Raw genomic sequence first — 54,486 nt, forward strand, 5'->3', positions numbered from 1 at the left:
GCCCGCACACCGCACGCGCCGGCCAGCACCGCGAGCGGCAGCGGCTCGCCCGCGCGCGGCACCCAGTCCGGCGCGGCGAGCCAGGCCAGCGGTTCGGAAAACAGCAGCGTGCCGTCTTCGCGCGGCGGGTCTTCGCCCGGCTCGTGCCGCACGATTACCGCATCGAACCGGCGTTCGTCGTATTGCGCGAGCAGGTTCGTCGAGGTGCCGAGGTGCATTTCGAGCGACAACCCCGGATCCTGCCGATGCAGGCTCGTGAGTACGGCCGGCAGGTCGGGCACCGCAACGTGCTCGCTGACGCCGAGCGACAGCCGGTGCGTGCCGGCCGAGATCGCGCCCAGCGCATGATCGTGCGCATCGAGCAGCGCGCGGGCGGCCGGCAGGAAATTTTCCCCGTCGGCGGCCAGCTTGACGACGCGCGGCGTGCGCGCGAGCAGCGGCTTGCCGAGGTGGGCCTCCAGCCGCTTCAGCTTCAGGCTGACGGCCGATTGCGTGGTGCCGAGCGCATCGGCGGCGCGCGTGAAGCTGGCGAGATCGGCGACCAGCACGAACGCGCGGACGGCATCGAGATCAAGGACTTTCATTTTCGATGTAAATGGATGAAATATTCATCGATGACTGTTCATTATAGATCGCCGCGCCTAACCTGACGCTGTGTTTCCGTTCTTCAACGTCAACTTCACCGACAGGAGCAGGACCATGCCATTCACCCGTATCGCAGTCCGCGAAGGCAAGCCGGCCGCCTACCGTGCGGCGCTCGTCGACGGCGTGCATCGCGCGCTGATGCACACGTTCAACGTGCCCGAGGACGACATCTTCATGGTCGTCACCGAGCATGCGGCCGAGAACTTCGTGTTCGGTCGTCACTACCTCGATATCGAACGCAGCGACGATCTCGTGATGATCCAGATCACCGCGAACAACACGCGTACGCTCGAGCAGAAGCGGGCGCTGTACCGGGCGATCGCGGACAATCTCGCGCAGCAGCCGGGCGTGCGGCAGCAGGACGTATTCATCAGTCTTGTCGAGGTGCTGAAGGAGGATTGGTCGTTCGGTAACGGCCTCGCGCAATACGCCGTTTGACCTGCGACAGCGCGACAGGGCCAGATCGTCGCCTGCGAGTTTTGACGACGTGTACTATGGAAGCAGCTTCACGGATGACGCCGGCGCGGACGATGCGCCGGCGATTCTTCATGTGCAGGAGCCTCCATGTCGCGTGTGCTGGAAATCGTGTTGTCGCTGTCGCTGGAAGGGTGGCCGGTCAAGACCGCGAGTCGCGCCCGGGGGGCGCAGCGTGATTTCGGCGCCGAACTCGTGCGCGCGTGGCGGATCTGCCCGCAGGTCCGGATGCGCCGCGGCCATGAGCGCGTGACGATCGAGCCTTGCCAGATCGAGGAGGCCGAGTTGAGCCCCTGCGCGAGCTGGTGGACCTGGGTCGAGTCGAATGCACATGGAAGACGTGTGGTCGCGTCGCGCACGAAGGCGTTTGCGCCCGGCGTCACGGCCCGCGAACTGTTCGACGCGGAGCATGCGGGCATCGCCGTCGCGATGCCGCTGCCCGTGCCCGAGGCGGCCGCCGCGGCCGACGCCGATGCACCGGCAGATGAAGTGGATGGCGTCGCGCCCGACGCCGCAGTGCCTCCGGCCCCGAGCGTGCAGCCTGAATCGTCGGCGCTGCGCCTCGTCAGCGAACGGCGGCGCGGGCGCTGGGCCGACGACAGCGGCGTCGTGGTCGAGATGACGCTCGACGACGTCACGCTGCATCGCGGCAGCGAGCCGCCGCGCCGTTTCGTCGAGCTGCGCCTTGCGGCGCCCGACTGGGAGACGCTGCCCGCGCGTACCGCCGCGCTGCATGCGCTGTTTGCCGCGGCGCGCGAATTGAGCGGCGCGTGGCCCGCCTTCGTGCAACTGACGAGCGTGATCGATCGCGCCTGCGCGGCCGAGCCGGCCGCCGACGCACCCATCAAGGCCAAGCTCGTCGACCTGACCGGCGTGCGCACGCAGCGCGCCGCGCTGTTCGCGCTGTCCGGCGACATCACCGCGCAGTGGCTCGGCAACGAGGGCGGGGTGCTCGAGCACGACGATCCCGAATTCGTGCACCAGATGCGTGTCGCGCTGCGCCGCCTGCGTACGCTGATGCGCTTCTTCCCGCGCTTTGCCGACCGCCAGTGGCGCGATACGCTCGGTGTCGACCTGCGCTGGCTTGCCTCGCTGCTCGGCACGGTGCGCGACTGGGACGTGTTCGCGACCGAAAGCCTGCCCGCGCTGATCGCGGCCGACGGCGGCGACGGCGAGTGGAACGGCACGCTCGACGCCGCGCGCGCTCAGTGCGCGGCCGCGCGGGTCGAGTTACGGCAGGCGCTGCATTCGGCTCGCTATGCGCGGCTGGCGCTCGGCTGGCTCGAGTGGCTGAGCTCGCTTGCGCTGCCGACGGCCGAAGACGGCGACGCGCCGTCGCTGCGGCGCCATGCGACGAAGCGCGTGCGGCGGCTCTTCGGTCATCTGTACGCGTCGCCGTCGCTGACGTCGCTCGACACGGCCGCGCGCCATCAGGTGCGGATCGATGCGAAGCGGCTGCGTTATGCGCTCGAATTCTTCGCATCGCTGGCGTCGCGCCGCACGCGCACCGAGACGGTCAAGACGCTCACGCGCGTGCAGAGCGTGCTCGGCGAAGCGAACGACACGATGGTCGCGCTGCAGCATCTCGAAAAATTGGCCGCGCCGCCGTACCAGCTCGGGTTCGTGCGTGGCTACGGCGCGGCGCTCGAGCAGCGCGCGGCGCGTGACGCCGAGACGCTGCTGGCCAGCCTGCGGCCGCCGAGGCTCGACGGCAAGCCGGGTTGACCGGCGCGCGCTGACTATAATGGCCGCCCGATTCCCGCACGCATCCCGATGACCGACGCACCGCATTCTTCCCCGTCCGCCGAACCGCTCGAATTGGGCGGCGAGCTGTGGCTGCGCGCCGGCGAGCAGACGCTCGGCGGCGCCACGCGCATCGCGTTGCTCGCGGCGATCGGCGACACCGGTTCGATCACGCGCGCGGCGAAGGCCGTCGGCCTCAGCTACAAGGCCGCGTGGGATGCGGTCGACACGATGAACAATCTTGCCGGCGAACCGCTCGTCGCACGCTCGACGGGCGGCAAGGGCGGCGGCGGTACGACGCTGACGCCGCGCGCCACTTCGCTGATCGCCGCGTTCCGCACGATCGAGCGCGAGCATCGCCGGTTCATCGAGGCCGCGAGCGCGGCCGTGGCCGGGTTCGACGTCGACTGGGCGCTGATCGGCCGGATCGGGATGAAGACCGGCGCGCGCAACCAGTTGTTCGGCAAGGTCGCATCGATCGTGCGCGGCACCGTCAACGACGAAGTCACGCTCACGCTGCCCGGCGGACAGCCGATCGTTGCCGTGCTGACGCACGAGAGCGCCGATGCGCTCGGCCTGCAGGTCGGCACGGACGCCTGCGCGCTGGTGAAGGCGTCGTGGGTCGTGCTCGCGGTCGACGATGGCGAGCCCGAGCTGAAAGTGTCCGCACGGAATCAATTGCGCGGCAGCGTGGAAACCGTTGCCGCGGGCGCGGTGAACAGCGAGGTGACGCTGGCGCTCGACGGCGGCGGGACGCTGACGGCCGTCGTGACCAACGACAGCGTCGAGGCGTTGCAACTCGACGCAGGACGACGGGCGATCGCGCTGTTCAAGGCGTCGAGCGTGATTCTTGCGGTGACGGGCTGACGAGGCTGGCCGGGCGGCGCGCGTCGACGATCGTGTGACGGGCGGGGCGAAGCCGGCATCGCACAGCGCCTGCACGGCACCGGCTTCGTTTCCGCTTTCAGCATATGCCGCTACGCGCGGCTTCTCTCAGGCTCCAACTGCCTGCCACGACCACGGCCTCGCGCGCTCACGTGACGCGCGTCGGCCACTCGGCGTGCGGCGGAGCCGCCTGCACGCGTCCTTCGCTCAACTGCACGACCTGGTCGCCGAACGCGGCGACATCGTCGGGATCGTGCGAGATCAGCACCATCGGGATATCGAGCCGCGCCTGCAGCTCGGCGAGCTCGTGACGCATGCGCTGGCGCATTGCGCCGTCGAGCGCCGCAAACGGTTCGTCGAGCAGCAGGATCCGCGGCTGCGCGACCAGTGCGCGTGCCAGCGCGACGCGCTGTTTCTGCCCGCCCGACAATTGCGACGGATACTGCCCCGCGAGCGCCTCGAGATCGAACGCCTGCAGCCAGTACGCGACTTCCGGCGGCACGATCTTCGCGCGCGGGTTGCGCAGCCCCGACGTGAGCCCGAATGCAATGTTCTGGCGCACGTTCAGATGCGGAAACAGCGCGTAATCCTGGAACAGGTACGCGACGCGCCGCTCGCGGGTCGGCACGTCGATGCGGCGCGCGGCGTCGAACAGCGCTTCGCCGTTCAGCGTGATCGTGCCTTCGTCGGGCGACAGCAGGCCGGCGATCGCCTGCAGCGTCATGCTCTTGCCCGCACCGGACGGCCCGAACAGCACGACTCGCTGCGTCGTTGCCGTGAACGACATGTCGAGCGTGAAGCGGCGCTCGGCGTTTGCGTAGGTCTTGCGGATGTCGACGACGAGGCTCATGCGTGCCTCCGTCGAAGCCGCTCGATGGCGAAAGACGATGAACGAGGCGAGCGCTTCATGTCAGCTGGTCCCGCCGGGCACGCGACGGCACGAGCCAGCCGGTCGCGAGCAGCACGAGCACGCAGGTGATCGACGTCACCAGCACGAGGAAGTTGGCCGTATTGTCGTCGCCGGCCTGGACGGCCGCGTAGATCGCAACCGACAGCGTCTGCGTGCGGCCGGGCAGGTTGCCCGCGATCATCAGCGTCGCGCCGAACTCGCCTAGCGCGCGCGCGAATGCGAGCAGCGCGCCTGCGAGAATGCCGCGCGTGGCAAGCGGCAGCGTCACGCGGAAAAACACCGCGACTTCGCCGAGTCCGAGCGTGCGCGCCGCGCGTTCGAGGTGCGGATCGACACCTTCGAATGCAGCCCGTGCCGACTTCAGGATCAATGGAAACGCGACGACCATCGATGCGATCACCGCGCCTTGCCACGTGAAGACGAGCTCGATGCCGAGCGTGTCGAGCCACGCGCCGAACACGCCGCGCCGGCCGAGCAGCACGAGCAGGTAATACCCGAGTACCGTCGGCGGCAGCACGAGCGGCAGCGTCAGCACGGAATCGACGACGTCGCGCAGCGGCGAGCGCCAGCGCGCGAGCATGAACGCGGCCGCGACGCCGAGCACGATGTCGAGCGCGGTTGCCCAGCCGGCAACCTTCAACGACAGCAGCAGCGGTACCCAGGCGTCTTGCATCGCGCTACGCTCACTTGCCCGCGGGCTTGAAGCCGAACGTCGACAGCACGGCCTGGCCCTGCGGCGACGCGACGAAGTCGATGAACGACTGCGCCTGCGCGGCGTGGCGGCTGTCCTTGACCACGGCGATCGGATAGGTGATGGCCGCCTTCGTCGGCACCGTCAGCGCGACCTTCACGCGGCCCGGCATGATCGCGGCATCGGTGCCGAACACGAAGCCCGCATCGACTTCGCCGCGCGCGACATAGTCGAGGCTCTGGCGCACGTTGGCGGCCAGTACGCCCTTCGCGCTGACGGCATCCCACACGCCGGCGGTGCGCAGCGCGCCTTCCGTGTAGCGGCCAACCGGCACCGATGCCGGGTCGCCATACGCGATGCGCTTCACGCCGGGCGCGGTCAGGTCGTTCAGCGACGTCGGCGCGGCGGCCTTGCTGTCCGCCGGCACGATCAGCACGAGCGAGTTCGCCGCGAAATCGCGACGCGTGCCGGGCACGATCACCTTTTCGTCCGCTGCACGATCCATCGCCTTCTGGTCGGCCGACGCGAACACGTCGGCCGGCGCGCCCTTGGCGATCTGCTGCATCAGCACGTCCGACGCGCCGAAGTTGAACAGCACCTTGGTATCCGGATGCTGCTTCTCGTACGCGTCGCCGACGGCCTTGAATGCGTTCGTCAGGCTGGCGGCGGCCGACACGACCAGTTCGTCGGCAGCGGACGCGGGCGCGCTGAACGCGATACCGGCAACGGCAAGCGTGGCGATCGGCAGCAGGCGAAGCAGGGTGCGGCGAAGCGGACGGACGGTTGAGCGCATGGTGGATTCGTTTTGAATGGGTGGAAACCGTAATCGTAATATAGGGCGGGTTATAACGCTCGACATACCGCTCATGCGACGGCGAGCATGTAATGGTCAGACGTGAAAAGTGGCGAACGCGGCGGCCGGGTGGGCGGTCACGTCCGGAGCGTTTGCGGCGACGATTGGGTGCGCTGCAGCGACGACGGCTGCGAAGCAGGGCGGTAGTTCGGATTGGCCTTCCAGCGCGCGCGGACGAACGGACGCTCGTGGCCCGACAGTTGCAGCGCCACCTTGGTGACCCAGCGGTGCGACGGCACCGTGATGCCGTGCAGCGCCACGGTGACGAGCGCGAGGCTCGCAACGACCGCGGGCACCGACCAGCGGTGCGGCACCGCGCGCCACGAACAGGCGATGAACGCGATTGCGGCAATCGCACCGACGATGCAGCCGGTGATCGATTCGGACGGCGAATGGGCGTCGAGCGCGACGCGCGACACGCCGACCGCGACGCCGGCCGCGAGCCCGAGCGCGATGCCGGCGATTCGCACTGGCGTGCGCGTGCGGATCAGCGCGAGGAAAATCGCGACCGGATAGACCGATGTCGACAGCATCGCATGGCCGCTGAACCCCGTGAAATCCCACTTGCGGATGCCGATCCCCCAGCCGAGGAACGCGATCTTCGTGAGCGCGACCACGCCGATCGCGGCCGCGAGCACGCCGAGCCATGCGGCCGCGCGCTGCCACGAGTAGCCGAGTGCGAGCCAGACGGCGATCGTGATCGCGAGCGGCAAGGTCAGGCCGGCGCCGCCGAACGCGGTGATCATGATCCACAGGTGAGACGACAGGTCGAACATCGGGAAGGGGACGAACGAAGGCGGGGAGGATGCTTAAATCAACGCGCGAGCCGGAAAGAACGACTACAACGGATACAAGCGGCGAAGCTTCAGTATAGCGCCGCGTGCGCATGAGCCCCGTTTTTTGCGCGGCCGGGAACTATCCGCATGCAGGAAAAATCCGAGAAACAATGTTATGGTGCATTGCACAAAGACGAACGATGCATCCGCTGTGGTGCCCCTATTTTTCCTGACTGCGAGCCCGATCGATGACCAAAAGTCTGACCAAGGTGTGGCTGGGCGGCATGAAACGCATGCTGTCTCCGGCCGCCAAGCGCTCGGCGCGCGACGCGCAGCGCATCACACGTGATGCCCTCGAGGCCGCGGCCTCCACCGCCGTATCCGATCTGTCCCCGCCGCGCGAATCGCGCGTGCGACCACGCGCGGCCGCATGGGCGGCCGGCGAGTGGACGCGCGGCGAACATCCGATGGCCCCCGCGCTCGGGCGCCTCGTCCAGAATCTTGCCTACGGCCTCTACGTGCCGCCGGGCCGCCGGCGTGGCGCGATGCCGCTCGTCGTGATGCTGCACGGCTGCCAGCAGTCCGTCGACGAGTTCGTGCAAGGCACGCGGATGAACCTGCTCGCTGACAAGCACGGCTTTGCGGTGCTGTATCCGGAGCAGTCGCTGCGCGCGCACGCGCACGGCTGCTGGCACTGGTATGAAGACACCGACCGCGCGGGCCGCGGCGAGGTGAACGCGGTGGCGTCGCTCGTCGACGCGCTCGTCGACGAACACGGTTTCGACGCGTCGCGTGTCTATGTCGCGGGGTTGTCGGCCGGCGCGGGTCTCGCGTCGCTTCTTGCGCTGCACCATCCGGACCGTTTCGCGGCGGTGGCGCTGCATTCGGGCCCTGCGCTCGGCGAGGCGACCTCGGGCATCACCGCAATGGATGTGATGCGGCGCGGCGTGCGCCAGAACCCGGCTGCGGCCGTCGACGCGCTGGTCGATGCCGCCGCCTATCCGGGCATGCCGGCGCTGGTTGTCCAGGGCGACGGTGACCACGTGGTCGCGCCGAAGAATGCCGACCAGCTGACGGTGCAGTTCATGCGCCTGAACGGGCTTGCCGACAGCCGCGGCGCGTTGCGCGGTGGCGAACGGGTCGAGACGCGCGACGCCGGCGCGCAGATCACCGATGTCTGCCGCGACGGCGAGCCGGTCGTGCGGCTCTGTCATGTGAAAGGGCTCGACCATGCGTGGGCCGGCGGCGACGAAGCCGTGCCGTTCCACGCGGCGGTCGGCCCCGATGCGAGCGCGATGATCTGGGCCTTTTTCGAAACCCAGCGCCGCACTGTGGCGACCTAACGACGCACCGTCTGATCGACGCTGGCCAAAGACTAGGGTTTTCCCTATAATTCGGGAAAACCCTAGTCAAAGAACCTTTGGATTGCGAGATCAACCATGTACCTGCTGAGCCACCTCTTCCTGATGCTGACCAAGAACGCTGAAAAGGCCTCGAAAGAGCGCGCCGACGCGTATCTGGCCGAAGCGACCGACATCTATGATCTCGAATTCCGCATGCGCAAGATCGACCGCGAAGCGGCGATGAACCGCCCCTATACGTTCGGTTCGCGCTAAGAAGCGCAGGGCGGGCAGTCAGGTCCGCCATTCCGGCGAGTCACGCAGCAGAAAAGGGCGCGTGCGGCACCATGCCGCACGCGCCCTTTTTGCATTCCGGGCCTTGTGTCGCGTCAGACGACCGTCAGGCGCACCGGCACGTTGTTACGCGTCGCGTTCGAATACGGGCACACGTGGTGCGCCTTTTCGACCAGCGCTTGCGCGTCGGCCTTGTCGAACCCCGGCAGCGATACGCGCAGTTCGACGTCGAGCCCGAAGCCGCCTGCGTCGTTCGGGCCGATGCCGACTTCCGCCGTGACCTGCGTGTCGGCCGGCAGTGCCTTCTTGTCCTGGCCGGCGACGAATTTCATCGCGCTCAGGAAACAGGCCGAGTAACCTGCGGCAAACAGCTGCTCCGGATTCGTGCCTTCCGCGCCCGTGCCGCCGAGTTCGCGCGGCGCGGCCAGCTTCACTTCCAGCTTGTTGTCAGCGGATACCGCGCGGCCGTCGCGGCCACCCGTGCTCGTGGCGCTGGTCTTGTACAGAATGTTCATCGTGCAGCTCCTGTCTGGAAAAGGGAGGAAAAGCGGCCCGGTCGAACGGGGGTGTCGCCGGCCACGTACAAACAATAGAACACAAATCATTTGTGTGCAAATGAATTTTTGAAGAAAAGGCCCGGCAGTACCGGGCCGGTTCATCGAAGCCCGCCTGTCAGCGTTCGTTGGCAGCCGAGAGTGCGTCGCGCAACTGCTGAAGATCGGCGCGCAGCCTGACCAGGAAGTCGGGGGATTGCTGCATCGCGCAGAAGAGATCGGCGGGCACCGAGCGCGCGCGCTCCTTCAACGTACGGCCTTCCGGCGTCACCAGTACGTTCACGATGCGTTCGTCGGTCGCACTGCGCACGCGCTCGACGTAGCCGAGCGCCTCCAGCCGCTTCAGCAGGGGCGTGACCGTGGCCGGGTCGAGGTCGAGCCGCGCGGCGATGTCCTTGACGGCGATGTCGTCGCGTTCCCACAGCACGAGCATCGCGAGATATTGGGGATAGGTCAGCGACAGCTTGTCGAGCAGCGGCTTGTACGCCTTCGTCATCGCATGCGAAGTCGAGTAGAGCGCGAAGCAGAGTTGCTCGTCGAGTGTCTGGGGCAGCGGAGGCAGGCGGTCCATGATTCAGGCGGCGCGGCGAACGCGCGAACAATTTGTACGCAAATTATTTTGCGCGCAAAAGATCGGGATGAACAGGGGCGATCGGCGACGAGTGGTGGCTGATGGAGGCGGGGGAAGGGAGGAGCGCCGGGAGGCCACCCGGCGCGGAGAACGGCGGGCCGGCGACGCGCGCCGGCCGCAGAGACTTCAGCGGCCCGACGTGGTCGTCGTCGCGCCCGGTTCCTGTACGCCGAAGCAGCCGCGATAGGTCGCGTAGAACGAGCAGTACAGCATCGTGACGATGATGATCGTCACCGGCATCATGATCGTCAGCGCATAGGCGCCGGCGCCGAGCGCCTGCAGCAGCAGCGACAGCGCGAGCGACGTGCCGAGCGCGACCGCGAACCACAGCACGCCGTACACGACGAACGCACCGCGATTGCGCCAGCAGCTCACGACGCTGAAGAACAGCGCCTTGGCGGGCGGGACGTCATGCCACGCGACCAGCACCGGCGCGAACCAGAACAGCATCGCGACCGGCAGGTAGAGCAGCGTCGCGAAGAACAGCGCGCCGAGCGTGCCTTGCGCGGCGAGCGCTTCCGGCGTCGTGCTTGCTTCGTCCGCCGCGCCCATCATCACGTGGAACAGCGCGCCGCCGTCCACGAACGACGAAGCGGCGAACACGACCACCATCGACGCGACGTAGATCACGCCGAGCACGAGCAGCCGCTGGGTTGCGACGGTGCCGTACGAGCGGAAGCCGTCGACGAGGATCGTCGGCATCACGGGCTTGCCGGCCACCGTGTCGCGGCACGCGGCCATGAAGCCGACCGCGACGCCGGGAATGAATACCAGCGGCAGCGCGGAGCCGATCACGGGCACCATCGATATCAGCGTGATCGCCAGCAGGTACGTGAAGAACAGCGTGATGAACGCGAGCGGGTTCCGGCGGAACAGCCAGACGCCTTGACGGAACCAGACATAGCCCGTTTTGGCGGGCACTTCGATCAGTTGCATGCGGTTTGGATCTCGGGAAGCGCGGGCGTATGCGCGATGCGCTCGCGCAGGATGCGTTCGAAATGGCCCGGGTCGTGCGGCTTGAGCATCTCGGCCGCGCGCGGCAGGTAGAAGTCGTACAGGCGCGACACCCAGAAGCGGTACGCGCCCGCGCGCAGCATGTCGCTCCAGTGGCGGCGCTCCTCGGCCGTGAACGGCCGGACCGTCTGGTACGCGCGCAGCAGCGCTTCGGCGCGCGCGACGTCGAGCACGCCGGTCGCGAGGTCGACGCACCAGTCGTTGACCGTGACCGCGACGTCGAACAGCCACTTGTCGCAGCCCGCGAAATAGAAGTCGAAGAAGCCGCCGAGCCGCACGTCGTGGCCGGTGCCGGGCGCGGCGTGCGCGAACAGTACGTTGTCGCGGAACAGGTCGCAATGGCACGGCCCGGCCGGCAGCGCCGCGTAGTCGTCCGACGCGAAGAAGCTGGCCTGGTGCGCGAGTTCGCCTTCCAGCAGCGCGCGCTGCTCATCCGTGATGAACGGCACGATCGCGGGCACGTTCTCCTGCCACCACGGCAGGCTGCGCAGGTTCGGCTGGTTGCGCGGATAGTCGCGGCCGGCGAGGTGCAGGCGCGCGAGCATCTGCCCGACCTCGATGCAGTGTTCGACCCCGGGCGCCAGTTCGGCCGAGCCTTCGAGCTTCGTGACGATCGCGGCCGGCTTGCCGTGCAGCTCGCCGAACAGCGCGCCGTCGTCACGCGGGATCGGATCCGGCACCGGCACGCCGTGGCCGGCCAGATGGCGCATCAGGTCGAGATAGAACGGCAGTTGCTGCGCCGTGAGCTTTTCGAAGATCGTGAGGACGTACTCGCCGCGCGTCGTCGTCAGGAAGAAATTGCTGTTTTCGATACCGGACGGAATGCCGCGGAACGCAAGCACGTCGCCCAGTTCGTAGTGGCGCATCCATTGCGCGAGATCGGAGTCGGAAACAGCAGTGAAAACGGCCATGCGAGATGCGTCAGGTCAGGGTGTCGGCACGCGGGCGGCGTGCGTCGCGACATCAGGTGAAGGGAGGCGGCGCGCGGCGTTCGATGCCGCGCGCCCCGGAATCAGTAGCGCAGGTTCAGCGACGGCAGGCGCGTGATCGGGATGCCCGCGTCGTGCGGCTTCGGCGACGTGTCGGGCGTCGAGCTCATCTGGTAGCGCGTGCCGAAGTTCGACTTCACGTCGATCTCGACCGGCTTGCCGCGATCGCGGTACTCGGTGACTTCGGTGCCGTTCTTGCTCTTTTCGTGGAAGCTCGGCGTGCGGCGGATGTCGGCGAAGTCGACTTTCGACGTGACTTCGGCGCCCGGCCGGTTGATCTTGCGGAGATCGGGCAGGCCGGCGGCCTCGTTGGCCTCGGCCCGAGCCTGCGCGTCGGCGTCAGGCGTGCCGCCGGCGGCGTAAGCGACGCTGGCGGCGGCAAACGCGGCGGCAGCGGCGACGAGAATGAGCGGCTTCATGATGAGTCTCCAGTGAACCCACCGATTTTAGCAAATACTGCGCCCCATCCGGCCCTCGCGTGCGTAGGGGCAGCCATAAAGGCGACCGGGTTCCGTGGTAATGTCGTCGGATCAGACAAGGTGATGAAAATGAAGAACGATTTGAGCCGCCGGCACCGAGTGCTGACGCCCGAGAGCCCGCCGGTCGAGGCTTTCGACGATCCGATCGCCGCCGTCGCGCGGCTGTCCGCTATTTACGACACGAACACGGGCTTCCTGCGCGACGCATTCGCGCGCTATCGCCGCCACGAATCGATTACCGAGCACGTGCGCGCGTGCTACCCGTTCGTACGGATTCGCACCGACGTCAACACGCATGTCGATTCGCGCCGCTCGTACGGTTTCGTCGCGGGCCCCGGCGTATTCGAGACGACGGTCACGCGCCCCGATCTCTTCGCAAACTACTATCGCGAGCAACTGCGCCTGCTGGCGAAGAACCACCATGTGAAGATCGAGATCGGCGTGTCGTCGCAGCCGATTCCGATCCATTTCGCGTTTCCGGAAGGCATCCATCTCGAGGGCGAGCTCGACCGCGACCGCCTGCTCGCGATGCGCGACATCTTCGACACGCCCGACCTGTCGTATCTCGACGATCGCATCGTCAACGGCACGTTCGAGCCGGCGCCGGGCGAGCCGCATCCGCTCGCGCTGTTCACGGCCGCGCGCGTCGACTTCTCGCTGCACCGGCTGCGCCACTACACGGCGACGTCGCCCACGCATTTCCAGAACTACGTGCTCTACACGAACTACCAGTTCTACATCGACGAGTTCGTGAAGCTGGGCCGTACGGTGATGACGGAGAGCGACGATCCCGAGGTGCGTGCCTACCGGAGCCAGTACAGCTCGTTCGTCGAGCCGGGCGATGTCGTCACCTACAACGCGAACCTCGGCAGCGAGCCGGCCGAGGGCGCCGCGCCGCCGCGCCTGCCGCAGATGCCCGCGTATCACCTGAAGCGCGCGGACGGCAGCGGGATCACGATGGTCAACATCGGCGTCGGCCCGTCGAACGCGAAGACGATCACCGATCACATCGCGGTGCTGCGTCCGCACGCGTGGGTGATGCTCGGTCACTGCGCGGGGTTGCGCAACACGCAGCGTCTCGGCGACTACGTGCTCGCACACGGCTACGTGCGCGAGGATCACGTGCTCGATGCCGACCTGCCGCTGTGGGTGCCGATTCCGGCGCTGGCCGAAGTGCAGCTCGCGCTCGAGCGCGGGGTGGCCGACGTCACGCAACTTGATGGTGTCGAGCTGAAGCGCGTGATGCGTACGGGCACGGTCGCGAGCGTCGACAACCGTAACTGGGAGCTGCGCGACCATCGCGAACCCGTGCAGCGCCTGTCGCAAAGCCGCGCGATCGCGCTCGACATGGAAAGCGCGACGATCGCCGCGAACGGCTTCCGCTTCCGCGTGCCGTACGGCACGCTGCTGTGTGTGTCGGACAAGCCGCTGCACGGCGAGCTGAAACTGCCGGGCATGGCCGACACGTTCTATCGCGGGCAGGTCGACCAGCATCTGCAGATCGGCGTGAGGGCGATGGAGATCCTGCGCACGAACGGGCTCGACAAGCTGCATAGCCGGAAGTTGCGGAGCTTTGCGGAAGTGGCGTTTCAGTAACGCGCCCTTGCGGTATAAGGCTTCCCGGATGATCCGGGAAGCCTGCATCGCGGCGGCGAACCACGTGGCGGGCATGCGCCCGGCGGCACCCACTGCGAGGTTACGAAGCCGGGGCGCGGTACGGAAACTATGTAGTCCATAATTGCCGCTATCGAATATTCGGTCTCGATTTTCGTCGACGTGTAATTGAGTGTAATTGAGTCGGGGGAGGCCCTTCGTCTAATTTATATCCAGGTGAGAACCGATACGGGTAACTTGCCGGCACCTCTGGATCGCGGGTCGCTCTGGCCTTGTAATTCAAGGGGGATTTTAAGAAGGACGAAGTGGATTATTTTCTCAATTACCTTAAGGAAAATATCATGAGTGACGTGCTCATTGAATTCGCGACGGATCGGAGCCGCTGCATCGGCGTTCAGCCCGATGCTAGCCAGAGCGGCTTTGTAGGTCCAAACTCGCCGTTGGTACTCCGCTATCTGACCGAGCAGGAAGTACTGAACGCGTGGTATTTTCGTCCCAGCCCAGGGTTCTTCATTCTCGATTTCACCAGCCCTGACTCTACAGGCGAGCAGCTGGCGATCGATTTTAAGGACGGCAAGGTTGCTGCCGAGACGCCCCTCGTCGTGCGTAAATTCACCGGTGCGTTATCTCAGCGGTGGAGCCTGACTATGCGCCCGGGGTGTATCACATCAGTGGCAAATCCGAATCTCGTGATCGACGACCACTTCGACAGTTTGCAGGGCAACAACGTCATTTGGGCGTTTCCCTATAACGGGACACCGGCGCAGCAATGGAGAGTGACCAAGTTGTTGGATGCGGTAGCCGCCAAAGCGCCTCAATACGCGTAATTTGCCTCGTTTTGGCCACTGTCGCTACCTCTGGCCGAAATTGGCATCGCGTCACGTCAAAGGGGCCTTCCGGCCCCTTTGTGCATGAGCGAATTATCCAGCGCATCGCCATTTACGCCTTCAGACTTTACGCCGTTATCGATCCGGCAGTAACGGATAATGTGTCGAACTCGGTCATGTGTTCCGCCATTACATCGTCCACCTCCCGCCGACAACGTCGCACTCACCATTGCACCGGTTCGATCGTCCGGTCGAACGCCGCCTCGAGCAGCGCGGTTTCGCGCACGTCGAGCGTCAGGTTGAGCGCGGCGCAGGTCGACCAGCATCTGCAGATCGGCGTGAAGGCGATGGAGATTCTGCGCACGAACCGGCTCGACGAGCTGCACAGCCGGAAGCTGCGCAGCTTTGCGGAAGTGGCGTTTCAGTAACGCGCCATCGCTGGGTGATGCTCCCGCGCGGCGTCGGCGAGCATCCGCGTCTGCCGCATCGACGCAACCCGGTGCGCCGTCAAAAATGCGCAGCATGATTGACGGCGCTATCGGGTCTGTCATGCGTTCATCGCAGGCGCAATACATTATCCCCAACCATCTGGCGCAGGCCGATCCTCTCGTCCTGCGTTTCGAGCGCTGGGCAAGGGATCATCTCAAAGACGGGTTCTCGCTGCAGGACGCCGCTTCTGCGGTAGGGACCAGTACGCGCTCATTGCAGCGGCGATGCCAGGCCATACTCGGAAAATCCCCGCTGTCATATTTCCAGGACCTGCGCGTGGAGCTCGCGCAAGCGCTTCTCCATGGCGGTATGGACCTGGAATCCGTGGCCGCTCAGGTGGGCTACGTCGACGGGGCGACGTTGGGCGCGCTCCTGCGTCAGAGGACAGGGCGCGGTGTGCGTGACCTTCGCGCCGATCTGCGCTGACGGTTTGTCAAAAGATCCGCGCGCAGTCGGCCAGCGAGTGGCGAAGCCTGCCCGGCAGGAAAAGGCCGGGGAACACTGCGCGGCGCAAGGCCGGCAAAGCGCGACGCCGCATCCTTCCTTCTCGGGATCCACTCCGCGTTCGCCGGCAAGTCCGCGATGAATCTTGCGCAGCCGGGTCTGCAACGATAAAGGCCGCACACGAACGGAAGTTCGCGTGCGGCCTTCTTCATTCCGCGTCAGTGTGTGGGCCGATGAATGCTGCGCTCGGTCGCTCAGCACTCGCCCTTTTTCGCGTGCCCCGGCGGGCAGTGATAGCCGCCGTGACCGTGATGACGCTCGTGATCTTCCCACTCGCGGCGTTCCCAGTAGCGACGGCCGTCCCAGTAGCGGTCGCCATGCCAGCCGACGATCACGGCGGGCGCCGGGGCGACCACGACGGGCGCGGGCGCGACGACGACCGGTGCGGGCGTGCCGATGTTGACGTCGACGTTGACGGCGTGGGCGAGGCCGGACAGCGAAAGGCCAAGGCCGGCGAAGGCAAGGGCGATCAGCGAGCGTTGCATGTTCTTTTCCGTGATGTCGTTGTAAGAGGCCGGCGCGACGCGATGGAAGCGAGGGGGACCGTTCCACCGGGGGAAACGCCGCACCGACACATGCAGTGTGCTGGCGCGCGACGGAAAACGCGAGGCGGGGTTGTTACGGAGGATTAGCGGCCGGCAGGTGCCGGATGCGGGCGTCAGGCCGTGTCATTTGACAATGGCGGCGCAACGTGCGCAGATGATGGCGCGCGCCGCACGGTACCCGCTGCGCGGAATTGACATTCGGTGGCCCGCGGCCACGAAGCGCGAATAATGGCGCGTTACAAAATGACACGCGGCAGGTGGCGGAATCGCCACGTCTGCCGCGCGGGAGGGGCGCGCCGGCCGTCGGGCCGGCGATCGTCATGGGTGGATTACAGGTAGAACATCCGGTCTTCTTCGGGGCGCGGCGGATGGCCTTCATCGTCCGAGCCTTCTTCCTCGCCGCTGTCCTCGTAGAACGCGAGCACCGCGTCGAGCACCTGGTCGGGATCGTCGATCACCTGCATCAGGTCCATGTCTTCCGGATTGATGAGGCCCATCGGGATCAGCTGGTCGCGGAACCACTGCAGCAGCCCCTTCCAGAACTCGCTGCCGACGAGGATGATCGGCACGAGGCGCGACTTCTTCGTCTGGATCAGCGTGAGCACTTCCGACAGTTCGTCGAGCGTGCCGAAGCCACCCGGCATCACGATCACCGCATCCGAATTCTTCACGAACGTGACCTTGCGCGTGAAGAAGTGGCGGAAGCGCAGCGAGATGTCCTGGTAGTGGTTGCCGGCCTGTTCGTGCGGCAACTCGATGTTCAGGCCGACCGACGGCGCTTTGCCGGCGTGCGCGCCCTTGTTCGCCGCTTCCATGATGCCGGGGCCGCCGCCGGAGATCACGGCGAAGCCGGCGTCGGACAGCTTGCGCGCGATCTGCGCGGCGAGCTTGTAGTGCGGCGTATCGGGTTTGAGGCGGGCAGAACCGTAGATGCTGACAGCCGGGCGGATCTCCGACAGGTACTCGGTCGCCTCGATAAACTCTGCCATAATCGTGAACATCTGCCACGATGCGCGCGCCTTCTTGGCCGTCGCGCGTTCTTGATCTGCGAGCGAACGCAGACTCGGAATCACTTTTCTCTTGTTCATAATGCCTGAAGAACGAAATCTGGAAGGTAAGACCCTGCTATTGGTTGACGGTTCGAGCTATCTGTATCGGGCTTACCATGCGATGCCTGATTTGCGTGGCCCTGGCGGGGAGCCGACCGGAGCGCTCTACGGAATCATCAACATGCTGCGCCGTATGCGCAAGGAAGTCAGTGCAGAGTATAGCGCTTGCGTGTTCGATGCAAAGGGCAAGACGTTCCGTGACGACCTTTATGCCGACTATAAGGCAAACCGTCCGTCGATGCCGCCCGACCTCGCATTGCAGGTCGAACCGATCCACGGCGCGGTGCGCGCGCTCGGCTGGCCGCTGCTGATGGTCGAAGGCGTCGAGGCCGACGACGTGATCGGCACGCTCGCGCGCGAAGCCGAGCGGCACGGGATGAACGTGATCGTGTCGACCGGCGACAAGGATCTCGCGCAGCTCGTCACCGACCACGTCACGCTCGTCAACACGATGACCAACGAGACGCTCGACCGCGACGGCGTGATCGCGAAGTTCGGCGTGCCGCCGGAGCGCATCATCGACTACCTCGCACTGATCGGCGACACCGTCGACAACGTGCCGGGCGTCGAGAAGTGCGGGCCGAAGACGGCCGTCAAATGGCTGTCGCAGTACGACAGCCTCGACGGCGTGATCGAACACGCGGGCGAGATCAAGGGCGTGGTCGGCGACAACCTGCGCCGCGCGCTCGACTTCCTGCCGCTCGGCCGCCAGCTCGTGACCGTCGACACGGCTTGCGATCTCGCACCGCATCTCGAATCGATCGAGGCGTCGTTGAAGACCGACGGCGAAGCACGCGACTTGCTGCGCGACATCTTCGCGCGCTACGGCTTCAAGACGTGGCTGCGCGAAGTCGAGAGCGCACAGGCCGAAGGCAACGGCGCCGATGCGCCGGAAGGCGAGCCGGCCCCGGTGATCCCGACCGACGTCGTGCGCGAATACGACACGATTCAGACCTGGGAACAGTTCGATGCGTGGTTCGCGAAGATCGACGCCGCCGCACTGACCGCGTTCGACACCGAGACGACCGCGCTCGACCCGATGCTCGCGCGGCTCGTCGGCCTGTCGTTCTCGGTCGAGCCGGGCAAGGCGGCCTACCTGCCGGTTGCGCATCGCGGCCCCGACATGCCTGAACAGCTTCCGCTCGACGAAGTACTCGCGCGCCTGAAGCCGTGGCTCGAATCGGCCGATCACAAGAAGGTCGGCCAGCACCTGAAGTACGACGCGCAGGTGCTCGCGAACTACGACATCGCGCTGAACGGCATCGAACACGACACGCTGCTCGAATCGTACGTGGTCGAATCGCATCGCACGCACGACATGGACAGCCTTGCGCTGCGTCATCTGGGTGTCAAGACGATCAAGTACGAAGACGTGGCCGGCAAGGGCGCGAAGCAGATCGGCTTCGACGAAGTCGCGCTCACGCAGGCCGCCGAATACGCGGCCGAAGATGCGGACATCACGCTGCAGTTGCATCACGCACTGTATCCGCAGGTCGCGCGCGAGCCGGGCCTCTTGCACGTGTACCGCGAGATCGAGATGCCCGTGTCGCTCGTGCTGCGCAAGATGGAGCGCACGGGCGTGCTGATCGACGACGCCCGCCTGCAGGCGCAGAGCACCGAAATCGCGACGCGCCTGATCGAGCTCGAAGGGCAGGCATACGAACTGGCGGGCGGCGAATTCAATCTCGGCTCGCCGAAGCAGATCGGGCAGATCTTCTTCGAAAAGCTGCAGTTGCCCGTCGTGAAAAAGACGCCGAGTGGCGCGCCGTCGACCGACGAAGAAGTGCTGCAGAAGCTGGCCGAAGATTACCCGCTGCCGAAGCTGCTGCTCGAGCATCGCGGGCTGTCGAAGCTGAAGTCGACCTATACCGACAAGCTGCCGCGCATGGTGAACCCGTCAACGGGCCGCGTGCACACGAACTACGCGCAGGCCGTCGCGGTCACGGGCCGCCTGGCATCGAACGATCCGAATCTTCAGAACATTCCGGTGCGCACGGCCGAGGGGCGGCGGATCCGCGAGGCGTTCATCGCCTCGCCGGGCCACCGGATCGTGTCGGCCGATTATTCGCAGATCGAACTGCGGATCATGGCGCATATCTCGGGCGACGCGTCGCTGCTGCGCGCGTTCTCGCAGGGCGAGGACATCCATCGCGCGACGGCCGCTGAGGTGTTCGGCGTGACGCCGCTGGAGGTCAATTCCGACCAGCGCCGGATTGCGAAGGTGATCAACTTCGGGCTCATCTACGGGATGAGCGCGTTCGGGCTCGCGTCGAACCTCGGCATCACGCGCGATGCGGCGAAGCTCTATATCGACCGCTATTTCACCCGCTATCCGGGTGTCGCGCAGTACATGGAAGACACGCGTTCGGTTGCGAAGGAGAAGGGCTACGTCGAAACCGTTTTCGGTCGCCGCCTGTGGCTGCCCGAGATCAACGGCGGCAACGGCCCGCGCCGCCAGGCGGCCGAGCGCGCGGCAATCAATGCGCCGATGCAGGGCACGGCGGCCGACCTGATCAAGCTGTCGATGATCGCGGTGGACGACTGGCTCACGCGCGACAAGCTTGCGTCGCGGATGATCATGCAGGTGCACGATGAACTGGTGCTCGAGGTACCCGACGGCGAACTGTCGCTGGTGCGCGAGAAACTGCCGGAAATGATGTGCGGCGTGGCGAAGCTGAAGGTGCCGCTGGTCGCCGAAGTAGGCGCCGGCGCGAACTGGGAAGAGGCACACTGACGCACCGCTGCACGGTTCCCGATTCCTGCGGCATATTGTTGCAGGGATGCTGAATATCGAGATGGTTTGCTTGTGGTCAACGCGCAAGCTCCCGGACAATGCATGTCATTGACGCGGGGGCATGCGCACCCCGCGTTCCGGGTTGGGCGCATCGAAGTGCTTCGAACTGCACATCGATGATGTCCGAACCGGTTAATCCATCGGGTCGCGCGAATGCATCGCGTTCGCGTTGTCCGGCGGCAGCAGTTTCGAATCGCAAAGGGGGAACAGATGCATCGGATCATCATCGTAGGCGGAGGCGCGGGCGGCCTGGAACTGGCGACGCGGCTCGGCGACCGTTACGGCGCGCGCGGCAATCGTTCTGCGCGTGCACTTGTCACGCTCGTCGACCGCAATCCGACCCACATCTGGAAACCGTTGCTGCACGAGGTCGCGGCCGGCAGCATGGACCCGTTCACGCAGGAGCTCGAATATGCGGCGCAGGCGCGCTGGCATGGTTTCGAGTTCCAGCAGGGCGGGTTGACCGGGCTCGACCGCGCGGCGAAGCGCATCACGCTGTCACCCATCAACGACAGCGACGGCGAGGAGCTGTTGCCGGCGCGCGAGCTGGAATATGACACGCTCGTGATCGCGATCGGCAGCACGACTCACTTCTTCGGCGTGCAGGGCGCGGCGGAAAACGCGATCGCGCTCGATACCGTTGGCGAGGCCGAGCGCTTCCGCAAGCGGCTGATCGCCGCGTGCATGCGCGCCGAACATCAGGCGCCGGTGCCGACCGCACCGGGTGAGGCGGCCGAGCCGCGCATCCAGGTCGCGATCGTCGGTGGCGGCGCGACCGGCGTCGAGCTGTCCGCCGAGCTGCGCAACACCGCGCAGGTGTTGTCGGCCTACGGGCTGCACAAGCTCGACCCGCGGCACGACGTCGGCATCGTGCTGATCGAATCGGGGCCGCGGATTCTCCCGGCATTGCCGGAGCGCGTGTCGTCGGCGACGGCCGAACTGCTCGAAAAGATCGGCGTGCGGCTGATGCTCGCCGAGCGCGTGACCGAGGTGGCGCCCGGGGCCGTCCATACGGCAAGCGGCAAGACGGTGCGGGCCGACCTGACGGTCTGGGCCGCGGGCATCAAGGCGCCGGCCGTGCTCGCCAATCTCGATGGCCTCCAGGTCAACAAGCTCGGCCAGCTCGACGTGCGCCGCACGCTGCAGACCTTTACCGACGACAACGTGTTCGCGCTCGGCGATTGTGCGGCATGCGCATGGCCCGGCAACGAGCGCAACGTGCCGCCGCGCGCGCAGGCCGCGCACCAGCAGGCCAACTTCCTGCTGAAGGCAATCGGCTGTCGGCTCGATGGGCGCCCGCTGCCCGAATTCACCTATCGCGACCTGGGCTCGCTCGTGTCGCTCGGCCATTTCAGTGCGGTCGGCAACCTGATGGGCGGGCTGATCGGCGGCAACATGCTGATCGAAGGGCTGTTCGCGCGCTTCATGTACATGTCGTTGTACCGGATGCACATCGCCGCGCTGCACGGCTATCCGCGCATGATGCTTGACACGGTCGCGCACTGGCTGCGGCGCACGACGCTGCCGCGCGTCAAACTGCACTGAGCGCGCGTTCGCGCATGAGGCGGGCGGGGAGTGCGCATGTCGTGCGTCGTCTCCGCCCGTTGTTCTTTGTGGGCAGCCGGGCTGCCGTGCCCGCGTGTGACGGGCAACATCGACCGCGTGGTTTTCGTTTCAATCGGCAAGCATCCGATCGCGCAACGGCGATCGACATGCGGCTTGTTGCATCGCGATTCGACGTGCCGGATCAACGCGCCGTAATCGAGTCTTACATATCCGACAGTTGACGCGACAACGGATTATTGGGCATCTTGTCCGGGTTTCCGTTTGCGGCGGGGTGCCAACCGCCGCGACATCCGCGCCGCGCGCCGGCGCGATGCCCCGTCATGCCGAGTCCGTGATCGTGACGGCGGCCCCCAATCGAGGAGTGCATTCATGTTGAAACCCGAAGTCGACAGCCTGGTTCCCCACGTTCCGTTCTCGCGCCGCAAGTTCATGCAGGCCACGCTGGGCGGTGCCTTCGCGGCGGCCGTGCTGCCCGTGTCGGCGCAGACGGTCACGACCGACAGCGAAGGGCTGGACGTCGACACCGTCGAGATCCGCTCGGGCGACGCGAGCGTGCCCGCGTATCGCGCGCAGCCGAAGGACAAGACGAACCTGCCGGTCGTCATCGTGATCCACGAGATCTTCGGCGTGCACGCGCACATCGCCGATGTCTGCCGCCGCTTCGCGAAGCTCGGTTATCTTGCGATCGCCCCCGACCTGTTCGCGCGGCAGGGCAATGCGGAGAAGTATCCGACGATCAAGGATCTGGTCGACCACATCGTCAGCAAGGTGCCGGACCGGCAGGTGACCGAGGATCTCGATGCGACCGTCGCGTGGGCCGGCAAGAACGGCGGCGACCTGTCGCGTCTCGGCGTGGTCGGGTTCTGTTGGGGCGGCCGCCAGAGCTGGCTGTATGCGGAGCACAATCCGCATGTGCGTGCGGCCGTTGCATGGTACGGGTTCGTCGAAGGCAAGACCGACGAGATGACGCCGTTCAACCCGGTCGATCACGCATCGTTGCTGAAGGTGCCCGTGCTCGGGCTGTATGGCGAGAAGGATGCGAACATCACGCAGGCGTCGCTCGCCGACATGCGCAAGGCAATCCAGACGAGCGATTCGAAGCTCGCGCGCGAATCGGAGATCGTCGTGTACCCGGATGCCGGTCACGCGTTCTTTGCCGATTACCGGCCGAGCTATGTGAAGGCGGACGCGGAGGAGAGCTGGAAGCGTGCGATCGCATGGATCCGCAAGTACGGTGTGATGTAAACGGCAAGCGGCGGCACATGCCGCCGCTTCGTTGTGACTGCGCCGCGCCGGCGCTTACGGTGTCGGGCCGGTTGCGATCGGCCGCGACGGGTCCGCGCTCCATTCGCTCCACGAGCCCGGATACAACGATGCGCCGTGCAGGCCCGCAACCTCCAGTGCAAGTGCGTTGTGGCATGCGGTGACGCCGGAGCCGCATTGCAGGATCACGCGGTTCGGTTCGGTGCCCGCCAGCACGGCGGAAAACGCCTCGCGCAGTTCATGGCCGGTCTTGAAGCGGCCGTCGGCGGTCAGGTTGTCCTTGAAGAAGCGGTTGCGCGCGCCGGGGATGTGGCCGCCCACACGATCGATCGTTTCGTTTTCGCCGCGGTAGCGATCGGGTGCGCGCGCATCGATCACGACACGCGTGGGTGCGTTCACGTTGGCGAGCACGGCTGCCGCGTCGACTGTCGATTCGAGCGGCGCGGCCGCGCGGAAATCGCCGGCGGCCGGGTGCGGTACGTCGGCCGTCAGCGGCTGGCCGGCTGCTTCCCAGGCCTGCAGGCCGCCATCGAGCACGGCAACCGAATCATGCCCGAGCCAGCGCAACAGCCACCACAGGCGTGCCGCATAGGCGCCGCCTTGCGCGTCGTACGCGACGACCTGCTGGCCTTGCTTGAGGCCGCGGCTCGCGAGCAGCGTGGCGAGTGCGTCGCGGGTCGGCAACGGATGGCGGCCGTTGGTGCCCGTCTTGCGGCCTGACAGGTCGCGGTCGAGATGGAGGTATTGGGCGCCGGGGATATGGCCGGCCGCATAGGCGGCTTCACCGGCGGCGGGATCGACGAGATCGAAGCGGCAGTCGAACAGCGCGACGCTGCCGGGCGCCGCCGCCAGGCGCTCGGCGAGATTGGCGGCGGAGATGAGCGTGGTGTAGTGAGTGTGTGGCATGACGGCTCCCTGGAGTGCGAATGGCCTGACATTCCAAGTCTAAACAAAAAAAGACGGGCCGAAGCCCGTCTTTTCGTCTGCCGGATACCGCGCAGCGTCAAAGCGCCGCACCGGTTATCAAATGTCGCCGAGGTGGCGGCGCAGGAACTCGTGGAAGTGCTGCATGCCGTCTTCCATCGGGCTCTGGTACGGGCCGACCTGCGACTCGCCGCGTGCCATCAGCGCACGGCGGCCGGCGTCCATCCGCATCGCGATCTCGTCGTCCTCGACGGCCGTTTCCATATAGGCGGCGCGTTCCGCCTCGACGAATTCGCGTTCGAACAGCGCGATTTCCTCGGGGTAATAGAACTCGACGATGTTGGTCGTCTTTTGCGGGCCTTGCGGAATCAGCCACGACACGACGAGCACGTGCGGATACCACTCGATCATCAGGCCCGGGTAGTAGACCATCCAGATCGCGCCGAACTCCGGCGGCACGCCGTTGCGGAACTTCAGCACCTGCTCGTGCCATTTCTGGTAAGTCGCGCTGCCCGGTTTCGCGAGGGCGTTGTGCACGCCGACCGTCTGCACGCTGTACCAGTCGCCGAACTCCCACTTGAGGTCGTCGCACGACACGAAGCTGCCGAGGCCCGGGTGGAACGGGACGACGTGGTAATCCTCGAGGTAGACCTCGATGAACGTCTTCCAGTTGTAATCGCACTCGTGCACTTCGACGTGATCGAAGAGGTACTCGGAGAAGTCGAAGTGATGCTTCGTGCCGAGGTTGGCGAGGTCGCGCGCGACATTCCGGCCCTCGGCCTCGAACAGCAGCCCCTGCCAGTTCTGCAGCGGGCTCTTGCCGAGGTTCAGGCACGGCTTGTCGGGGAAGTGCGGCGCGCCGAGCAACTGGCCTTCCAGATCGTACGTCCAGCGGTGCAGCGGGCACACAATGTTCTGCGTGTGGCCGCGCCCGTTGAGCATGATCGCCTGCCGGTGGCGGCACACGTTCGACAGCAGTTCGACCTGGTTCGCCTGATTGCGGACCAGCACGCGGCCTTCCTTCTCGGACGGCAGCGCAAAATAATCCCCCGCCTCGGGCACCATCAACTCGTGCCCGACGTAACGAGGTCCTTTCTTGAAGAGGGTTTCGATCTCGCGCTCGAGTAGCGCCTCATCGAAGTATGCAGTGACTGGAAGCTGGCTGTGAGCCGACTTCAACTGAAGCGCGTCGCTCAGATTGGACATTCCCACTCCCGGTGTTAGCGTGAAAGCAGTGAACAACCCAACCATCGAAAAATCGATTTAGGGAAACGGGGAATTATACCCGGTTCGCCTCGCAAGGCTAGGATTAAGTGCCTGATTTGTGTCAATTTTTTGTCGGGCGGCAATCGAAAGGCGCACAATGTGTGTCGAAGGTGGGGCCGGAATATGTACCCGGGGGCCACGACGGCAGGTCGGAAAATTCTCTTTTGCCGTAGAATGTCCGACTTGTTTTGAAATTTGACACCCTCGTCCATGGCGAAAACCGCATCCCCAGGCGCCACGCCGCCCGGTAATGGCACCGAACCGTTGCCGGACAATTACGAGATGGCGCTCGCGGAACTCGAGACGCTGGTTGCCCGGATGGAAGGCGGCGCGTTGAGCCTCGAGGATTCACTGGCGGCGTATCGCCGCGGTGCGACCCTCGTTGCGTTTTGCCAACAGCAGCTCGAGAAAGTGGAGCAGCAGGTTCGCGTGCTCGACGGCGCGACGCTGAAGCCGCTTTCGTCCGGAACGGCCGCCACGGACGGCGAAGACGACGATCTATGACATTCGAACAATGGATGCGGTCCGTGCTTGACCGTGTCGAGGACGCACTCGGCCACTATTTGCCCGCTGAAACCGCGGTGCCGGAGAAACTCCACGAGGCGATGCGCTATGCGGTCCTCGGCGGCGGTAAACGCGTTCGCCCGCTGCTGTGCCATGCAGCAGGCGAACTGACCGGCGCGACGGAAGCAGCCCGCAATGCGGCGGCGGCGGCACTGGAGATGATCCACGTCTACTCGCTCGTGCACGACGACATGCCGTGCATGGACGACGACGCATTGCGTCGCGGCAAGCCGACCGTGCACGTGCAGTACGACGAGCCGACGGCACTGCTCGTCGGTGACGCGCTGCAGTCGCAGGCGTTCGTTGCGCTGACCGACGCCGCTGCGCTGTCGCCGGTGCAGCAGGCCGCGCTCGTGCGCGAGCTGGCGCTGGCAAGCGGCTCGATCGGCATGGCCGGCGGGCAGGCGATCGACCTGGCGAGCGTCGGCCTCAAGCTGACGCGCGAGCAGCTCGAGACGATGCACCGGATGAAGACGGGCGCACTGCTACGCGCGGCCGTGCGGATGGGCGCGCTGGCCGGCGAGACGCCGTCCGCGGAAACGATGGCTGCGCTCGATGTATACGCGGGGGCCGTGGGTCTGGCCTTTCAGGTCGTCGACGACATTCTCGACGTCACGACCGATTCGGCGACGCTCGGCAAGACGGCCGGCAAGGATGCGGCGAACGACAAGCCGACCTATGTATCGATCCTCGGCCTCGAAGCGTCGCGCGAGCTCGCAGCACAACTGCGCGCCGAAGCGCACGACGCGCTGAAACCGTTCGGCGCACGCGCACAGCGTCTGGCCGAACTTGCCGACCTGGTAGTGAACCGGGTCAGCTGACGCGAAAGCCCGCCGCCGCGCACATGCTACGGTGCGTGCAACAGAATGCGGGCGCGTTTGATTTCCTACAATGGAACGACGATGTACGACTTGCTGAAAACCATCGACGACCCGGCGGATTTGCGCCGCCTCGATCGTCGCCAACTTCAACCGCTCGCGGATGAACTGCGCGCGTTCGTGCTCGACAGTGTGTCGAAGACGGGCGGCCATTTGTCGTCCAACCTCGGGACGGTCGAGCTGACGATCGCGTTGCACTACGTGTTCAACACGCCGAACGATCGGATCGTCTGGGACGTGGGCCACCAGACCTACCCGCACAAGATCCTGACGGGCCGCCGCGACCAGATGCATTCGCTGCGCCAGCAGGACGGCATCTCGGGCTTCCCGCGCCGCAGCGAATCCGAATACGACACGTTCGGCACCGCGCACTCGAGCACGTCGATCTCGGCCGCGCTCGGCATGGCGATCGGCAGTCAGCTGAACGGCGACGACCGCTTCTCGATCGCCGTGATCGGCGACGGTGCGATGACGGCCGGCATGGCGTTCGAGGCGATGAACAATGCAGGCGTGTCGGAAGATGCGAAGCTGCTCGTGATCCTGAACGACAACGACATGTCGATTTCGCCGCCGGTCGGCGCGCTGAATCGCCATCTCGCCCGCCTGATGTCGGGCCGCTTCTATGCGGCTGCGCGCGCGGGCGTCGAGCGCGTGCTGAGCGTGGCGCCGCCGGTGCTCGAACTCGCGCGCAAGCTCGAGGAGCACGCGAAGGGCATGGTCGTGCCGGCCACGCTGTTCGAAGAGTTCGGCTTCAACTACATCGGCCCGATCGACGGTCACGATCTCGATTCGCTGATCCCGACGCTGCAGAACATCCGCGAACTGCGCGGCCCGCAGTTCCTGCACGTGGTGACGAAGAAAGGCCAGGGCTACAAGCTCGCCGAAGCGGATCCCGTGCTCTACCACGGCCCCGGCAAGTTCAATCCGGCCGAAGGCATCAAGCCGTCGACCGCACCCGCGAAGAAGACGTACACGCAGGTGTTCGGCGAGTGGCTGTGCGACGAAGCCGAGCGCGATACGCGCGTCGTCGGCATCACGCCCGCGATGCGCGAAGGCTCGGGCATGGTCGAGTTCGAGAAGCGCTTCAAGGATCGCTACTACGACGTCGGCATTGCCGAGCAGCACGCGGTGACGTTCGCGGGCGGCATGGCAACCGAAGGCCTCAAGCCCGTCGTCGCGATCTACTCGACGTTCCTGCAGCGTGCATACGATCAGCTGATCCACGACGTCGCGCTGCAGAACCTGCCGGTCGTGTTCGCGATCGATCGTGCGGGCCTCGTCGGCGCGGACGGCGCGACGCATGCGGGCGCGTACGATCTCGCGTTCATGCGCTGCATCCCGAACATGACGATCATGGCTGCGTCCGACGAGAACGAATGCCGCCAGATGCTGCACACGGCGCTGCAGCAGCCGAACCCGACCGCAGTGCGCTATCCGCGCGGCGCGGGCACGGGCGTGCCGACGGTGAAGGAATTCACCGAGATCCCGCTCGGCAAGGGTGAAGTGCGTCGCCAGACGTCGCAGCCGGAAGGCAAGCGCGTTGCAATCCTCGCGTTCGGCACGATGGTCGCACCGTCGCTCGCCGCCGCCGAGGAACTCGATGCAACCGTCGCGAACATGCGCTTCGTGAAGCCGGTCGATGCGGCGCTCGTGCGTGAGCTCGCCGAGACGCACGACTACCTCGTCACGGTCGAGGAAGGTTGCGTGATGGGTGGCGCGGGCTCGGCCTGCGTGGAAGCCCTGATGGAGAGTGGGGTTATCCGACCCGTACTACAATTGGGCCTCCCTGACCTGTTCATCGATCACGGCGACCCCGCGAAGCTGCTGTCGCAATGCGGCCTCGACGGCGCGGGTATCGCGAAATCGATTCGCGAACGCTTTCTGAATCCGGCGGCCGATGTCGCCGGTCAGGCGAAGCGCGTCGCATAAGCTGGCGCCGCCCGCGGGCGGCGTCGGTGCGACTGGCGCAACCGGTCTTCATTGATGCGGAAAACATGGGCCTGCGGGCCCATGTTGCTTTTCCGGCTGCCGCATGACGCGGCGTGCGCGTCGTCGAACGCGCGGCTTACAAGGATTGAACAAGATGAACCAGATGAATCCCGCCTTCGTGATGCCCGACGTGCAGAGCACGGTGGATACCCGCCAGATTCCGATTCAGCGTGTGGGCGTGAAGGCGGTCCGGCATCCGTTGACGGTGTGTACCGAAAGCGGCGACGTGCAGCCGACCGTCGGTGTCTGGAACCTCGATGTCCGCCTGCCCGCCGACCAGAAGGGCACGCACATGTCGCGCTTCGTTGCGCTGCTCGAAGAGAACCGTGCACCGCTGACGGTCGAGCGTTTCCGCGCGATGCTCGCATCGATGCTCGAGAAGCTGGAAGCCGAAGCCGGTCGCATCGAGGTCACGTTCCCGTACTTCGTGAACAAGACGGCACCGGTGTCGGGCGTGCAGAGCCTGCTCGACTATGAAGTGACGCTCGCGGGCGAAAGCCGCAACGGCGACACGCGCCTGTTCCTGAAGGTGCTCGTGCCCGTGACGAGCCTGTGCCCGTGCTCGAAGAAGATCTCGCAGTACGGCGCGCACAACCAGCGTTCGCACGTGACGATCGACGCGGAGCTCGCGGCCGACCTGCCGGTCGAGGCGCTGATCCGCATCGCCGAGGAAGAGGCATCGTGCGAGCTGTGGGGCCTGCTGAAGCGTCCGGACGAGAAGTTCGTCACCGAGCGCGCGTACGAGAATCCGAAGTTCGTCGAGGATCTCGTGCGTGACGTCGCGCAGCGTCTCGATGCGGACGAGCGTGTGGCGGCGTACGTGCTCGAAGCCGAGAACTTCGAGTCGATCCACAATCACAGCGCGTATGCGCTGATCGAACGCGACAAGCGACAGGCTGCATAACGCCGCGGCGTTTTGTCGCGCCGATGAAGAAAGGCCGCTCAAAATTGAGCGGCCTTTCTGTTTGCCGATGCGACATTGCGGCGCGTGCGTGGCGCGGCTCAGCGCGCGAGCGATGCGAGATCCCAGCGCGGCTTCACCGTGAATGCGTAGTCGGCATTCGCCTGCTCGGGCCAGCGGCCGAGCCGCAATGCGCCCGCGAGCGCGATCATCGCGCCGTTGTCGGTGCAGAGTGCGAGATCGGGGTAGTGCACATCGAAGCCGCGCTTGGCCGCAGCGGCCGACAGCGCCGCGCGCAACTGGCGGTTCGCGCCGACCCCGCCCGCGACCACGAGGCGCTTGAGCTTCGTCTTCTTCAGCGCGGCGAGCGACTTGGCGACGAGCACGTCGACGGCCGCGTCGACGAAGCCGCGCGCGAGGTCGGCCTTCGCGCGTTCGAGGGCTTCACCTTCGAGCTTCGCCGCTTCGAACTTCTTCATCTGCGTGAGCACGGCGGTCTTCAGGCCGCTGAAGCTGAAGTCGAGGTCACCCGAATGCAGCATCGGGCGCGGCAGCACGACCGCGCCCGGCGTGCCGGTTTCGGCGAGCTTCGACACTTCCGGGCCGCCCGGGTAGCCGAGGCCGATCAGCTTGGCCGTCTTGTCGAATGCTTCGCCGGCCGCGTCGTCGAGCGTTTCGCCGAGCGTCTCGTACACGCCGACGTCGGTCACGCGCATCAGTTGTGTGTGGCCGCCGGACACCAGCAGCGCGACGAACGGGAATGGCGGCGGCTGGTCGACGAGCAGCGGCGACAGCAGGTGGCCTTCGAGGTGATGGATGCCGACGGTCGGCTTGTTCCAGGCGAGCGCGAGCGCATTCGCGATGCTCGCGCCGACCAGCAGCGCGCCGGCAAGGCCGGGGCCTTGCGTGAACGCGATCGCGTCGATGTCGTCGCGGCGCGTGCCGCTTTGCGCCATCACTTCCTCGAGCAGCGGCAGCGCGCGGCGGATGTGGTCGCGCGACGCGAGCTCGGGCACGACGCCGCCGTATTCGCGGTGCATGGCGATCTGCGAGTGGAGCGCGTGCGCGAGCAGGCCGCGCTGCGTGTCGTAGAGCGCAAGGCCGGTTTCGTCACAGGAGCTTTCGATGCCGAGAACGAGCATGGGTGCGGGCAGGGCGCGCCTTGTCGGGCGCGCCGCAGGAAGGTCAACGTAACCGGAAAGTATAGCAGGCGAGGGCCTTCCCCCGCTGGCAGCGGCCCGGGCCGGATGCCGGGCAGGTACAATCCGCGCCATGGAAACTTATGACATCGCCGTGATCGGCGCGGGCGCCGCCGGAATGATGAGCGCCGCGGTTGCCGGGCAGCTCGGCCGCCGCGTCGTGCTGATCGATCACGCGCCGCGGCTCGCCGAGAAGATCCGCATCTCGGGCGGCGGCCGCTGCAACTTCACGAACCTGTACGCCGGCCCCGACAACTATCTGTCGTCGAATCCGCATTTCGCGCGCTCGGCGCTGGCGCGCTATACGCCGCGCGACTTCCTCGGGCTGCTCAAGCGCCATCACGTGACCTGGCACGAAAAGCACAAGGGCCAGCTCTTTTGCGACCACGGCAGCGACGCGATCATCGACGTGCTGAAGCACGAGTGCGACGCGGGCGGCATCGCGTGGCGCCGGCCCGTCGTCGTCGACGCGGTGCGCCACGCGCCGTCGGACGGCTTCACGCTCGACACGCAGCAGGCAGGGACGATCGGTGCGCGCGCACTGATCATCGCGACCGGCGGCCTGTCGATCCCGAAGATCGGCGCGACCGACTTCGGCTACCGGATCGCCAAGCAGTTCGGTCACAAGCTCATCGATACGCGGCCGGCACTCGTGCCGCTGACGTTCGCGCAGCAGGACTGGGAGCCGTTCGCGGCATTGTCCGGCGTATCGCTCGAAGTGCGCGTATCGACCGGCGACAAGAAGCGCGGCGGCGAATTCGTCGAGGACCTGTTGCTGACCCATCGCGGCCTGTCCGGGCCCGGGATCCTGCAGATCTCGAGTTACTGGCAGCCCGGCGACCCGATTCGCGTCGATCTCTTGCCGCAGCGCGACACGGTGGCCGACCTGATCGATGCGAAGCGCACGTCGAAGCGCCAGATCGGTTCGCTGCTCGCGGACTGGGTGCCGTCGCGCCTCGCACATGCGTGGCTCGACACGCATCGCGTCGCGGCCGACGCGCGGCTCGCGGACCTGCCCGACAAGACGCTGCGCCAGATTGGCGACGCGCTGTCCGGCTGGACGCTGACGCCGAACGGCACCGAGGGCTACAAGAAGGCCGAAGTGACGAAGGGTGGGGTCGACACGCGCGACCTGTCGTCGGCGACGATGATGAGCGCGCGCGTACCGGGGCTGTTCTTCGTCGGCGAGGCGGTGGACGTGACGGGCTGGCTCGGCGGCTACAACTTCCAGTGGGCGTGGGCGTCCGGCACGGCGGCCGGGCAGGCGGCGGCGGAGTATGCGCGCGGCGCCTGACGGGGCCGGGCCGGGGCCGTTTTGGCGGGACCAGGCCCCGTGCCTTTAGGCAATCGCTCTGCTATACTCGGTAGTCTTTCCCTGCAAACCTTTATTCGTGTCGGATCATGACGATCATTCGCGTTAAAGAGAACGAGCCGTTCGAAGTTGCAATGCGTCGCTTCAAGCGCACGATCGAGAAGAACGGTCTGCTGACCGAGCTTCGTGCGCGCGAGTTTTACGAGAAGCCGACCGCGGAGCGCAAGCGCAAGAAGGCTGCTGCAGTGAAGCGTCATTACAAGCGTATCCGCAGCCAGACACTGCCGAAGAAGCTGTACTGAACGATTGGGCGCCGCGCGGTTCGCTGAGCGGCGCACCGGCGACTCCGTGCGATCAGGTGATCGCGAAAGGCCGAGCATGATCGGGCGAGCCGCCGATGCCGGATTCGAGCAACCCGCTTGAGACATTGTCCCAAGCGGGTTTTTGTGTTGACGCCCTTTGCCGGGCGTCGGATTCACGTTTCCTTCCCGGGTGAAAGATGAGTTTGAAAGAGCAGATCAGCGAAGACATGAAGGCCGCGATGCGCGCGAAGGAAAGCGAGCGCCTGGCAACGATTCGCCTGCTGATGGCCGCGATCAAGCAGCGCGAAGTCGACGATCAGATCACCCTCGACGATGCGGGCATCACGGCCGTGATCGACAAGATGATCAAGCAGCGCAAGGATTCGATCAGCCAGTTCCAGGCAGCCAATCGTGACGACCTCGTCGCGAAGGAGCAGGCCGAGCTGGTCGTGCTGAGCGGCTACATGCCCGAGCAGCTGTCGGAGGCCGAGGTGGCCGCCGAAGTCCAGGCCGCGGTCGCGCAGACGGGCGCCGCCGGCCCGCAGGACATGGGCAAGGTGATGGGCGTGCTGAAGGGCAAGCTCGCCGGCCGCGCCGACATGACGGCCATTTCCGCGCTGGTCAAGGCCGCGCTCACGAAGTAACACCTGTTTCCCCGGCGCGCCGTGCGTGCGCCGGGGTGTCGTATTGTCTTTTTTTCGCTCGATCCCACGGTGATTCCGCATTCGTTCCTGCAGGATTTGCTGAACCGCGTCGATATCGTCGACGTGGTGGGCCGGTACGTGCAGCTCAAGAAGGGCGGCGCCAACTTCATGGGGCTGTGCCCGTTCCATAACGAGAAAAGCCCGTCGTTTACGGTCAGCCCGACTAAGCAGTTCTATCACTGCTTCGGTTGCGGCGCGCACGGTACGGCGATCGGCTTCCTGATGGAACATGCGGGGCTCACGTTCCCGGAGGCCGTGCAGGAGCTCGCGCAGTCCGTCGGCCTGACCGTGCCGCACGAGCCGTCGATGCGTGGCGGCGGTGGCGGAGGCGGTGGTGGCGACTATCCGACGCCGGTGTCGAAATCGGTCGCGACCGCGCTGTCCGATGCGATGACCACTGCTTGCGACTACTACCGCAAGCAGTTGCGCGGCGCGACCGTCGCGATCCAGTACCTGAAGAACCGGGGCCTGACCGGCGAGATCGCCGCGCGCTTCGGGCTCGGTTATGCGCCGGACGGCTGGCAGAACCTCGAAGCCGCGTTCCCGGATTATCGCGACGAGTCGCTCGTCGAGTCGGGGCTCGTGATCGTCAGCGATAAGACCGATGCGCAGGGCGTCGCACGCCGCTACGACCGGTTCCGCGAGCGGATCATGTTCCCGATTCGCAACGTGAAGGGGCAGGTGATCGGTTTCGGCGGCCGCGTGCTCGGCAGCGGCGAGCCGAAGTACCTGAATTCGCCTGAAACCCCGCTGTTCAACAAGGGCAGCGAGCTGTACGGCCTGTTCGAAGCGCGGCTCGCGATTCGCGAGCGCAAGTACGTGCTGGTCGTCGAAGGCTACATGGACGTCGTCGCGCTCGCCCAGCTCGGGTTCCCGAACGCGGTCGCGACGCTCGGCACCGCGTGCACGCCGATTCACGTGCAGAAGCTGCTGCGCCAGACCGATACGGTCATTTTCAGTTTCGACGGCGATTCGGCCGGGCGGCGAGCGGCCCGGCGAGCGCTCGAGGCATGCCTGCCGCATGCGGGGGACAACCGCACGATCCGGTTCCTTTTTCTGCCGTCCGAGCACGATCCGGACAGCTATGTGCGCGAGTTCGGCGAGGCGGCGTTCTCGGAGCAGGTCGAGCGTGCGATGCCGCTGTCACAATTTTTGCTGAACGAAGCAATTTCCGGCAAGGCGCTCGATCAGCCGGAAGGCCGCGCGAAGGCGCTGTTCGATGCGAAGCCGTTATTGCAGGCGCTGCCCGCGAACGCGTTGCGCGCGCAGATCATGCACATGTTCGCCGACCGCCTCGACATTCCGTTCGAAGAGGTCGCGGGGCTGTCCGACGTCGATACGCGGATCGCGGCACCGCCGCGCCAGGCGCCTGCGCGCAGCGAGCGGCGCCGCGTGACGGACAGCGAAAAGCGTGCATTGCGCACGCTGGTGATGCATCCGCGCATCGCGTCGCAGCTCGACGATGAGCAGCTGGCGACCCTGCGCGCATTGCCGCGCATCGGCGAGCTGTTCGCGGAAGTCGTCGATCATGCGCGTGCGCTGGGCGAAGGCGCGGAGTTCCGGCTGCTGTCGGATGTCCTGCGGACGTCCTCGAATGGAGCGACTTACGAGGAAATCTTCCGCGAAATTCTGGACTATGATGAAAACGTCCGCGACTTGCTGTTACAGAATCCGGAGGACGAGACGGTGCCCGAGCGGCAGCGTGAACAGGAACGGATCGCGGGGGAGGAACTGCAGGCGGCGGTGCTCAAGATGCGTTACGACGCTTGCTGCGACCGGCTTGACAGGCTGGCGCGGCAATCTACCTTCACACCCGAGGAACTGGCCGAATTGACGGAATTGAACCAGCAGCGGACCGACATGAAGCGTCGGCTCGGGCTGTAGGCGGCTGGAGAGCTTAGAGAGGGCTCCCCAGCGTGCTATAATATAAGGTTTCCAGCGGTTTGTTTTCTAAGCAGAGGCGAGAATCGCGATGGCAAAGACGACAGGCGGAAAGAAAGCAACAGGCAAGGGCTCGACGGAGCCGACCAAAAAGGTCACAGCGGCCAAGTCTGCTTCTTCCACCAGGACAACGTCTTCAGCCACGTCAGCCCCAGCAGGAAAGAAAACCGCGGCCGGCACTGCTCAGGCTGCGCCGGCGCCGGCAGCCAGAACACGGGCTGCCGCCAGACCCGACTCCGGGCCGGCCAAGCCGGCGGCGAAGCGGGCAAGTGCGAAAAGCGCAAGGGACACGACTGCCGCCGCGGACGAAACGGCAGTACGTACTACTCATGCACCCACGGTTCAACCGGCTGTCGTCCAGCAGCCGCGAGTCGATATAGCCGGTACGGCGAACTCCATGACCAAAAAGCTGAACGAAGTATCCGTCGAAGACGACGCAAATCAGAGCGACGAGCAGCCCGCAGCAGCAGCGGCTGCACCGGGCAAATCCAAGGTGCGAGATCGTCGCGCCAAGGAGAAGGCGCTACTGAAGGAAGCGTTCGCGACGAGCACGCCGGGTACGGCCGAGGAGCTCGAAGAGCGCCGCGTGAAACTGCGCGCGCTGATCAAGCTCGGCAAGGAGCGCGGCTTCCTCACGTACGCCGAAATCAACGACCACCTGCCGGACAACTTCACCGAGACCGAAGCCCTCGAAGGCATCATCGGCACGTTCAACGACATGGGCGTGGCGGTCTACGAGCAGGCGCCGGACGCGGAAACCCTGCTCCTGAACGACAACGCGCCCGCCGCGTCGTCGGACGATGAAGTCGAAGAGGAAGCGGAAGTCGCGCTGTCCACCGTCGATTCGGAATTCGGCCGCACGACCGATCCGGTCCGGATGTACATGCGTGAAATGGGCACGGTCGAACTGCTCACGCGCGAAGGCGAAATCGAGATCGCGAAGCGGATCGAGGACGGTCTGCGCCACATGGTGATGGCCATCTCCGCGTGCCCGACGACGATCGCCGACATCCTCGCGATGGCCGAACGCGTCGCGAACGAAGAGATCCGCGTCGACGAGCTCGTCGACGGCCTGCTCGACCCGAATGCTGCGGACGCCGCCGATACCGACGGCTTCTCCGCGAAGGAAGCGGAAGCCATCGAGAACGAGGACGAGGAAGCCGAAGAGGAAGAGGAAGAAGAGGAAGAGGAGGAAGATGACGGTGCCGCCCAGGCATCCGCCAACGCCGCCCAGCTCGAAGCCCTCAAGCGTGCCTCGCTCGAGAAGTTCTCGCAGATCAGCGAGTGGTTCGACAAGATGCGTCGCGCATTCGAAAAGGAAGGCTACAAGTCGAAGGCCTACCTGAAGGCGCAGGAAACGATCCAGACCGAACTGATGACGATCCGCTTCACCGCGCGTACCGTCGAACGCCTGTGCGACACGCTGCGTGCGCAGGTGGACGAAGTGCGTCAGGTCGAACGCCAGATCCTGCACATCGTCGTCGACAAGTGCGGCATGCCGCGCTCGGAATTCATCGCGCGTTTCCCGGGCAGCGAGACCGATCTCGACTGGGCCGAGAAGATCATGGCCGAAGGCCATTCGTACAGCGCGGTGCTGTCGCGTAACATTCCGGCGATCCGCGAACAGCAGCAGCGCCTGCTCGACCTGCAGGCGCGCGTCGTGCTGCCGCTGAAGGACCTGAAGGAAACCAACCGCCAGATGGCGGCCGGCGAACTGAAGGCGCGCCAGGCGAAGCGCGAAATGACCGAGGCGAACCTGCGTCTCGTGATCTCGATCGCGAAGAAGTACACGAACCGCGGCCTGCAGTTCCTCGACCTGATCCAGGAAGGCAACATCGGCCTGATGAAGGCGGTGGACAAGTTCGAATACCGTCGCGGCTACAAGTTCTCGACCTATGCGACGTGGTGGATCCGCCAGGCCATCACGCGCTCGATCGCGGACCAGGCGCGCACGATCCGTATTCCGGTTCACATGATCGAGACGATCAACAAGATGAACCGCATCTCGCGGCAGATCCTGCAGGAAACCGGTCTCGAGCCGGATCCGGCAACGCTCGCCGAGAAGATGGAGATGCCGGAAGACAAGATCCGCAAGATCATGAAGATCGCGAAGGAGCCGATCTCGATGGAAACGCCGATCGGTGACGACGACGATTCCCATCTCGGCGACTTCATCGAGGACACCAACACGGTCGCGCCGGCGGATGCCGCGCTGCATGCGAGCATGCGCGATGTCGTGAAGGACGTGCTCGATTCGCTGACGCCGCGCGAGGCGAAGGTGCTGCGGATGCGCTTCGGTATCGAGATGAGCACCGATCACACGCTCGAGGAAGTCGGCAAGCAGTTCGACGTCACGCGTGAGCGGATCCGTCAGATCGAGGCCAAGGCGCTGCGCAAGCTGCGTCACCCGAGCCGTTCCGACAAGCTGAAGTCGTTCCTCGAAGGGAACTGATTTCCAGCGTCTCTCCTGCGAACGCCGCCGGCATCCGCGTGATGCCGGTGGCGTTTCTCTCCTTTGTTGTTACAATGCCGGCCCGGCTTCTTCGTCGGGGCAGCGTGTGACACGCTTCGCTTCTCATCAGGGCTTGTAGCTCAGCGGTTAGAGCAGTCGACTCATAATCGATTGGTCGCGGGTTCGAACCCCGCCGGGCCCACCAGATTTCATGCGCGCGATTGCGCGGCATGCCGAAAACCCGCGATGGCTTCATGCGTCGCGGGTTTTTCTTTGCGTGGACGCGTGACCCATGTCGTGATCAGGAAAGTACCGGGAAAGTGCCGCGCCGTCGTCAATCGAAGTATGCTGTAGCGCGGCCGTTCCACGCGCGACACCGGTTGCGGTCGAAGGAAAACCAGACAGCCCCGCGATCCATTCGGCGGCAAGAATAAACAGACTTCGGCCGGGAGTGGGATGGCAATCATGACCATGCTGCGTTCGTGGGGTGCGCTTCTTTCGTTGCTGGCGCTCGTTGCATGCGCGAGCCTGCCGCCGCAGGCCGAGCGCGCGCCGACGCACGCGTACACCGATACGGACAATACGCGGCTGGGTGTCGCGTTCCAGCAGCAGGCCAGCACGCATCCGGGGCAGGACGCGTTTCATCTGCTGACCGATCCGGTCGACGCACTGGATGCGCGCGTGTTGCTGGCCGATCGCGCGGACCGCTCGCTCGACCTTCAGTACTACATCTGGCACGACGATCTGACCGGGCACGAACTGGCCGACGCGATCATTCGTGCGGCCGATCGCGGCGTGCGCGTGCGTGCGCTGCTCGACGATCTCGGCACGAACGCGGACGACCGCAAGCTGCTCGAGATCAGTTCGCATCCGAACATCGAGATCCGGCTCTTCAATCCGGTCGCCACGCGCCGGTTCAAGAAGATCGGCACGGTGTTGGAGTTCTCGCGCGTCAATCGTCGCATGCACAACAAGGCGATGATCGCGGACAACCAGGCGGCGATCGTCGGCGGCCGCAATATCGGCGACGAGTATTTCGGCGCATCGTCGATGCTGGAGTTCGGCGATCTCGATGTCGTCGTTCACGGCCCGGTCGTGAAGAACATCTCGACCGAATTCGATACGTTCTGGAATTCCCCGTACGCGTATCCGATCAGTGCGCTGGTCGGGCATGACGCGGCACCGGGCGGGCTGGACCGCGAGCGTGAACGGTTGCGCGACTACCTGAGGGCGATGGAGGACAATCCATACGTGCTCGAGGCTCGGCAGCGGCTCGACCGGATCGTTCACGGGCAGGGCACGGAACTGTCGTGGGGGCACGCGACGGTGCTGTACGACGATCCGTCGAAGATCGCGCACGCACCGAAGGACAGCGACGGGCACCTGATGCCGCAGTTGCGGGCGCTCGCATTGCAGCCCGAACATGACCTGCTGATCGTGTCGCCGTATTTCGTGCCGGGCAAGGAGGTCGTCGAGCGGCTGCGCGCACTGACGGCGCGCGGCGTGCGCGTGACGGTGCTGACCAACTCGCTTGCGTCGACCGACGTGGCGGCCGTGCATGCGGGCTATCGGCACTACCGAAGCGATCTCGTGGCCGCAGGCGTGCGGCTTTACGAGCGGCGGCCGTCGGGCGACAAGAGTATCTCGAAGCAGGTCATCATCGGGTCGTCGCGTGCGTCGCTGCATGCGAAGACCTACGTGTTCGATCACAAGAGCATTTTCATCGGGTCGATGAATCTCGATCCGCGCTCGCTGAACCTCAACACGGAGATCGGCGTTTACTGCGAGAGTCCGGCGATTGCGTCGCAGGTGGCCAACGATCTGGAAGCACGGCTCGATCGAATCGCGTGGCGCGTCGAGCCGAGGACCGATCCGGCGGGCAAAGGGCAGCTCAAGTGGATTCAGACCGATTCGGACGGCAAGGTCACCGAGCTCGATCACGAACCGGAGGTGTCGGCCGCGCGGCGGATGGAAGTCTGGTTCCTCGGGCTGTTTCCGATCGAATCGCAACTGTGAGCGGCGCTGCCGCGCGCGACATTCAGCGGCGCGTGCGGCCGTGCTGCTCGATGACGGCCGCGAGCTGCATCGTCGCGGTCTCGATCGTCGTGTCGCTCAGCCCGGCGTACCCCAGCACGAAGCCGTTGTACGGCCGGCCGTCGCCGACCCGATAGCTGCTCAGCGGCTGAAGCAGCAGGCCATGCGCGGCTGCGGCGCGGGCGACGTCGGTATCGTGCAGCGGCATCGCGAGATCGGCCGACAGATGCATGCCGCCCGGGCTTTCGCGAACGCTCAGCACCGTGCCGAGGTGGCGGGCGAGTGCGGCTTCGAGGCTGCTCCGCCGCTCGGCGTACAGCGTCCTCATCCTGCGCAGGTGTCGTGCAAAGAGGCCGGTGTCGATGAATTCGGCCATCGCCAGTTGATCGGCCGAGTGGCCGCGATGGACGAGTTCGCGCAGCGTGCGGGTGAAGCGTTCGACCAGCGTCGGCGGAACCACCATGAAGCCGAGTCGAAGGGCGGGAAACATCGTCTTGCTGAAGGTGCCGAGATAGCAGACCGGTGCGTCGGCATCGAGGCCCTGGATCGCGGGTAGCGGCTGGCCGCCGTGGCGGAACTCGCTGTCGTAATCGTCCTCGATGATCCACGCGCCGCACGCACGTGCGTGCTCGACCAGCGCCGCACGCCGGCGGGGGCTCATCAGCGCGCCGAGCGGGTATTGGTGCGACGGTGTCGTATAGATCAGCCGGGGCGGCCGGGTGCGCCACTGTTCGTCGGTTGGCGCCATTCCTTCGTGGTCGACCTCGATCTGCACGAGATCCAGGCCGGTCGACCGGAATGCGGTTCGGGCGCCGTTGTAGCAGGGGTTCTCGAGCCAGCCATATTCACCGGGATTCGCGAGCATGCGCGCGCACAGTTCGAGGCTGCTTTGCGTGCCGTCGGTGATGAATACCTGGCCTGTTTCGCAGCGCACGCCGCGCGAGACCCGGATGTAGGCGGCCACGGCACGCCGCAATTCGGGCAGCCCTTCGACCGGGCCGTAGGCGAGCTGCGCGGGCTTGATGGCTCTCCACGCGCGCTCGATGCAACGGCGCCATTGGGCGACGGGGAATTCATCGAGCGAAGGGAGGCCGGGAACGAACGGCAGCATGCGTTCGGGTTCGGGATCGGCGTTCTCCAGCCCGTGCACGCGCTCGGACAATCGAACCGGGGCCGGGCCGCATTCGGGCCCGGTGCTGGAACGGCCGCACCCGTCCCATAGCGTGATCGTCCCGTTGCGCGTGGCCGCCACGAAGCCTTCCTCGGCAAGACGCTCGTACGCATAGACCGCCGAGTTGCGCGCGATCCCCAGCTCGGCCGCGAGCACGCGCGTTGACACGAGCCGCGTGCCGGGCGGGAGGTGCCCGTCCAGCAGCAGGTTGCGCAGGCTCCGGTAGAGGGCTTCCTGCTGGCTGTGGCGTGTCGTGCCGTCCTGTCTGGAAAGCGATGAGACGAGCAGCGCGAGATCCATGGGCTGGTTCCAGAATTTTTTGGTGAGCTGGTTCTTTTGAAGATTCGACGCGCATCGTATCGTTCACGTTCGCGTGGTGCCGGCCAGTGTGCGGGCATGTCCAGCGATCGTCACGGATAGCCGCGTGCGCGTATTTTGATCGATTTGCCAAGCGACTGTCGATGGGCCGATCGACCGGTCATTCGCGCGTGCAAGCTGTAGCGTTCGATGCCATTAACTTCGTAGTGCAAATATATTTCGAGTGAATGCCTGCGCGTTGCCGAAACGCGGGCCGCTCGATGCGCGCAAGGGCGTGCAAACAGGAAAACGAAACATGAAAGACCAGACCGTCATCTCCCCCACATCCCGCACCACCATTCGCCGCCTGCCGGAGCTGGCAAGCCACGATCGCGAGGTGCTTCATCGCATCGTGGACGAGGCCTACGTGTGCCACATTGCATTCGGTTCGGGCGAGGACACGCACTGCATCCCGACCGCGCACTGGAGACGGGGCGATCACCTCTATATTCACGGGTCGAACGGCAGCCGGATGATCAAGGCGCTGGCTGCGGGTGCACAGGCCTCCGTCGCGATGACGTTGCTGGACGGTCTCGTGTTGGCCAGGTCGGCCTTCAACCATTCGATGAATTATCGATCCGCGGTGATCTACGGGCGGTTCGAGATGGTGGAGCGTAGTGCGGACAAGCTGGTGGCGCTGGATGCATTGATGGACAAGATCGCTCCGGGTCGCAAGCATGACGCGCGGCCCGGCAACGAGAAGGAAATCAATGCGACCAGCGTGCTGCGGATTGCGCTTGTGGAAGCAGCGGTAAAGGTCAGCGATTCAATGCCGTCCGACAAGGACGAAGATCTCGCACTCGCTGTCTGGACGGGGATCCTGCCGCTGAAGATGGCGCGCGGCAGGCCGGTTCATGCCGACGGCAACGTGCCGGTGCCGGATTATGTCCGGAACTGGGAGGAGTAAGTTACACGGCAAGGCCGTGCGGTTTCGCTGAAACGGTGGCGCGCGGAATCCATGCTGCGTTCGGACGGCAACGGGACGCGGTTTCGCCGGCCGGTAGCGCGAATGCCGCGCTGCCGTCGCGGCGTGCATTTCACTCGGTGCGGTGCTCATGCGTCTCGTGTGGCGGATGCGACTCCGCAGGGTGCGGATGCGCGGCGTGCGCCTGCTGCATGGCCTGCTGCCGCTCCTCGCGCATCGCGCCAGGCCGCGAAGGCCTTGCGGCCCCCGCGGGTTGTTCGAGCGATCACATCCGGTTCCATGCATGCGCTGTAGTGCGCATGCGGAACCGGGGCGGTCATCTTTCCATCAGCGTGCGAAATCCGATGTGCTCTGGATGAACGTGTTCAGCTTCGAGATGTTCACGCTGCCGAAGCCCGTCGTCGCGTCCCAGCCGGCCTTCGCCTTGTAGCCGTAGGTGCCGCTGCCGTTGTTGCCGGACGTGACGTCGTGCAGCAGCGCCGCGTTGCTCGGGAAGTACTTGTAGATGCTCGACGCGGGGAACCCGAGCGCATTGTTGTTCGCGGACTGCAGTCGCGCCCAGATCCCCGTGAAGATCGGTGCGGCGAGGCTCGTGCCGCCTTCGTTGTTGAGGTAGCCCGAGCCCCACAGCGTGTCGGACGTCTGGCCGTTGACGACGAGAATCGCGCCGGTGCGCAGGTCCGCGTCGAAGCCGACATCAGGCAGTGCGCGCTTGGTCGATCCCGTAAGGCTCGACGATTGCCACGACGGTGCGGCTTCGTACTTGCTGTACCCGCCGCCCGTCGACCACACGGTGCCCGGCTGCCAGCTCGGATCGTTCCAGACGATCTCGCTGTTGTACGCGTTGGTCGACGTATTGGTGAACAGCGTCGTGCCGCCCACCGCGATCACGTACGGCGACGTTGCCGGCTCGCTCACCGTGTAGGTCGAGCGCGACGGCGTACCGCTCGCACATTCGTACGCGCCATGGTCGCCGGCGGATACCGAGAAGGTCTGCCCCTGCGCGACTGCCTGCTTGAAGATGGTGTCGTCGGTGGCCTGCGAGCCGGTGCTGTTCGCGGACGATTCGCACACGCCGAGCGACACGTTGATCACCTTTGCGACGTTGTCGGTCACGGCCTTGTTGTACGCGGCGGTGATTGCCGTGAGCGTCATCGACGGTGCGACGTAGAACACGACCTGCTTCACGCTGCCGCCGGCCGTGCCGACGATTGACTGGCTGTCGAGGTTCCATTCGACGGTGCCGTCGGTGTCGGTGTACGAGCTGCCGGACGGGCCCGTCTTCACGATGCTGCTGCTGATCGTGCCGAGGCCGTTGTTTGCGGCGAACGTATTGAGGTCGCTTACCGTCTGCGACAGGTCACCTTCGGAGATGATGCCGACGGTGGTCTGCGAGGCGGTCGGCGTGCCGTCGCCGCCGTAGATCGACGAGAATTCGGTCGGGTTGTGCGGCACGGCCGATGCGCCGGCCGGAATCGTCAGGTTGCTGGTGTTGCCTTGCGGCTGGCTACCCGCGCCCGTGTGCATCAGCTCGACGTTCTGCAGGCCCAGCACCGAACCCACGACGCCGCCGATGGCGTTCGGCACTTGCGCGGCGTCGGTATTCGCGTAGACGCTGCGGCCGTTGCGCGTGAAGCGCTTGAGCGTCGTGCGGAACGCGGACTTGATGGTGGCCGCGGTGCCGGACGCGGAGACCAGCAGACGGTTCGGCGCGACGACGATGTTCACGAAGCCTTCCTTGCGCAGATGCGCGACGACCGAAGCGACCTGCTGGTCGGTCGGCGCATATTGCGACGCGAACTGCGCCGGCGTGAGGAACTGCCGGTAGTGCGGCGAACCAGGCGTATGCAGGTCGTGCAGATACTGGTCGAGTTGCGCTTCGTTGCGCAGGTTCAGCCCGAGCACGATGTCCACCGACTCGCCCGGCGCCATCTCGACGGCTGCTGCTGCCGCGGCGGCCGTGCTCGCGGCGGGCGCGCCGGCCGTACCGGCTTCGCTCTGCTGCACGAGCGGCAGGAAACCCTTGGTGTGCGTTTCCGTCCAGCCGGCCGCAGGCGCGGCGTGGGCGGTCGCCATGCCGAACGATGCGGCTGCTGCGGCGGCGAATGCGAGTTTGACGAAGCGACGGTGCTTTTGATTCTTGTCTGCAACCTGATTCATTTGAATTACCCCTCCGGTTGAACATCGAACTGCACGTACAACAACGGTCGACAGCGGTGCGGGTCATGCACCGCCGATTTCTGTCGCATGCGTGCGGATGGCACGGACGCGACAGGGCCTTTCGCCCGATCCGGAAAGGTGTCTTTTCTCCGGGGGCGAAATACGGAAAACGCGGTAACGGGAAGGCGGCGCCGCGACACGGCGCAACTGCGCCGGACGTGACGCGGGCGGGATTGCTAGAGCAACAGTTTCGTTGTCCTGCTCATTTGATTCGATCCTTCGGCCCGCTGCCGGATGGCAGTTGTCCAATGAGATGCATCGGGATGTTGCGTGCGCCGGCGCGCGAACGATACGGCCGGCGGCGAGCACTGCGGTGCGGCGGAAGCGAAAAAAACGTAGAGCGGAAGCGATTGCGTAGTGAGCAATTCGTCAGATTGCTTGCATCGGACGGTATCAAGAACGAAAGCGAGGTGTCAAACTTTTTTTGATTATATGAAACTAAATTAAAGCGAATAGGCGCAATGTTTTTGAAAATATTGGCAGTAGTTTGTAATATTCGAGGCCGCCAAAGAAAGTAATGCGGAATTCGATTTGCCGATCGTTTCTGGTTTGACGCGTAATGGGTGCAATTGACCGATCGTGTTCGAGGCATGACTCGAATCGCCGGATGCCGTGAAGCAACGCGAGTCCGCGGACATCAGGAAGCAGGGCATGAGGCTACTGCCTCGCACCTGCATGCCGCAGCGCGTCCACGGCTTCCGTGTTGTCGTGCGACCGCGCGAGCTGCAGCAGCGACTGACCGCGCCGATCGACATGATTCGGGTTCGCGCCACGCGCGACGAGGAGCGGAATCAGGTCGAAGCGATTGAACAGCGTGGCGAATCCCAGCGCGGTTTCCCCGGCGCCGTTCGTCTGGTCGATCGGGCATTGCGTCTCGATCAGGCGCCGCGCGATGTCGGGTTCGTTCTTGAAGAGGGCACCCATCAACGCCGTATTGCCGTGGCGGTCGCCGGCGCATGCGTTTGCGCCGGCCGACAGCAGGTAGTCGAGCGCTGCCGGCTGGGCGTCGTAGGACGCGAGTATCACGGCCGTAAAGCCATGGCTGTCGGTGGCATCGACGGGATAGCCGGCGTCGTGCAATGCTCGCAGGATGTCGACGCGTCCGACACGGGCGGCGTCGAACCAGTCGCCGTCGTAGCGGCGCAGTGCGGCAGGGTCGGCCGGCGTATACGCCGGCCGGTCGGGAAGGTGCGCGCAACCGGCGAGCGCGGCCAGCGCCAGGGCTGTTGCGGTGGAGCGGATCGCGCGCGTCAGGCGTTCGGATTGCATGAGGATGTCCTGATGGGTGGGTAGGGTCGACGTGCGAGGCGCAACCCCGCACGTCGACGGCGACCGGAGTCGCGGGATCAGTTCTCGCTCAGCTTCGCTGCGAGCGCCTGCACTTGCCCGATGTCGGCATGTACGGCCTGCGCGAGACGCGTGCCGTAATCGGCATCGGCCTTGTAGAAGTACGACAGCATTGCGTACTGGTTGTGCGCGTTCGTCACCTTGCCGAGATCGCCGGACAGCGCGGTGATCAGGTCGTCTTTGTCCTGCTGCGACAGGCCGCGGTAGTACTCGCCGGCCTGGCGGAACCGCAGCTTCTTGTGGATCGCTTCCTGCTGCGTCGTTCCGCCGAGCGTCATGCGCACGGACTTGTATTGCGGATCCGGCGCGAGTTCATGCAGCGTCGACGGTTCGTAGTTCACCTCGCCCTTGCGGTCGCCGGCGTTCATCTTGCCGTCCTGGTTGTTGTTGACCATCGGCACGACGGGCCGGTTGATCGGCAGGTCCATGTAGTTCGCGCCGAGCCGGTACATCTGCGTATCGGCGTACGCGAACAGCCGGTCCTGCAGCATCCGGTCTTCGGACGGCTCGATGCCGGGCACGAGTCGCGACGGTGCGAACGCCGATTCCTCGGTCGACTGGAAGTAGTTGTCGGGCACGCGGTTCAGCGTCATCGTGCCGATCTTGCGCTCGGGCACACCGGTCCAGACCTTCGTATCGTCCAGCGCATCGAAGTCGAAACGGTTCAGGTCCTGCGGCGTGAGCACCTGCACGTACAGATCCCACTTCGGGAAGTCGCTTTGCTTCAACGCGCCGTACAGGTCGTTCGTCATCATGTTCCAGTCGCGCCCGATCGATGCGGCGATGTCTTGCGGACGCAGGCCGTGCACGCCTTGCTGGCTTTTCCAGTGGAATTTCACGTAGTGCACGTCGCCGTGCGCATTGACGAACTTGAACGCGTGTACCGCGAAGCCGTCCATGTGACGATACGAATCGGGCATGCCCGCATTCGTGTACAGCATCGTCAGCATGTTCGTCGCTTCGGGCGTGTGTGCGAAGAAGTCGAATGCGAGGTTCGGGTCCTGCACGCCGGTCACGGCACTCGGCTTGTTCGCGTGAACGAAGTCGGGGAACTTGATGCCGTCGCGAATGAAGAACACGGGCCAGTTGATGCCGACCATGTCCCAGTTGCCCTGTTGCGTATAGAACTTCACCGCGAAACCGCGCGGATCGCGCGCCTGTTCAGGCGAGCCGCGATAGCCCATCACGGTGGAGAAGCGCACGAACACGGGCGTGCGGGTGCCGGGTGTGAAGACCTTCGCTTTCGTCAGGTTCGAGATGTCGGCGGTCGGCACGAACTCGCCGAATGCGCCGGTGCCGCGTGCATGCACGACACGTTCCGGAATGCGTTCGCGATCGAAGCGCTGCAGTTTCTCGATGAGTGCGGAGTCTTGCAGGAGCACGGGGCCGGCAGGGCCGGCCGTCTGCGAATTCTCGTTGTCGCCGACGGGGGCGCCCGTGTCTCGCGTGAGTTCGGCGGCATGGGGAGACGCGGAAAGTGCAACGCAGATCGCGGCGACTGCGTGTCTCAGCACGCGACGGGAGGATGAGGACATGACGATGGAACTCCTTGAATCCGATCGGTGGTGGGGAAGCCGACTGAATTAGAAGAGATCGTCAGACGATTGGCTAATTGATATTCGATATGTTTCCGATAGCGACGGCGTCGATACGGCGTGAGCGCGGTTCTCATCGGCGCGGGCGATGAATATTGTTGCGCGCGCAATGAGTTGTTGCGTCGCGTGCCGTGAAGCGATCAGCAAGCGTCGAACGCGGACTCATTGAACGCGCGATGCCTTGCGTGAATTTTTGCGATCCGGATGTCTGGCATCGGTGCCGCAGCAGCCTCGACGAACCCGGCTGCGCGGCACCGAACAACTCGGCATCATCCCGCGCCAGCCTGCCACCCGAGCCCGAGGTTCTTCTGCAGCGACACGTAGTCCTTGATCAGCTCGGCCTGCCCGGCGATCACGTTCTGTTGCGCGGACAACGCTTCGCGTTGCGTATCGAGCAGGTCGATCATCGATGCGACGCCTGCACGATAACGCTCGTCCATCAGCGATCGGGAATGCACGGCCGATGTCTGCACCTTGGTGAGCGCAACGACATGCTCGCGCTGGTGCCCGTAACGCTGCAATGCCGTGTTGGCGTCCTGCAAGGCACCGAGCACCGCCTTCTGATAATTCGCTTCCGCCTCGTCTCGCGATGCTTCGGCCGCGCGCACTGCACCGCGCGTACGCCCGAAGTCGAGAATGTTCCATTGCAGATACGGCGCGCCGACCCAGGTGAAGTTCTGCTTGCGGAACAGGTGGCCCGGGTCCGTCGCGCTGAAGCCGAGATCGCCGAGCAACGTCACCTTCGGGAAATAATCGGCGACGTGCTCGCCGATCTGCGCATTGCTCGAAGCGAGCCGGCGCTCGGCCGCGCGAATGTCGGGGCGCTGTTTCAGCAGCGTGGCCGGATCGCCGATCGCGACGCTGCTGGGTAGCGTCGGCAGCGGCGCATCCGGTGTCGACAGCGCCGCGTCGAGCGCACCGGGCGCACGGCCCGTCAGGATCGCGAGCCGGTCGAGCGATTCCGTCACCTGCGCGTCGAGCGGGATCAGCGATGCGCGCGTGCTTTCGACTTGCGTCGTCAGGCGTTCGATGTCGACATCCGCGGCAACGCCACGCGCGCGACGCTGCTGCGTGAGTTCGAGCATCGTCTGCTGCAGCTCGGCAGTGCGCCGCGACAGCGCAAGCCGCTGCTGTTGATCGCGCAGGTCGATATACGCGTTAGCGACTTCGGCAGCGATCGACACCTGCGTGTCGGCGAGATCGGCGTCGACCGCTTCCGCTTGCGCAGATGCTGCTTCGACCGCGCGGCGCGTACCGCCGAACAGGTCGATTTCCCAGGTGGCGTCGAAGCCTGCCGAATAGAGCAGCAGCGGGCCCGAGCCACCCAGCGACGGCGAGGTGCCACCCGATTGGCTCGAACCGTTGGACGGCAGCAGCGAACCGAGCGCGCTGACATCCGGCTCGCGCATGCGGATGGCGGCGACGGTGGCCGACGACTTCGGCAACTGGGCCGCACGTTGTTGCGAGAGCTGCGCGCGCGACGCGCGCAAGCGGGCTTGTGCGGCGTGCAGATCGGGGTTGTACGCGAGCGCGGCGGTGATCAGGTCGTCGAGCTGGCGATCGTTGAGCGCGCGCCACCATGCGCTCGGCGCGGGCGCGGCGGGGTCGACGCCGGAGGCCGGCGCGCGCACGAAGGTCGGCGCATCCGGTGCTGCGGGCGCGCCGCGATAGTCGGGGCCGACCGTGCAGCCGGCGAGCAGGCATGCGGCCGCGCACAGCGTGAGCGCGGGGCGGCGGGGCAGGGAGAAGGGTTTCATCGCGTAAGACGGTTCAGTGGCCGGACGACATCGGCTGCGGCCCGCGCGGCGTTCTCAGCAGCAGCGCGAGCGGCACGCAGGCAAGCAGCGCGAGGCCCAGCAGGTAAAAGGTTTCGGAATAGGTCATCACGATCGCCTGGATCTGGATCTGCTGCGCCAGCTGTCCGAGCGCGCGCATGTTCGAATACGCGAGGTCGCCCGTGTGCGAGAACCAGTTGGCCGCATAGGCCGACAGCCGGTCCTGCCCGATCAGCGAGTTCGCCGTCACCGATTCGCGGAGCGCGGCCGTATGGAAGGTCGTGCGCCGGTCGATCACGGTGCCGATGATCGCGAGCCCGATCGAGCCGCCGAGATTGCGCGCCATGTTGTAAAGCCCGGCGGCATCGCCCGAGTCTTCGCGTGCGACGGCCGCCATCGAGGCCTGGTTGAGCGGCATCATCGCGAGCATCTGCGCGACGCCGCGGATCAGTTGCGACCAGACGAAGTCGTGGCCGACGCTCTGCGCGGTCAGGCTGATGTCGAGCATGCAGCTCAGGCAGAACAGCAGCAGCCCCGAGATCACGAGGATGCGGAAATCGACCTTGCCGAGCAGGCGCGGCAGGATCGGCATCACGAGGAAGGCGGGCAGCCCCGACAGCAGCATGATCGCGCCCGCCTGTTCCGCGTTGTAGCCGGCGACGATCGCCAGGAACTGCGGCAGCAGGTAGGACACGCCGTACAGCCCGGCACCGACCGCGGACACGATCACGATCACGCTCGCGTAGCGCGGGTTGCGCATCAGCGACAGTCGCATGATCGGCCGCTTCGCAAAGATCTGCGACAACGCGATCAGGATCATCCCGGCGAGCGACACGAGGCTCAGCGTGACGATCATCTGCGATTCGAACCAGCGTTCGCGCTGGCCTTCCTCGAGCACGACGGTGAGCGAGCTCAGACCGATCGCGAGGCCGAAGATCCCGAGCCAGTCCGCGTTCAGGAATGAATGCCATTGCGGGCGGTCCGACGGCAGCCCGAATATCAACAGCGCCATCAGCAACAGGCACACCGGCAGGTTCAGGAAAAAGCACCAGCTCCAGCTGACGTTCTCCGCGAGCCAGCCGCCGAGCACCGGGCCGAACAGCGGCCCGAGCAGTACGATCAGGCCGAACAGCGTCATGCCGACCGGCAACTGCGACAGCGGCAGCCGCGTGCGGATGATGGTTTGTGCAGTCGGGATCAGCGCACCGCCGGTGAAGCCCTGGCCTATCCGGCCGGCGATCATCATCGGCAGCGAATGCGACCAGCCGCACATCATCGAGAACGCGATGAACAGCGCGGAGTTCGTCAGCAGGAAATTGCGCAGCCCGAACACGCGCGTGAGCCACGCGGCGAGCGGAATCATTACGATCTCCGACATCAGGTAGCCGGTCGAGATCCACGTGCCTTCGGTGCCGGTCGCGCCGATTTCACCCTGGATTTGCGGCAGCGCGGAGTTCGTGATCGAGATGTCGAGGGTCGCCATCAGCGCGCCGAGCGCGCCGGCGGCGACCGCGATCCAGTCGGTCACGCTCGCACGGCCTTCGTGCGGCGGCATGGGCATCGTGGCGGACGGTTCAGCCATGATGCGTCTCGTCGCGGGCCGGGCGCGTATCGACGTCGACCGTCACCGACAGCCCCGGCAGCAGCATGCGCTGCGCGCGGGCGTCCGCGGCGAGGCGGATGCGCACCGGCACGCGCTGGACGATCTTCGTGAAGTTGCCGGTCGCATTCTCGGGCGGCAGCAGCGCGAATTGCGCGCCCGTGCCGGGAGCGAAGCTGTCGACGACGCCGGACAGCGCGCCGTCCGGCAGCGCGTCGACGTGCAGTTCGACGGGCTGGCCGATGCGCATGTTGCCGATCTGCGTTTCCTTGAAGTTCGCGACGAGATAGATCGCGTCGACGGGCACGACGGTCAGCAGGCGCGTGCCGGGCTGCACGTATTGACCGACGCGCACCGTGCGATCGCCGACGCGGCCGGCGAGGGTGCTGCGCACGATCGTGTTGTCGAGGTCGAGCTGCGCCTGTGCGGCGCTGGCCTGCGCGGCTTCGAGCTGGGCGCGCGCCTGCTGGAGCTGCGCGGTGAACGACGCGATCTGTGTGCGGGCGGCGGCGATCGACGCATTGTTCGCGGCGAGCGTCGCGGCCGCCTGATCGCGCGTGCTCTTCAGGTCGGCCACGCGTTCGTGCGTTTCCGCGCCGGTCGCGGCGAGCGGCGCATAGCGCGCGTATTCGTCGCTGGCGTGCTGCGCGTTGATACGCGACACCTTCGCCTGTGCGTCGGCTTGTTCGAGATTCGCATGCTGCTGGCTGATGTCGGCCTCGGCGCGTGCGATGTCGGCGCGGCGCGCGTCGACGGTCGCAAGCGACTGTGCGAGCGCGACCTGGTATTGGCGGACGTCGAGCCGCACGAGCGGATCGCCGGCCTTCACGGCCTGGTTGTCGCGCACGTACACATCGGTCACGTAGCCGGCGACCTTCGGCGCGGCGGTCATGCTGTCCGCCTGCAGGTACGCGTCGTTGGTGCTTTCGATGAAGCGGCCGACCGTCCACCATCGGCCGAGCCAGACGGCGCCGCCGATCACCGCAAGCACGGCGACGACGAGCAGGACGCGCCGTTTCGTGCCGTTGCTGTTGCGCGGGGTTGTTCCGTTTTCCTGACGATTTGCTTTCTGTGGCGAATCTTGCAGCGTCGACATGCTGGCATCCAATTTATTCCAAGTGGAAGAATTATTCCAGTTGATAAAATTGTGTCAAGTAGAATGTCGGTCGATCGAATGACGAGGAAGGCATGAACGAAGCGAAGAAGCTGCGCCGTACGTCGGCGGGCGGCTACGCCCGTGGCGACGAAACGCGCCAGCGGATCATCGAGGCGGCGATCGAACTGTTCGGCGAGCGCGGGTTCGCGGGCGCATCGACACGCGAGATCGCCGCGATGGCCGGCGTGAACGCGCCGGCGCTCCAGTACTACTTCGAGAACAAGGAAGGCGTGTACCGCGCGTGCGTGGAGACGATCGCTGAGCACGGCTGGGAAGTGTTCGCGCCGTCGGTCGGCCATGCGTGGGCGATGCTCGATGCGGACGCGGACGTCGACGTGCTGATCGATGCGTTCGTCGGGCTGCTGCGCGCGCTGTCGGACCGGATGTTCACGGCGCCGAAGACGATGAACCAGCGGATGTTCTTTGCACGCGAGCAAGGCGGCCAGGAGCCGGCGAGCGCGAGCGAAATCCTGATGACGCGCATGCGCAAGCCGCTCAACGACGTGAGCGCCGAACTGATCGGCCGCATCTCGGGGCGGCCGGCCAACGATCCCGTCACGCGCTTGCGTGCGCTGAGCCTGTTCGGGCAGATCACGGTGTTCCACATCGCGCAGCGTTCGGCGCTGCAGCTGCTCGAATGGGAGGCATTCGAAGGCGAGCGCGCGGAATTGCTGATCGACACGATTGCCGAGCAGACGCGGGTGCTGCTCCAGCAATGGCACGCGCAGCGCGACGCATTGGCCGCCGATCCTGAAGCCGGCGCAAAGCGGGAGCCGGGCGCGACGGCGAAACGTACGGCGAAGGCGGGGGCGTCGACGCCCGCCGCGAAAGGCCCGCGGCGCGGGAGCAAGCCCGCCGCGCGTTGAACGCGGCGCGCCGTCAGCCCCCGTCCGGCTTGTGCTCCGGGGCGGCCGGCGACCGCGGCCGGGCCGTCACTTCGGCAGCATGGCCGTTGCCACCGTGGCCACTGTTGTTGCCGTTTTCGTCATCGACCACCGGCCGCGATCCGTCCGCGTACGCAACGACGCTGCGCTGCGGATTGGCGATCCGGATGCCGCGCTCGCGGAACGTCTCCGCGATCCGCCGGTTGAATTCACGCTGCACGCTCCAGCGCGTCGAGTCCGTGCATTGCATCTGTCCGGCCAGCGCGAGCGTCGCGCCGTCGACCTGGTCGATACCCCAGTAGCTGAAGTCCGACAGGATGCCGTCGCGGTATTTCGGATCGTCGCGCAATGCGGCACCGATCTCCTTCAGCGTCGCGATCGCGCGATCGATATCCTCGCCGTAGGCAATGCTGATCTTGACGGCCGCGTTGCCGAGCCCGCGATTCGTATTGTTGACGGTCGTCACCGAGCTGAACGGGATCGTGTACAACGATCCGTCGCCGGCGCGCAGCCGCACGGTGCGGATCGACAGGTACTCGACTGTGCCCGACACGCCGGCGAGCGTGACCCAGTCGCCGACCTGCATCGCGTTTTCCATCAGCAGGAAGATCCCGGTGATGAAATCCTGCACGAGCTTTTGCGAGCCGAAGCCGAGCGCGACACCGAAGATGCTGGCGCCGGCAAGCAGCGGGCCGACGTTCACGCCGAGCTGGCTGAGGCCCGTCAGCACGACGACGAGCGCGATCATCACGAACAGCAGCGTGCGCAGCATCGGCAGCAGCGTGCGCAGCCGCGCCGCGCGCATGAGATTGCCTTCGCGCGTCCATCGTTGCAGGCGGCGCTCGATTGCGATGTTCGCGGCTTCCCACACGATGAGTGCGACGATGGCCGCGATGGCGATGGTCATCAGCGCCGACGCGAGCCGGTGGCCGATCGTGCCGGTTTCGAACGCGCGGAAGATCGGCACGCCCCAGATCTGCAGCAGCAGCACGATGGTCACGATGCCGATCGCGCCCGACACGAACTGGCGAAGCAGCGGGTAGTAGCGGTATGCGTGCAGATGGACGAGCGTGCGGTCTTCGTCGCGGCGCTGGAACAGGCGCGCGAGCGCGCCGAACACGACGATCGACACGATCCGCATGCCGATCATCACGGCGATCGAGCGGCCGCCGAGCGTGATCAGCACGCGGTAGCCGTTGTGGACGTCAAGCGCCCACACGAACCACAGCGCCATCACGATGAAGACCGAGACGGGCGCCCACGCGTCCGCGAGCGCGTTGGCGATCATCGTGAACGACGGACGATCCTCGCCGGCCGCGCGGATCCGCGCGGCGACCGGCAGGCGGCACTGGAGGATCAGCGCCGAGATCATCAGGTGCCCGACGAGTGCGACGGCTTTCAGCAGCGCGACGTGAGCGGCGTCGCTGAGGCCGAAGCTCGCGGCGATCTCAACCGCGGCCGTACAGGCGCCGACCACGATCACGATCCGCGCGATCGAGCGTTGCGCGAAGTCGGCCCATGCGTCGCTGATATGCAGCAACCGCAATTGCCGCGCATCGGGCTGGAAGAACAGCCGGCTGACGATCGTGACGAGCCGGCAGATCACGTAGATGTCGATCAGCGCTTCGAGCGCGGATTCGACCGGGGCGTCCGTATCGCCGATCAGCGACATCGTCAGGCTCGCGACGCCGACGAACACGAGCAGCGGCACGGCACGCAACGCAAGGCTGACGAGCGCGCGCGGCATCCGGTGCAGCAGCGTGGTGTGGCGGCGCGCGTGGCCGCGGCCTTGCGACGATGCGGGCGCGGCGTTCGGGGTGTCGGGCGCATCGGGCGGGGCGGCTGTGCCCGGTGGCGCGTCGTCGTCGTCGAGCGTCGCGGAGTCGGGTGTAGCGGATTCGGGCGCGGTGCGGCGCGACGTGTCGGCGCGCCGAGTGGCCACTGCGGCCAGCGCGCGTCGCAGCAGCCGCTTCGCGAGCCATTCGACGAGGAGCGCGGGCA

At 65.7% G+C, this 54,486-nt stretch carries 46 protein-coding genes, 1 tRNA gene and 1 pseudogene; 24 read left to right on the forward strand and 24 right to left on the reverse strand.

The features are described from left to right. A partial coding sequence (locus F3J15_RS22765) for a LysR family transcriptional regulator (RefSeq protein WP_166894211.1) occupies positions 1-584 on the reverse strand: 584 nt, incomplete at its 3' end. Between the two features lie 115 nt (positions 585-699). Between F3J15_RS22765 and F3J15_RS22770 the strand changes: the two genes are divergently transcribed. The 3 genes from F3J15_RS22770 to F3J15_RS22780 all read left to right on the forward strand — a co-directional run bounded on the left by F3J15_RS22770 (position 700) and on the right by F3J15_RS22780 (position 3,729). Continuing rightward, a complete protein-coding gene (locus tag F3J15_RS22770) occupies positions 700-1,083 on the forward strand; it encodes a tautomerase family protein (RefSeq protein ID WP_011355834.1) in 384 nt (127 codons plus the stop codon). Between the two features lie 126 nt (positions 1,084-1,209). Continuing rightward, positions 1,210-2,844, forward strand: coding sequence for a CHAD domain-containing protein (locus F3J15_RS22775; protein WP_166894213.1), 1,635 nt, complete (start codon positions 1,210-1,212; stop codon positions 2,842-2,844). Between the two features lie 48 nt (positions 2,845-2,892). Next, positions 2,893-3,729, forward strand: coding sequence for a TOBE domain-containing protein (locus F3J15_RS22780; RefSeq protein WP_166894215.1), 837 nt, complete (start codon positions 2,893-2,895; stop codon positions 3,727-3,729). Positions 3,730-3,895: 166 nt separating this feature from the next. Here F3J15_RS22780 and F3J15_RS22785 read toward each other — a convergent pair whose 3' ends face one another. The 4 genes from F3J15_RS22785 to F3J15_RS22800 form a co-directional block, all read right to left on the reverse strand. Then, the gene (locus F3J15_RS22785; protein ID WP_166894217.1) at positions 3,896-4,597 is read right to left on the reverse strand and encodes an ATP-binding cassette domain-containing protein; all 702 of its coding nucleotides are present in this window, start codon (positions 4,595-4,597) and stop codon (positions 3,896-3,898) included. Between the two features lie 55 nt (positions 4,598-4,652). Further along, positions 4,653-5,330 (reverse strand): molybdate ABC transporter permease subunit, encoded by a 678-nt coding sequence (modB, locus tag F3J15_RS22790; RefSeq protein WP_069251074.1) that lies wholly within the window; start codon positions 5,328-5,330, stop codon positions 4,653-4,655. Between the two features lie 10 nt (positions 5,331-5,340). Next, positions 5,341-6,141 carry a molybdate ABC transporter substrate-binding protein gene (modA, locus tag F3J15_RS22795; RefSeq protein WP_166894219.1) on the reverse strand — a complete coding sequence of 267 codons (801 nt, stop codon included), beginning with the start codon at positions 6,139-6,141 and terminating at the stop codon, positions 5,341-5,343. A 137-nt stretch (positions 6,142-6,278) separates the two neighbouring features. Next, the gene (locus tag F3J15_RS22800) at positions 6,279-6,977 is read right to left on the reverse strand and encodes a phosphatase PAP2 family protein (RefSeq protein WP_166894221.1); all 699 of its coding nucleotides are present in this window, start codon (positions 6,975-6,977) and stop codon (positions 6,279-6,281) included. Between the two features lie 248 nt (positions 6,978-7,225). Between F3J15_RS22800 and F3J15_RS22805 the strand changes: the two genes are divergently transcribed. Continuing rightward, the gene (locus F3J15_RS22805; protein ID WP_166894223.1) at positions 7,226-8,320 is read left to right on the forward strand and encodes a PHB depolymerase family esterase; all 1,095 of its coding nucleotides are present in this window, start codon (positions 7,226-7,228) and stop codon (positions 8,318-8,320) included. A 96-nt stretch (positions 8,321-8,416) separates the two neighbouring features. Beyond that, positions 8,417-8,593 (forward strand): DUF3563 family protein, encoded by a 177-nt coding sequence (locus F3J15_RS22810; protein ID WP_069251078.1) that lies wholly within the window; start codon positions 8,417-8,419, stop codon positions 8,591-8,593. A 113-nt stretch (positions 8,594-8,706) separates the two neighbouring features. Here the strand turns inward: F3J15_RS22810 and F3J15_RS22815 are convergent, their stop codons facing one another. From F3J15_RS22815 to F3J15_RS22835, 5 genes are all read right to left on the reverse strand, one after another. Then, on the reverse strand, positions 8,707-9,126 hold the full coding sequence (locus F3J15_RS22815; RefSeq protein ID WP_011355825.1) for an organic hydroperoxide resistance protein: 420 nt from the start codon (positions 9,124-9,126) through the stop codon (positions 8,707-8,709). 157 nt (positions 9,127-9,283) lie between these two features. Beyond that, positions 9,284-9,736, reverse strand: coding sequence for a MarR family transcriptional regulator (locus F3J15_RS22820; RefSeq protein ID WP_069251079.1), 453 nt, complete (start codon positions 9,734-9,736; stop codon positions 9,284-9,286). 186 nt (positions 9,737-9,922) lie between these two features. After that, positions 9,923-10,732 carry a BPSS1780 family membrane protein gene (locus F3J15_RS22825; protein ID WP_089486238.1) on the reverse strand — a complete coding sequence of 270 codons (810 nt, stop codon included), beginning with the start codon at positions 10,730-10,732 and terminating at the stop codon, positions 9,923-9,925. Beyond that, positions 10,723-11,721, reverse strand: coding sequence for a homoserine kinase (locus F3J15_RS22830; protein WP_166894225.1), 999 nt, complete (start codon positions 11,719-11,721; stop codon positions 10,723-10,725). The genes F3J15_RS22825 and F3J15_RS22830 overlap by 10 nt, the downstream gene beginning before the upstream one ends. Positions 11,722-11,822: 101 nt before the next feature. Further along, positions 11,823-12,218, reverse strand: a complete 396-nt coding sequence (locus tag F3J15_RS22835) for a hypothetical protein (protein WP_039358086.1) — start codon at positions 12,216-12,218, stop codon at positions 11,823-11,825. A gap of 129 nt (positions 12,219-12,347) precedes the next feature. On the opposite strand from F3J15_RS22835, the gene F3J15_RS22840 reads away from it, so the two are divergent. Both F3J15_RS22840 and F3J15_RS22845 read left to right on the forward strand, forming a co-directional pair. Next, a complete protein-coding gene (locus tag F3J15_RS22840) occupies positions 12,348-13,874 on the forward strand; it encodes an AMP nucleosidase (RefSeq protein ID WP_069252880.1) in 1,527 nt (508 codons plus the stop codon). A 359-nt stretch (positions 13,875-14,233) separates the two neighbouring features. Continuing rightward, positions 14,234-14,719 (forward strand): hypothetical protein, encoded by a 486-nt coding sequence (locus F3J15_RS22845; RefSeq protein WP_166894227.1) that lies wholly within the window; start codon positions 14,234-14,236, stop codon positions 14,717-14,719. A gap of 223 nt (positions 14,720-14,942) precedes the next feature. On the opposite strand, the gene F3J15_RS22850 is transcribed toward F3J15_RS22845, so the two are convergent. After that, positions 14,943-15,083, reverse strand: a complete 141-nt coding sequence (locus tag F3J15_RS22850) for a hypothetical protein (RefSeq protein WP_166894209.1) — start codon at positions 15,081-15,083, stop codon at positions 14,943-14,945. 137 nt (positions 15,084-15,220) lie between these two features. Here F3J15_RS22850 and F3J15_RS22855 point away from each other — a divergent pair. Continuing rightward, positions 15,221-15,634: pseudogene (locus F3J15_RS22855) on the forward strand (helix-turn-helix domain-containing protein); the annotation flags it as partial. 272 nt (positions 15,635-15,906) lie between these two features. Here F3J15_RS22855 and F3J15_RS22860 read toward each other — a convergent pair. Then, positions 15,907-16,197, reverse strand: coding sequence for a hypothetical protein (locus tag F3J15_RS22860; RefSeq protein ID WP_126367191.1), 291 nt, complete (start codon positions 16,195-16,197; stop codon positions 15,907-15,909). Between the two features lie 389 nt (positions 16,198-16,586). Continuing rightward, positions 16,587-17,345, reverse strand: coding sequence for a TIGR00730 family Rossman fold protein (locus tag F3J15_RS22865; RefSeq protein WP_039358092.1), 759 nt, complete (start codon positions 17,343-17,345; stop codon positions 16,587-16,589). Between the two features lies 1 nt (position 17,346). Between F3J15_RS22865 and polA the strand changes: the two genes are divergently transcribed. The 3 genes from polA (at position 17,347) to F3J15_RS22880 (ending at position 22,971) form a co-directional block, all read left to right on the forward strand. Then, positions 17,347-20,100, forward strand: coding sequence for a DNA polymerase I (gene polA, locus F3J15_RS22870; RefSeq protein WP_166894230.1), 2,754 nt, complete (start codon positions 17,347-17,349; stop codon positions 20,098-20,100). Between the two features lie 270 nt (positions 20,101-20,370). Next, positions 20,371-21,705: an NAD(P)/FAD-dependent oxidoreductase gene (locus F3J15_RS22875; protein WP_166894232.1), complete on the forward strand. Its 1,335-nt coding sequence runs from the start codon at positions 20,371-20,373 to the stop codon at positions 21,703-21,705. Positions 21,706-22,095: 390 nt separating this feature from the next. Beyond that, complete coding sequence (locus F3J15_RS22880) at positions 22,096-22,971, forward strand: dienelactone hydrolase family protein (protein ID WP_166894235.1); 876 nt, start codon at positions 22,096-22,098, stop codon at positions 22,969-22,971. Between the two features lie 54 nt (positions 22,972-23,025). Here the strand turns inward: F3J15_RS22880 and F3J15_RS22885 are convergent, their stop codons facing one another. After that, positions 23,026-23,895, reverse strand: a complete 870-nt coding sequence (locus F3J15_RS22885) for a sulfurtransferase (RefSeq protein WP_069251090.1) — start codon at positions 23,893-23,895, stop codon at positions 23,026-23,028. A gap of 117 nt (positions 23,896-24,012) precedes the next feature. Next, positions 24,013-25,119 (reverse strand): aromatic ring-hydroxylating dioxygenase subunit alpha, encoded by a 1,107-nt coding sequence (locus F3J15_RS22890; protein WP_089486233.1) that lies wholly within the window; start codon positions 25,117-25,119, stop codon positions 24,013-24,015. A gap of 270 nt (positions 25,120-25,389) precedes the next feature. On the opposite strand from F3J15_RS22890, the gene F3J15_RS22895 reads away from it, so the two are divergent. The 4 genes from F3J15_RS22895 to folE2 all read left to right on the forward strand — a co-directional run bounded on the left by F3J15_RS22895 (position 25,390) and on the right by folE2 (position 29,514). Continuing rightward, a complete protein-coding gene (locus tag F3J15_RS22895) occupies positions 25,390-25,683 on the forward strand; it encodes an exodeoxyribonuclease VII small subunit (protein ID WP_006479428.1) in 294 nt (97 codons plus the stop codon). Further along, positions 25,680-26,564 carry a polyprenyl synthetase family protein gene (locus F3J15_RS22900; protein WP_069251092.1) on the forward strand — a complete coding sequence of 295 codons (885 nt, stop codon included), beginning with the start codon at positions 25,680-25,682 and terminating at the stop codon, positions 26,562-26,564. The genes F3J15_RS22895 and F3J15_RS22900 overlap by 4 nt, the downstream gene beginning before the upstream one ends. A gap of 81 nt (positions 26,565-26,645) precedes the next feature. Continuing rightward, positions 26,646-28,550, forward strand: coding sequence for a 1-deoxy-D-xylulose-5-phosphate synthase (gene dxs / locus F3J15_RS22905; RefSeq protein ID WP_069251093.1), 1,905 nt, complete (start codon positions 26,646-26,648; stop codon positions 28,548-28,550). Between the two features lie 154 nt (positions 28,551-28,704). Further along, positions 28,705-29,514, forward strand: a complete 810-nt coding sequence (gene folE2, locus F3J15_RS22910; protein ID WP_011355803.1) for a GTP cyclohydrolase FolE2 — start codon at positions 28,705-28,707, stop codon at positions 29,512-29,514. Between the two features lie 98 nt (positions 29,515-29,612). Here folE2 and tsaD read toward each other — a convergent pair whose 3' ends face one another. Continuing rightward, the gene (tsaD, locus tag F3J15_RS22915; RefSeq protein WP_011355802.1) at positions 29,613-30,653 is read right to left on the reverse strand and encodes a tRNA (adenosine(37)-N6)-threonylcarbamoyltransferase complex transferase subunit TsaD; all 1,041 of its coding nucleotides are present in this window, start codon (positions 30,651-30,653) and stop codon (positions 29,613-29,615) included. A gap of 130 nt (positions 30,654-30,783) precedes the next feature. On the opposite strand from tsaD, the gene F3J15_RS22920 reads away from it, so the two are divergent. The 7 genes from F3J15_RS22920 to F3J15_RS22950 all read left to right on the forward strand — a co-directional run bounded on the left by F3J15_RS22920 (position 30,784) and on the right by F3J15_RS22950 (position 39,437). Then, positions 30,784-32,004, forward strand: coding sequence for an NAD(P)/FAD-dependent oxidoreductase (locus F3J15_RS22920; RefSeq protein WP_089447353.1), 1,221 nt, complete (start codon positions 30,784-30,786; stop codon positions 32,002-32,004). 107 nt (positions 32,005-32,111) lie between these two features. Continuing rightward, positions 32,112-32,324 (forward strand): 30S ribosomal protein S21, encoded by a 213-nt coding sequence (gene rpsU / locus F3J15_RS22925; protein ID WP_006479415.1) that lies wholly within the window; start codon positions 32,112-32,114, stop codon positions 32,322-32,324. Between the two features lie 197 nt (positions 32,325-32,521). Further along, entirely contained in the window at positions 32,522-32,968 is a 447-nt protein-coding gene (locus tag F3J15_RS22930) for a GatB/YqeY domain-containing protein (protein ID WP_089447354.1), read from the forward strand. 69 nt (positions 32,969-33,037) lie between these two features. Further along, positions 33,038-34,912: a DNA primase gene (dnaG, locus tag F3J15_RS22935; protein ID WP_166894237.1), complete on the forward strand. Its 1,875-nt coding sequence runs from the start codon at positions 33,038-33,040 to the stop codon at positions 34,910-34,912. 88 nt (positions 34,913-35,000) lie between these two features. After that, complete coding sequence (gene rpoD, locus F3J15_RS22940) at positions 35,001-37,421, forward strand: RNA polymerase sigma factor RpoD (protein ID WP_081052572.1); 2,421 nt, start codon at positions 35,001-35,003, stop codon at positions 37,419-37,421. Between the two features lie 129 nt (positions 37,422-37,550). Next, positions 37,551-37,626: transfer RNA gene (locus tag F3J15_RS22945), tRNA-Ile, on the forward strand. Positions 37,627-37,886: 260 nt separating this feature from the next. After that, on the forward strand, positions 37,887-39,437 hold the full coding sequence (locus tag F3J15_RS22950; RefSeq protein ID WP_089448399.1) for a phospholipase D family protein: 1,551 nt from the start codon (positions 37,887-37,889) through the stop codon (positions 39,435-39,437). 22 nt (positions 39,438-39,459) lie between these two features. Here the strand turns inward: F3J15_RS22950 and F3J15_RS22955 are convergent, their stop codons facing one another. Further along, a complete protein-coding gene (locus F3J15_RS22955) occupies positions 39,460-40,926 on the reverse strand; it encodes a PLP-dependent aminotransferase family protein (protein ID WP_166894239.1) in 1,467 nt (488 codons plus the stop codon). A gap of 313 nt (positions 40,927-41,239) precedes the next feature. Between F3J15_RS22955 and F3J15_RS22960 the strand changes: the two genes are divergently transcribed. Further along, entirely contained in the window at positions 41,240-41,890 is a 651-nt protein-coding gene (locus F3J15_RS22960) for a pyridoxamine 5'-phosphate oxidase family protein (protein ID WP_166894241.1), read from the forward strand. A gap of 345 nt (positions 41,891-42,235) precedes the next feature. Here F3J15_RS22960 and F3J15_RS22965 read toward each other — a convergent pair whose 3' ends face one another. From F3J15_RS22965 to F3J15_RS22990, 6 genes are all read right to left on the reverse strand, one after another. Continuing rightward, positions 42,236-44,068, reverse strand: a complete 1,833-nt coding sequence (locus F3J15_RS22965; RefSeq protein WP_166894243.1) for a S53 family peptidase — start codon at positions 44,066-44,068, stop codon at positions 42,236-42,238. 717 nt (positions 44,069-44,785) lie between these two features. Beyond that, positions 44,786-45,397 carry an ankyrin repeat domain-containing protein gene (locus F3J15_RS22970; RefSeq protein WP_166894245.1) on the reverse strand — a complete coding sequence of 204 codons (612 nt, stop codon included), beginning with the start codon at positions 45,395-45,397 and terminating at the stop codon, positions 44,786-44,788. Positions 45,398-45,474: 77 nt separating this feature from the next. Then, positions 45,475-47,010, reverse strand: coding sequence for a catalase (locus F3J15_RS22975; protein ID WP_166894247.1), 1,536 nt, complete (start codon positions 47,008-47,010; stop codon positions 45,475-45,477). Between the two features lie 329 nt (positions 47,011-47,339). Next, positions 47,340-48,827 (reverse strand): efflux transporter outer membrane subunit, encoded by a 1,488-nt coding sequence (locus F3J15_RS22980; protein WP_166894249.1) that lies wholly within the window; start codon positions 48,825-48,827, stop codon positions 47,340-47,342. 13 nt (positions 48,828-48,840) lie between these two features. Continuing rightward, positions 48,841-50,427 (reverse strand): MDR family MFS transporter, encoded by a 1,587-nt coding sequence (locus F3J15_RS22985; RefSeq protein WP_069251104.1) that lies wholly within the window; start codon positions 50,425-50,427, stop codon positions 48,841-48,843. Continuing rightward, positions 50,420-51,541: an HlyD family secretion protein gene (locus F3J15_RS22990; RefSeq protein ID WP_166894251.1), complete on the reverse strand. Its 1,122-nt coding sequence runs from the start codon at positions 51,539-51,541 to the stop codon at positions 50,420-50,422. Before F3J15_RS22990 ends, F3J15_RS22985 begins: the two co-directional genes overlap by 8 nt. 92 nt (positions 51,542-51,633) lie before the next feature. Here F3J15_RS22990 and F3J15_RS22995 point away from each other — a divergent pair, with 92 nt between their 5' ends. After that, positions 51,634-52,467: a CerR family C-terminal domain-containing protein gene (locus F3J15_RS22995; RefSeq protein WP_166894253.1), complete on the forward strand. Its 834-nt coding sequence runs from the start codon at positions 51,634-51,636 to the stop codon at positions 52,465-52,467. Between the two features lie 13 nt (positions 52,468-52,480). On the opposite strand, the gene F3J15_RS23000 is transcribed toward F3J15_RS22995, so the two are convergent. Next, the coding region (locus F3J15_RS23000; protein ID WP_166894255.1) for a mechanosensitive ion channel domain-containing protein at positions 52,481-54,486 on the reverse strand (2,006 nt) is incomplete at its 5' end.

The organism is Burkholderia sp. Ap-955, assembly GCF_011753045.1.
Taxonomy (GTDB): Bacteria; Pseudomonadota; Gammaproteobacteria; order Burkholderiales; family Burkholderiaceae; genus Burkholderia; species Burkholderia lata_D.

Bases quoted from the DNA above. Each gene is read 5' to 3' on its own strand.
- F3J15_RS22770 (WP_011355834.1), top strand. From the start codon at position 700: ATGCCATTCACCCGTATCGCAGTCCGCGAAGGCAAGCCGGCCGCCTAC.
- F3J15_RS22775 (WP_166894213.1), top strand. From the start codon at position 1,210: ATGTCGCGTGTGCTGGAAATCGTGTTGTCGCTGTCGCTGGAAGGGTGG.
- F3J15_RS22780 (WP_166894215.1), top strand. From the start codon at position 2,893: ATGACCGACGCACCGCATTCTTCCCCGTCCGCCGAACCGCTCGAATTG.
- F3J15_RS22785 (WP_166894217.1), bottom strand. From the start codon at position 4,597: ATGAGCCTCGTCGTCGACATCCGCAAGACCTACGCAAACGCCGAGCGC.
- modB (WP_069251074.1), bottom strand. From the start codon at position 5,330: ATGCAAGACGCCTGGGTACCGCTGCTGCTGTCGTTGAAGGTTGCCGGC.
- modA (WP_166894219.1), bottom strand. From the start codon at position 6,141: ATGCGCTCAACCGTCCGTCCGCTTCGCCGCACCCTGCTTCGCCTGCTG.
- F3J15_RS22800 (WP_166894221.1), bottom strand. From the start codon at position 6,977: ATGTTCGACCTGTCGTCTCACCTGTGGATCATGATCACCGCGTTCGGC.
- F3J15_RS22805 (WP_166894223.1), top strand. From the start codon at position 7,226: ATGACCAAAAGTCTGACCAAGGTGTGGCTGGGCGGCATGAAACGCATG.
- F3J15_RS22810 (WP_069251078.1), top strand. From the start codon at position 8,417: ATGTACCTGCTGAGCCACCTCTTCCTGATGCTGACCAAGAACGCTGAA.
- F3J15_RS22815 (WP_011355825.1), bottom strand. From the start codon at position 9,126: ATGAACATTCTGTACAAGACCAGCGCCACGAGCACGGGTGGCCGCGAC.
- F3J15_RS22820 (WP_069251079.1), bottom strand. From the start codon at position 9,736: ATGGACCGCCTGCCTCCGCTGCCCCAGACACTCGACGAGCAACTCTGC.
- F3J15_RS22825 (WP_089486238.1), bottom strand. From the start codon at position 10,732: ATGCAACTGATCGAAGTGCCCGCCAAAACGGGCTATGTCTGGTTCCGT.
- F3J15_RS22830 (WP_166894225.1), bottom strand. From the start codon at position 11,721: ATGGCCGTTTTCACTGCTGTTTCCGACTCCGATCTCGCGCAATGGATG.
- F3J15_RS22835 (WP_039358086.1), bottom strand. From the start codon at position 12,218: ATGAAGCCGCTCATTCTCGTCGCCGCTGCCGCCGCGTTTGCCGCCGCC.
- F3J15_RS22840 (WP_069252880.1), top strand. From the start codon at position 12,348: ATGAAGAACGATTTGAGCCGCCGGCACCGAGTGCTGACGCCCGAGAGC.
- F3J15_RS22845 (WP_166894227.1), top strand. From the start codon at position 14,234: ATGAGTGACGTGCTCATTGAATTCGCGACGGATCGGAGCCGCTGCATC.
- F3J15_RS22860 (WP_126367191.1), bottom strand. From the start codon at position 16,197: ATGCAACGCTCGCTGATCGCCCTTGCCTTCGCCGGCCTTGGCCTTTCG.
- F3J15_RS22865 (WP_039358092.1), bottom strand. From the start codon at position 17,345: ATGAACAAGAGAAAAGTGATTCCGAGTCTGCGTTCGCTCGCAGATCAA.
- polA (WP_166894230.1), top strand. From the start codon at position 17,347: ATGCCTGAAGAACGAAATCTGGAAGGTAAGACCCTGCTATTGGTTGAC.
- F3J15_RS22875 (WP_166894232.1), top strand. From the start codon at position 20,371: ATGCATCGGATCATCATCGTAGGCGGAGGCGCGGGCGGCCTGGAACTG.
- F3J15_RS22880 (WP_166894235.1), top strand. From the start codon at position 22,096: ATGTTGAAACCCGAAGTCGACAGCCTGGTTCCCCACGTTCCGTTCTCG.
- F3J15_RS22885 (WP_069251090.1), bottom strand. From the start codon at position 23,895: ATGCCACACACTCACTACACCACGCTCATCTCCGCCGCCAATCTCGCC.
- F3J15_RS22890 (WP_089486233.1), bottom strand. From the start codon at position 25,119: ATGTCCAATCTGAGCGACGCGCTTCAGTTGAAGTCGGCTCACAGCCAG.
- F3J15_RS22895 (WP_006479428.1), top strand. From the start codon at position 25,390: ATGGCGAAAACCGCATCCCCAGGCGCCACGCCGCCCGGTAATGGCACC.
- F3J15_RS22900 (WP_069251092.1), top strand. From the start codon at position 25,680: ATGACATTCGAACAATGGATGCGGTCCGTGCTTGACCGTGTCGAGGAC.
- dxs (WP_069251093.1), top strand. From the start codon at position 26,646: ATGTACGACTTGCTGAAAACCATCGACGACCCGGCGGATTTGCGCCGC.
- folE2 (WP_011355803.1), top strand. From the start codon at position 28,705: ATGAACCAGATGAATCCCGCCTTCGTGATGCCCGACGTGCAGAGCACG.
- tsaD (WP_011355802.1), bottom strand. From the start codon at position 30,653: ATGCTCGTTCTCGGCATCGAAAGCTCCTGTGACGAAACCGGCCTTGCG.
- F3J15_RS22920 (WP_089447353.1), top strand. From the start codon at position 30,784: ATGGAAACTTATGACATCGCCGTGATCGGCGCGGGCGCCGCCGGAATG.
- rpsU (WP_006479415.1), top strand. From the start codon at position 32,112: ATGACGATCATTCGCGTTAAAGAGAACGAGCCGTTCGAAGTTGCAATG.
- F3J15_RS22930 (WP_089447354.1), top strand. From the start codon at position 32,522: ATGAGTTTGAAAGAGCAGATCAGCGAAGACATGAAGGCCGCGATGCGC.
- rpoD (WP_081052572.1), top strand. From the start codon at position 35,001: ATGGCAAAGACGACAGGCGGAAAGAAAGCAACAGGCAAGGGCTCGACG.
- F3J15_RS22950 (WP_089448399.1), top strand. From the start codon at position 37,887: ATGACCATGCTGCGTTCGTGGGGTGCGCTTCTTTCGTTGCTGGCGCTC.
- F3J15_RS22955 (WP_166894239.1), bottom strand. From the start codon at position 40,926: ATGGATCTCGCGCTGCTCGTCTCATCGCTTTCCAGACAGGACGGCACG.
- F3J15_RS22960 (WP_166894241.1), top strand. From the start codon at position 41,240: ATGAAAGACCAGACCGTCATCTCCCCCACATCCCGCACCACCATTCGC.
- F3J15_RS22965 (WP_166894243.1), bottom strand. From the start codon at position 44,068: ATGAATCAGGTTGCAGACAAGAATCAAAAGCACCGTCGCTTCGTCAAA.
- F3J15_RS22970 (WP_166894245.1), bottom strand. From the start codon at position 45,397: ATGCAATCCGAACGCCTGACGCGCGCGATCCGCTCCACCGCAACAGCC.
- F3J15_RS22975 (WP_166894247.1), bottom strand. From the start codon at position 47,010: ATGTCCTCATCCTCCCGTCGCGTGCTGAGACACGCAGTCGCCGCGATC.
- F3J15_RS22980 (WP_166894249.1), bottom strand. From the start codon at position 48,827: ATGAAACCCTTCTCCCTGCCCCGCCGCCCCGCGCTCACGCTGTGCGCG.
- F3J15_RS22985 (WP_069251104.1), bottom strand. From the start codon at position 50,427: ATGGCTGAACCGTCCGCCACGATGCCCATGCCGCCGCACGAAGGCCGT.
- F3J15_RS22990 (WP_166894251.1), bottom strand. From the start codon at position 51,541: ATGTCGACGCTGCAAGATTCGCCACAGAAAGCAAATCGTCAGGAAAAC.
- F3J15_RS22995 (WP_166894253.1), top strand. From the start codon at position 51,634: ATGAACGAAGCGAAGAAGCTGCGCCGTACGTCGGCGGGCGGCTACGCC.